General features: G+C 61.8%; 47 protein-coding genes and 1 pseudogene. 24 read left to right on the top strand and 24 right to left on the bottom strand.

Annotation, left to right across the window (positions count from 1 at the left end):
* The first annotated feature begins 702 nt into the window (after positions 1 to 702).
* The 4 genes from NKH23_RS29875 (at position 703) to NKH23_RS29860 (ending at position 6,488) form a co-directional block, all read left to right on the top strand.
* Complete coding sequence (locus tag NKH23_RS29875) at positions 703 to 1,890, top strand: magnesium transporter (protein WP_353036108.1); 1,188 nt, start codon at positions 703 to 705, stop codon at positions 1,888 to 1,890.
* 552 nt (positions 1,891 to 2,442) lie between these two features.
* A complete protein-coding gene (locus tag NKH23_RS29870; protein WP_353036106.1) occupies positions 2,443 to 3,714 on the top strand; it encodes a tetratricopeptide repeat protein in 1,272 nt (423 codons plus the stop codon).
* A gap of 11 nt (positions 3,715 to 3,725) precedes the next feature.
* Positions 3,726 to 4,535: a FecR family protein gene (locus NKH23_RS29865; protein WP_353036104.1), complete on the top strand. Its 810-nt coding sequence runs from the start codon at positions 3,726 to 3,728 to the stop codon at positions 4,533 to 4,535.
* 15 nt (positions 4,536 to 4,550) lie between these two features.
* The gene (locus NKH23_RS29860; RefSeq protein ID WP_353036102.1) at positions 4,551 to 6,488 is read left to right on the top strand and encodes a CHASE2 domain-containing protein; all 1,938 of its coding nucleotides are present in this window, start codon (positions 4,551 to 4,553) and stop codon (positions 6,486 to 6,488) included.
* A gap of 189 nt (positions 6,489 to 6,677) precedes the next feature.
* Here the strand turns inward: NKH23_RS29860 and NKH23_RS29855 are convergent, their stop codons facing one another.
* The 3 genes from NKH23_RS29855 to NKH23_RS29845 are packed head-to-tail and all read right to left on the bottom strand — an operon-like array spanning position 6,678 to position 9,148.
* Positions 6,678 to 7,469, bottom strand: a complete 792-nt coding sequence (locus tag NKH23_RS29855; RefSeq protein ID WP_352689879.1) for a sugar isomerase domain-containing protein — start codon at positions 7,467 to 7,469, stop codon at positions 6,678 to 6,680.
* A gap of 36 nt (positions 7,470 to 7,505) precedes the next feature.
* Positions 7,506 to 8,276, bottom strand: a complete 771-nt coding sequence (locus tag NKH23_RS29850) for a GntR family transcriptional regulator (protein WP_353036100.1) — start codon at positions 8,274 to 8,276, stop codon at positions 7,506 to 7,508.
* Positions 8,273 to 9,148, bottom strand: coding sequence for an ROK family protein (locus tag NKH23_RS29845; RefSeq protein WP_353036098.1), 876 nt, complete (start codon positions 9,146 to 9,148; stop codon positions 8,273 to 8,275). The genes NKH23_RS29850 and NKH23_RS29845 overlap by 4 nt, the downstream gene beginning before the upstream one ends.
* Positions 9,149 to 9,523: 375 nt before the next feature.
* Here NKH23_RS29845 and NKH23_RS29840 point away from each other — a divergent pair, with 375 nt between their 5' ends.
* The 4 genes from NKH23_RS29840 to NKH23_RS29825 all read left to right on the top strand — a co-directional run bounded on the left by NKH23_RS29840 (position 9,524) and on the right by NKH23_RS29825 (position 13,467).
* Positions 9,524 to 10,816 (top strand): ABC transporter substrate-binding protein, encoded by a 1,293-nt coding sequence (locus tag NKH23_RS29840; RefSeq protein ID WP_353036096.1) that lies wholly within the window; start codon positions 9,524 to 9,526, stop codon positions 10,814 to 10,816.
* 43 nt (positions 10,817 to 10,859) lie between these two features.
* Entirely contained in the window at positions 10,860 to 11,750 is an 891-nt protein-coding gene (locus NKH23_RS29835) for a carbohydrate ABC transporter permease (protein ID WP_353036094.1), read from the top strand.
* Positions 11,747 to 12,619 carry a carbohydrate ABC transporter permease gene (locus NKH23_RS29830; protein WP_353036092.1) on the top strand — a complete coding sequence of 291 codons (873 nt, stop codon included), beginning with the start codon at positions 11,747 to 11,749 and terminating at the stop codon, positions 12,617 to 12,619. The genes NKH23_RS29835 and NKH23_RS29830 overlap by 4 nt, the downstream gene beginning before the upstream one ends.
* 167 nt (positions 12,620 to 12,786) lie before the next feature.
* Complete coding sequence (locus NKH23_RS29825; protein ID WP_353036090.1) at positions 12,787 to 13,467, top strand: hypothetical protein; 681 nt, start codon at positions 12,787 to 12,789, stop codon at positions 13,465 to 13,467.
* Between the two features lie 24 nt (positions 13,468 to 13,491).
* On the opposite strand, the gene NKH23_RS29820 is transcribed toward NKH23_RS29825, so the two are convergent.
* From NKH23_RS29820 to NKH23_RS29780, 9 genes are all read right to left on the bottom strand, one after another.
* Complete coding sequence (locus NKH23_RS29820) at positions 13,492 to 14,541, bottom strand: nucleotidyl transferase AbiEii/AbiGii toxin family protein (protein WP_353036088.1); 1,050 nt, start codon at positions 14,539 to 14,541, stop codon at positions 13,492 to 13,494.
* A complete protein-coding gene (locus tag NKH23_RS29815; RefSeq protein ID WP_353036086.1) occupies positions 14,534 to 15,163 on the bottom strand; it encodes a DUF6088 family protein in 630 nt (209 codons plus the stop codon). Before NKH23_RS29815 ends, NKH23_RS29820 begins: the two co-directional genes overlap by 8 nt.
* A 295-nt stretch (positions 15,164 to 15,458) precedes the next feature.
* Positions 15,459 to 16,337 carry an SMP-30/gluconolactonase/LRE family protein gene (locus NKH23_RS29810; RefSeq protein WP_353036084.1) on the bottom strand — a complete coding sequence of 293 codons (879 nt, stop codon included), beginning with the start codon at positions 16,335 to 16,337 and terminating at the stop codon, positions 15,459 to 15,461.
* Between the two features lie 35 nt (positions 16,338 to 16,372).
* On the bottom strand, positions 16,373 to 17,335 hold the full coding sequence (gene kce, locus NKH23_RS29805) for a 3,5-dioxohexanoate:acetyl-CoA acetone transferase (protein WP_353036082.1): 963 nt from the start codon (positions 17,333 to 17,335) through the stop codon (positions 16,373 to 16,375).
* Complete coding sequence (locus NKH23_RS29800) at positions 17,332 to 18,279, bottom strand: 3-hydroxyacyl-CoA dehydrogenase (protein ID WP_353036080.1); 948 nt, start codon at positions 18,277 to 18,279, stop codon at positions 17,332 to 17,334. Before NKH23_RS29800 ends, kce begins: the two co-directional genes overlap by 4 nt.
* Before the next feature lie 10 nt (positions 18,280 to 18,289).
* A complete protein-coding gene (locus NKH23_RS29795; protein ID WP_353036078.1) occupies positions 18,290 to 19,096 on the bottom strand; it encodes an SDR family oxidoreductase in 807 nt (268 codons plus the stop codon).
* Positions 19,097 to 19,109: 13 nt separating this feature from the next.
* Positions 19,110 to 21,182, bottom strand: a complete 2,073-nt coding sequence (locus NKH23_RS29790; RefSeq protein WP_353036076.1) for an ABC transporter permease subunit — start codon at positions 21,180 to 21,182, stop codon at positions 19,110 to 19,112.
* Entirely contained in the window at positions 21,179 to 22,717 is a 1,539-nt protein-coding gene (locus NKH23_RS29785) for a sugar ABC transporter ATP-binding protein (RefSeq protein ID WP_502912390.1), read from the bottom strand. The genes NKH23_RS29790 and NKH23_RS29785 overlap by 4 nt, the downstream gene beginning before the upstream one ends.
* 72 nt (positions 22,718 to 22,789) lie before the next feature.
* Positions 22,790 to 23,917, bottom strand: coding sequence for a sugar ABC transporter substrate-binding protein (locus tag NKH23_RS29780; protein WP_353036074.1), 1,128 nt, complete (start codon positions 23,915 to 23,917; stop codon positions 22,790 to 22,792).
* Between the two features lie 231 nt (positions 23,918 to 24,148).
* On the opposite strand from NKH23_RS29780, the gene NKH23_RS29775 reads away from it, so the two are divergent.
* Positions 24,149 to 24,829: a GntR family transcriptional regulator gene (locus tag NKH23_RS29775; RefSeq protein ID WP_292654482.1), complete on the top strand. Its 681-nt coding sequence runs from the start codon at positions 24,149 to 24,151 to the stop codon at positions 24,827 to 24,829.
* Positions 24,830 to 24,923: 94 nt separating this feature from the next.
* Here the strand turns inward: NKH23_RS29775 and NKH23_RS29770 are convergent, their stop codons facing one another.
* The 7 genes from NKH23_RS29770 to NKH23_RS29740 form a co-directional block, all read right to left on the bottom strand.
* On the bottom strand, positions 24,924 to 25,166 hold the full coding sequence (locus NKH23_RS29770) for a type II toxin-antitoxin system Phd/YefM family antitoxin (protein ID WP_353036072.1): 243 nt from the start codon (positions 25,164 to 25,166) through the stop codon (positions 24,924 to 24,926).
* Positions 25,167 to 25,272: 106 nt separating this feature from the next.
* On the bottom strand, positions 25,273 to 25,410 hold the full coding sequence (locus NKH23_RS29765) for a hypothetical protein (RefSeq protein ID WP_353036070.1): 138 nt from the start codon (positions 25,408 to 25,410) through the stop codon (positions 25,273 to 25,275).
* Positions 25,411 to 25,690: 280 nt separating this feature from the next.
* Positions 25,691 to 26,056, bottom strand: coding sequence for a type II toxin-antitoxin system VapC family toxin (locus NKH23_RS29760; protein WP_353036069.1), 366 nt, complete (start codon positions 26,054 to 26,056; stop codon positions 25,691 to 25,693).
* Entirely contained in the window at positions 26,050 to 26,247 is a 198-nt protein-coding gene (locus tag NKH23_RS29755; protein WP_502912389.1) for a ribbon-helix-helix protein, CopG family, read from the bottom strand. The genes NKH23_RS29760 and NKH23_RS29755 overlap by 7 nt, the downstream gene beginning before the upstream one ends.
* Before the next feature lie 328 nt (positions 26,248 to 26,575).
* Positions 26,576 to 26,764, bottom strand: coding sequence for a helix-turn-helix transcriptional regulator (locus tag NKH23_RS29750; protein WP_353036150.1), 189 nt, complete (start codon positions 26,762 to 26,764; stop codon positions 26,576 to 26,578).
* Positions 26,765 to 26,912: 148 nt separating this feature from the next.
* On the bottom strand, positions 26,913 to 27,176 hold the full coding sequence (locus tag NKH23_RS29745; RefSeq protein WP_352979668.1) for a hypothetical protein: 264 nt from the start codon (positions 27,174 to 27,176) through the stop codon (positions 26,913 to 26,915).
* The gene (locus NKH23_RS29740; RefSeq protein WP_352979666.1) at positions 27,163 to 27,402 is read right to left on the bottom strand and encodes a hypothetical protein; all 240 of its coding nucleotides are present in this window, start codon (positions 27,400 to 27,402) and stop codon (positions 27,163 to 27,165) included. The genes NKH23_RS29745 and NKH23_RS29740 overlap by 14 nt, the downstream gene beginning before the upstream one ends.
* A gap of 524 nt (positions 27,403 to 27,926) precedes the next feature.
* Between NKH23_RS29740 and NKH23_RS29735 the strand changes: the two genes are divergently transcribed.
* Both NKH23_RS29735 and NKH23_RS29730 read left to right on the top strand, forming a co-directional pair.
* Positions 27,927 to 28,316, top strand: a complete 390-nt coding sequence (locus NKH23_RS29735) for a VOC family protein (protein ID WP_352979664.1) — start codon at positions 27,927 to 27,929, stop codon at positions 28,314 to 28,316.
* Positions 28,317 to 28,365: 49 nt separating this feature from the next.
* A complete protein-coding gene (locus NKH23_RS29730; protein WP_352979688.1) occupies positions 28,366 to 28,563 on the top strand; it encodes a hypothetical protein in 198 nt (65 codons plus the stop codon).
* Here NKH23_RS29730 and NKH23_RS29725 read toward each other — a convergent pair.
* The 5 genes from NKH23_RS29725 to NKH23_RS29705 form a co-directional block, all read right to left on the bottom strand.
* On the bottom strand, positions 28,554 to 28,853 hold the full coding sequence (locus tag NKH23_RS29725; RefSeq protein ID WP_352979662.1) for a DUF1236 domain-containing protein: 300 nt from the start codon (positions 28,851 to 28,853) through the stop codon (positions 28,554 to 28,556). The two genes, NKH23_RS29730 and NKH23_RS29725, sit on opposite strands and share 10 nt — an antisense overlap.
* Before the next feature lie 282 nt (positions 28,854 to 29,135).
* Complete coding sequence (locus NKH23_RS29720; protein ID WP_353036067.1) at positions 29,136 to 29,330, bottom strand: hypothetical protein; 195 nt, start codon at positions 29,328 to 29,330, stop codon at positions 29,136 to 29,138.
* Positions 29,327 to 29,671, bottom strand: coding sequence for an ATP-dependent DNA ligase (locus NKH23_RS29715; protein ID WP_353027141.1), 345 nt, complete (start codon positions 29,669 to 29,671; stop codon positions 29,327 to 29,329). Before NKH23_RS29715 ends, NKH23_RS29720 begins: the two co-directional genes overlap by 4 nt.
* 4 nt (positions 29,672 to 29,675) lie before the next feature.
* Positions 29,676 to 29,957, bottom strand: a complete 282-nt coding sequence (locus tag NKH23_RS29710; protein WP_352979656.1) for an ATP-dependent DNA ligase — start codon at positions 29,955 to 29,957, stop codon at positions 29,676 to 29,678.
* A gap of 143 nt (positions 29,958 to 30,100) precedes the next feature.
* Entirely contained in the window at positions 30,101 to 30,394 is a 294-nt protein-coding gene (locus NKH23_RS29705; RefSeq protein ID WP_352979654.1) for a hypothetical protein, read from the bottom strand.
* 69 nt (positions 30,395 to 30,463) lie between these two features.
* Here NKH23_RS29705 and NKH23_RS29700 point away from each other — a divergent pair, with 69 nt between their 5' ends.
* The 13 genes and pseudogenes from NKH23_RS29700 (at position 30,464) to NKH23_RS29640 (ending at position 57,440) form a co-directional block, all read left to right on the top strand.
* Positions 30,464 to 30,652 carry a DUF3606 domain-containing protein gene (locus NKH23_RS29700; protein WP_352979652.1) on the top strand — a complete coding sequence of 63 codons (189 nt, stop codon included), beginning with the start codon at positions 30,464 to 30,466 and terminating at the stop codon, positions 30,650 to 30,652.
* 1,686 nt (positions 30,653 to 32,338) lie between these two features.
* A complete protein-coding gene (locus tag NKH23_RS29695; RefSeq protein ID WP_353036065.1) occupies positions 32,339 to 32,764 on the top strand; it encodes a YidB family protein in 426 nt (141 codons plus the stop codon).
* A gap of 694 nt (positions 32,765 to 33,458) precedes the next feature.
* Positions 33,459 to 34,159, top strand: a pseudogene (locus NKH23_RS29690) (SOS response-associated peptidase).
* Positions 34,160 to 34,499: 340 nt separating this feature from the next.
* Entirely contained in the window at positions 34,500 to 35,054 is a 555-nt protein-coding gene (locus NKH23_RS29685) for an Lcl C-terminal domain-containing protein (protein WP_352979649.1), read from the top strand.
* A 552-nt stretch (positions 35,055 to 35,606) separates the two neighbouring features.
* A complete protein-coding gene (locus tag NKH23_RS29680) occupies positions 35,607 to 36,680 on the top strand; it encodes a hypothetical protein (protein ID WP_353027140.1) in 1,074 nt (357 codons plus the stop codon).
* On the top strand, positions 36,677 to 38,005 hold the full coding sequence (locus NKH23_RS29675) for a hypothetical protein (protein ID WP_352979645.1): 1,329 nt from the start codon (positions 36,677 to 36,679) through the stop codon (positions 38,003 to 38,005). The genes NKH23_RS29680 and NKH23_RS29675 overlap by 4 nt, the downstream gene beginning before the upstream one ends.
* Positions 38,002 to 41,850: a hypothetical protein gene (locus tag NKH23_RS29670; RefSeq protein ID WP_353036063.1), complete on the top strand. Its 3,849-nt coding sequence runs from the start codon at positions 38,002 to 38,004 to the stop codon at positions 41,848 to 41,850. The genes NKH23_RS29675 and NKH23_RS29670 overlap by 4 nt, the downstream gene beginning before the upstream one ends.
* A 5-nt stretch (positions 41,851 to 41,855) precedes the next feature.
* Positions 41,856 to 43,187 carry a hypothetical protein gene (locus tag NKH23_RS29665; protein WP_353027138.1) on the top strand — a complete coding sequence of 444 codons (1,332 nt, stop codon included), beginning with the start codon at positions 41,856 to 41,858 and terminating at the stop codon, positions 43,185 to 43,187.
* Positions 43,184 to 45,229: a hypothetical protein gene (locus tag NKH23_RS29660; RefSeq protein ID WP_352979639.1), complete on the top strand. Its 2,046-nt coding sequence runs from the start codon at positions 43,184 to 43,186 to the stop codon at positions 45,227 to 45,229. Before NKH23_RS29665 ends, NKH23_RS29660 begins: the two co-directional genes overlap by 4 nt.
* 19 nt (positions 45,230 to 45,248) lie before the next feature.
* The gene (locus NKH23_RS29655; RefSeq protein WP_353036061.1) at positions 45,249 to 47,369 is read left to right on the top strand and encodes an RICIN domain-containing protein; all 2,121 of its coding nucleotides are present in this window, start codon (positions 45,249 to 45,251) and stop codon (positions 47,367 to 47,369) included.
* Between the two features lie 66 nt (positions 47,370 to 47,435).
* Positions 47,436 to 50,270, top strand: coding sequence for a leucine-rich repeat domain-containing protein (locus NKH23_RS29650; RefSeq protein WP_353027137.1), 2,835 nt, complete (start codon positions 47,436 to 47,438; stop codon positions 50,268 to 50,270).
* A 25-nt stretch (positions 50,271 to 50,295) separates the two neighbouring features.
* On the top strand, positions 50,296 to 56,757 hold the full coding sequence (locus NKH23_RS29645) for an RHS repeat-associated core domain-containing protein (RefSeq protein ID WP_353036059.1): 6,462 nt from the start codon (positions 50,296 to 50,298) through the stop codon (positions 56,755 to 56,757).
* A gap of 32 nt (positions 56,758 to 56,789) precedes the next feature.
* Positions 56,790 to 57,440: a hypothetical protein gene (locus NKH23_RS29640; RefSeq protein WP_352716701.1), complete on the top strand. Its 651-nt coding sequence runs from the start codon at positions 56,790 to 56,792 to the stop codon at positions 57,438 to 57,440.
* Positions 57,441 to 57,671: the final 231 nt, after the last annotated feature.

Below are 57,671 nucleotides of genomic sequence, written 5' to 3'. Positions count from 1 at the left end.
TATCCGCTCCACAGAAATGCGGGATACCCCCTGGGGAGCCGAAAAACGAACTGGTGGACAAAGATGCGATTTGCACCGTGCAGGATAGCCGAGTCCCGGATGGCCAACGCGTAGGTGATTGGGACGTTCCGGCCTTCTCCCCTCGACCACCAAAGGCCGGCATGCCACATGCCCGCCAATGTATGACAGACCGGCACGCCTGATTTCGTCCTGTCACAATCTCGTCGGAAACAGGATGGGCAAGTCGCGTCAGAACCCATCTGGCCAATACAAACGGCTCGCTGCCAGCGATATCGGCAGCTCTGGCCCGCATTGGCAGCACCACAGCGGCGGATCCTCGGCCTCTTAGCTTAGTTTAGTCCGCCGCTCCGCGCTCAGCGCGGCATGAGGCAAATCAATTCGAACGCCGGAGGCCTGATTCTGCAGAGTTTCCCGGTTTAGGTTTCGTTCGTGCGACGTGCTCGCAGCGCCTAGGAAAAGATCGGTGACGTTCGCAACACCTTGAATTTTCGGCGACACGCAGAGGTTACAGCCCGCCTGTATGCACCCCGCAATGGCTCAGATTTGTCTGGGTACGGTTTACTCGGCGCCTGGAGAAGGCGAAGATTCCCGGATCGAGGCGCTTAGGCCACTGCGCCAGCGCGGAGCGATCAGATTCGAGTCATACCGTCAGAGGCAAGACACTAGCAATTGGGGGAACAGATGAAGGAAGAGAACGACGTTGAGAAGCTGGTCCGCACGCTGCGCGCTCGAGCACCTGATGACGCCGCGGTATTGCTGGCCCGTGAGTCTCCCGAGTTCATTCGGGACACACTAAAGTTGTTGCCGGACCGGCACGCCCGTAAGGTGGCGGAGCATTTGCCGCCGCATATGCGGCCTATAAAGCCTCACGGCGATGGCAAGGACCTCGCGATCCCCGAGTCGCTCGTCGAGCTGATGGACCCGATTCCCGCCAGCGTTCCTGTCGGCACGACAGTAGCCGCCGCAGTGGAGGCCGTCAGACGCACCCCGGTGCCGACCGAGCTCACTTATCTCTACGTCACCGACCAGGGCGACAAACTGGTTGGCCTCGTGGTCCTGCGCGATCTGATGCTGAGCGAAGCGGACGCCACCGTGGATCAGATCATGCTGCCAAAGCCGTTCGCCCTCCCCGTCGGTCTGTCCTTGAGCGACGCCTGCAAGGCTGCGGTCCGCCGGCACTACCCTGTCTATCCGGTGGTGGACGCGGAGGACCGGCTGCTCGGGCAGGTCCGCGGCTGGCGCTTGTTCGAGCAGCAGATCATCGAGATTTCCGCTCAGTCAGGCCAGATGGTGGGTGTGCAGAAGGAGGAGCGTTCTTTCACGCCGCTGTTTTCAGCCTTCCTGAAGCGTCATCCGTGGCTGCAGCTCAACCTGCTGACGGCCTTCATGGCCGCTTTCGTGGTCAGCTCGTTCACAGACACGATCGAGAAGATCGTCGCCCTGGCGGCATTCCTCCCGGTCTTGGCCGGGCAGAGCGGAAACACCGGCTGCCAGGCACTGGCTATGACGCTGCGTGGCCTTGCCCTGGGCGATGTGGACAAGCGACCGAAATTGCACCTGGTGATGAGGGAGGGCGCGCTCGGGATCGCCAACGGCGTGCTCGTCGGTCTTGTGGCGGCTGCGGCCATGTGGTTCTACGCCTCGCGGCAACCGGAGTCGGCAGCCCAGGCGCCCATGCTGGCACTTGTCATCCTGCTCGCCATGTCCGGATCGTGCCTCATGTCCGGAATCTCCGGCGTGTTGATCCCATTGGGCCTGCGGCGGGTCGGCGCCGATCCGGCCGTAGCTTCGGCGATCTTTCTTACCACCGTCACCGATATCGTAGGTATGGGCCTGATGCTAGGGCTCGCCACCATGCTCGTGCTGTAGTTTTGGCGTGTCCGCCGATGCGTCCTGCACAGGACGCGGTCGGCGGGATCACCACCGTGGGATTTTTGGGGCTTTGAACCGCCGTGACTGAGCAGGTTGCGATACAGACGGATTTAGCGCGTAAGCGCAAGGATGGGCTTTCTGGCCCAGGAACTCACCGCGGGCGTGAAGCATTGCCCGCCAGCTCTCCGATCGTCTCCGCAATACGACGGAAGACCTTCGGATGAGCCATATGTGACGTCGATGGGTCAGGCAGCGACCAAATACGCGCAGAATCACGCGAACTATATTAATCTTGAAGAAAGCTAGATTCGCTGTCGTTCGATGAGTTTTGTTAGTTTCTATCGAGACCGAATATTTCGACAAATACAGCAACGCTGCGAAGATGTTTTGGCAACCAGCGCAGCCGAAATACGAATGAACCCGATAGTTTGTTGCGCGGCTGCAACAGCTGTTGAAAACCTCGGACGATTTCGTCAAAGTTCAGTCGCCTTTTTTCTTGTAGTCGTGCTAAGTCCTTCGCACTGGTCGGGTTTGGGGTGGGTTCTCGGCATGCAATCTTCGTTTCGAACGATCGTCGGCTGCGCCGCGGCGCTGCTTTGTGCCGGTGCATTGCCGGCCGGCGCGCAGGGTCTGTTTTCGTCCTATGACGATGCTTTTTCAGCCCGCATCGCCAGTCCGGCTGACAACGGAACGCTCGCTCAGTTCGTCACGGTTGCCGTCAACGCCGGGCAGTACGATCAGGCGATCTCGTCGATCGAGCAGTATCTGATCAAATATCCCCGCGATGCGCGCGCCCGGCTGGCGGCGAGCCGGTTGTACTATCATGTCGGCTCCTATGAATTGGCCCGGCGGCAGGTGCAGTACGGCATCGAAGTCGGCGGCTTGTCGGCAAGTGAGCAGCAGGAAGCTGTTCGCCTGCTCGCCCGTATCGAGCGCGCGTTGCGTGGCGTCACCTGGGAACTCGCCCTGACCGGCGGCGTGTTCAGCGCATTTACCGATTTTGAGCCGGGTGGGGCGCAGGACGACGACAGCTTCGTCTCGCCCTATGGGCGGGCGGAAGGCTTTGTCCGGTGGGACCTCGGCACGCCAAGTGCCGACGCCCTCGTCCTTTCGGGGTCGTTGACGGCGACGCAGCGCTTTTTCACGGAAGACCTGTCGGTTCCGGGTAGCAAGGACACTTTCATCCACGGCAACGCCGCGATCACCTGGGACAAGGGATTGCCGAATAGTGGGATCGATTCGCTGCGCCTGCTGCTTTCCGCGTTCACCGTTACAGATCGCTTCGACAGCGATATCCAAGAAACTGGCATCGGCGTCAGCGGGCGCTTTGTTGTGCGCCCGACGGTCGAAACGACGCTTTTTGCGGGCGGCGGCTACATCGATCTAAGCGCCTCGCAAGGCATTTTCGCCGATAGCAGGGTTTTCTATGAGGCAGGCGGCAGCTACCGCTTCCGCAATGGCCAGGCGCTCGGACTGCGCTTTGTCGGCTCGAATGACTTCGCCTCCGGATCTGAAATCGGCCGCAGCTACACGGGCGAGGTCCGCTATGGCGGCCTGTTGATGAACGTACCGGATCTTTTCGCATGGTCGCACCAGGTCGCCTTCTCGGCCGGCCATAGCGACGCTCCCGATCTGTCCGTCGGCATCGGCACAAATATCAAGAGCGATTTCTGGCGCATTGCCTCGGAAAGCGATTTTCAGCTGACGGAGTCGCAGAAGATCAGCGTCGATCTCGCCTATCGCGAAACCAACTTCGACATCGCCAACCGCGACCGAAAATCGTTTGAAATGCTCATGAGCTACACGTTGACGCTCAATTGAAAGAGGCCGCGATGAGGACCCTGAATCGTCAGATCGCCATTTTTGTCGCCTGCCTTGCCTTCGCGGCACCATCCGCCGCTGAAACGGTCGGGTCGATGACGGCCTACCAGACCAACATCGTCCGCAACAACGGCGGGACAATGAACGTCGGCGCCGGCGTCGAACTCGGCGACCAGCTGCGCAGCAATCCCACTGGTCTTGGAATGCTGGTGTTCCGGGACGAATCGAGCGCCAAGATTGGTCCGAACACCAGCCTGACGATCGATGAATTCGTCTACAATCCGGGCTCCGGATCGGGAAAGATCGACATCGGGATGAACAGCGGCCTGGCCCGTTTCTATGGCGGCCAGGTTTCGAAAGGCGGCGTCATGCAGGTTGCGACGCCGCACATGGTGCTCGGGGCCAGAGGCGGCATCATCGAAGTGCTGGTGGCAGCCGGCCAGACCGTCGGCATTCTGCGCGCCGGCCGCATGACCTGCACGATCAATGGCAAACGGCTGGTCATCACAAACCCGGGCTATGCCTGCACATCGGAAGATGGCAAGCTGCTGACCGGCTACGGCGGAATCGACACCTTCCCGATATTGGACAGCATCGACCGGATAGCCGGCACCGGCCTGCCAGGCGAACCGGGTCCGGGACTGGACGTAAGCGCGCTTTGTGCGTCAGCACTCGGCGGCTCGCTCAAAGTCTGCGACTCCACCGACGGCGCATTGCCAGGAGTGGTCATGGAGTTCCCCGACACCCCAACGCCACCTGTGGGCGGCGGTGTGGATGAGGGTGGGTGTGAGGGTGAGGGTTGCTGCTACTACTGCAATTAAGCCCGGCGGCACGACATGAGCCTCTTGGTCGGTTCGCGCTGGGCTGATTGGCGGCAAGCTGCCAGGCGCAAAATATCCGGTCTTGCGGCCGTGCTCTTGCTGCTCGCTTGCCATTTGGCTTTCGACGGGCCGCTATCGCGCCTCCGCGAACGCACCTACGACTTTTACCAGTTTCTCGCCCCGCGCCAAGCGACGAGCAATCCCGTCGTGATCGTCTCGATAGACGATGCCAGCCTCAAAGCACATGGGCGATGGCCTTGGAACCGTGGCCTCTTGGCCGATCTGGTCGATGGCATCACCGAATCCGGCGCCGCGGTGATCGGGCTTGCGCTGGTGCTGCCCGAGGCCGACACCTCGCCTGAGGGCATCGCCGGAGACAAGCGCCTGGCAACGGCGCTGGCGAAAAACCGAACGGCGCTTGCTGTCAGCCTGGGCAACGAGGCGACGGTTTCAGAAGCAGAGCCCAAAGCCGGCTGGTCGATCGTCGGGCAAGTACCCGACACACTTCCCGGCTTCACCGGCCTGACCGGCTCGCTTGCCGAATTCTCGAACGCCGCCGCGGGCCTCGGCGTAATTCGCACCTTGCCCGATCCCGATGGCGAACTACGCCATGTGCCGCTGCTCTGGCTTCGCAATACCGCTCAAGGCGTGCAGCTGTGGCCGTCCTTCGCACTCGAGCTCCTGCGCCTTTACGCCGGGCAGGACGGCTACATAGCCCGGATGAATGCCGCCGGATTTGACGCACTCAGGATGGCCGGCGCCATTGTGCCGCTCGAGCCGGAGGGGAGCATTCGCCTTTGGGAAACCGCCACGGATACGCCCCGTATATCTGCCAGCACTATCCTTTCGGGCGACAATGATCCGCGGCTGCGGGACGCCATCGCCGTTGTCGATCTGTCGGCCGTGGGACTGACGCAGTATCTACCCACCCCGACGCGTCCAGCGCGACCAGGCGCGGACATCCACGCCGATGCAATCGGCCAGTTGCTTGCCGGGCGCTATCTTGCCGAGCCAACGCACGCGCGTACGCTCGAGCGGCTCTGGTTTGTCCTCAGTGCCGTCGTTTTCATCGGTCTTTCCGGAGTGCTCGCCGGGCGCGTCGTGCTTGGCGCCCTCGCCCTGGCGCTGCTGGCCGTCACGCCGTTCGTGTTCGGCGCTCTCGAATACAGTCTGCAGGGTGCACTCTATGACCCGCTGCAGCCGGCGCTTGCGACGATCCTGGTTGCGAGCTTCGAAGGTTATGTCCTCTACAGGCGCAGCGAGCAGCGCCGGTCCACTCTGGCACGGCAGTTCTCCCAATACCTGTCGCCTTCCGTGGTGCAGCGCCTCGCAAGCTCGGATACTGAAGCGATCCTGTCTGGCGAGAAGCGCGAGATCACAATTCTGCTCAGCGACATACGCGGCTTCACGACGATGAGTGAACGACTCGATACCCAAGAAATTGCAAAGGTGGTCAACCACTTCCTCGGCATTGCGACCGATGAGATCCTCAAGCGCGACGGCACCATCGACAAGTTCATGGGCGATGCGGTGCTCGCCTTCTGGAACGCGCCGCTCGATCAGCCGGATCATCGCGAGCGCGCGCTCGACGCGGGGCTTGCCCTTATCGAACGGGTGAAGCGCGAAGACGCCGCCTTCACCGCGGATGGCCACCCCTCCATCCAAATCGGCGTCGCCATCGAGACGGGCATCTGCTCGGTAGGCAATTTCGGCTCCGAACGGCGCTTCGACTACACCGCGATCGGTTCGCCGGTGAACCGCACGGCACGCCTCGAGTCGACGACCAAGAAGCTGGGCATCCCCCTGGTGCTTGGTCCCGGCTTTGCGGCAGGAGCATCGATGCCGGTCATCCAGGCGGGCGCCTTTGAACTCCAGGGTTTCAAGGGCGAGGTGCCGGTTTTCACCGTTCCAGAGATGCAGCACGGTATGCCCCGAGAAAGCGGTTCAGCATAGAGAGGAACCTGGCGGCCCAGCCACTGTCGATGGTTCGCCGCTGTCCCCAAAAACAGCTCCGCCTGATCTTGCACCCCGGACCCGAAGTACACGCTGATCGGATCCAGCGGATCGCGTGGTGCCGCCTGCATCATGACCTGACTACCCGCTTCGGGAGGCCTCGCAAGTTTGCGTGGCCTCCCCGGTTCGTCATTCGCCGCGCATGGTCGCCTGGAAGGCCGGCAGGTGCTTCTTCTGCGCCTCGAGCATTCTCTCGCGATAGACGCCATAGATGACGTCGGTGTCGTGCAGTGTGACGCCGGCAATTGTCGGCGAGGCGAAAACCGGCAGTTCGATGCCGCGTTTCGAAAGCGCCTCGGCGGTGCGGGCGATCAGTTCATGCGCCAGGATCATGGCAAGCACGGTCGACGAGCCGGAGACCGGCCGGCTCCAGCCCTCGACCGGCACGATGGCATCCTCGATCGGCGAGCAGGTGTCGATGACAAGGTCGGCGGCATCGGCAAGCCGCTTGCCGGAAGAGTGCGTCGCCGGCTTGTCGAGATTGTTCTTGCTGGTCACGGCGACGACGAAGATGCCACGTTTTTTCGCGTAAAGTGCCGTATCGATGCCCGACGAATTGCGGCCGCTGTGGCCGAAGATGATGATCGAATCGCCTTTGTTCAGCGGCTGATGATCAAGGAATTTCTCGGCGTATTTTTCGGTCCGCTCCAGCCACAGAAGTTCGCGCACGCCGCCGGCGCCGAGCACGTTGTGCCACATGACACGCGGGTCGGTCAGCGGATTGAAGCCGACATAGCTGCCGTATCGCGGAAACACTTCCTGGACCGGCAACACCGAGTGGCCTGAGCCGTAAAGATGAACCAAGCCACCGCTCTCGAGCGTGTCGGCAAAGCGGCTGGCCGCCTCGCCGAAGGCTTCGGCATTGGCTTTCGAGGCCTGTTCGATGAGGGCGGCAAGGCGGGGTATATAAAGATCGGACACGTCGGTACTCCTGTTATGGGTCGGCTTGGGGATGGCTCAGCTTCTTGCGGTTGGGGCGGCGCGACCGGCACGCAGCGTCGAGCGGATTTCGTAGCGGTCGCCACGCATCACGGAGACGGTGAATTCGAATGGGCCACGCTCGTCGGTGGTGATGCGCTCGACCACGAAAGCGGGACTCCCCGTGGGCAGATCGAGCAACTCGGCATCCGCCGCCCCGACCGCGCCGACACGGTAATTTTCGCGCGCTGCGACCGGCACGATGCCGTAATGGCGCTCCAGCGCTTCGTAGAGCGAGCCCTGCAGCAGGCCGGCGTCGAGAAAGCCTGGCACGCGCGCGGCCGAGAGCTGTGCCGTCTGGATGCCGATCGGCTCGTTGTTGCCGAGCCTGAGCCGCCGGATGCGCACCACCGGATCACCCTCCTCGATCTCCAGCGCTCCGGCCGCGGCGGCATTGGCGGTGGTCAGGCTGCAGTCGAGCAAGCGAGAGCCGGCGACTACGCCCATGTTGCCCATTTCCTGCGTGAAGCTGGTGAGTTCGCGGGTGCCGGCGACCAGCGTGGTGGAGCGCACGAAGGTGCCGCGGCCATGTTCGCGCCTGAGCAGCCCGTGCTCCTCCAGATTGCGCAGGGCGTGGCGCAGCGTGATACGGCTCACCCCGAAAAGGGCGCACAGTCTGTCTTCGGCCGGAATCTGGTCGCCGGTCGCCCACTCGCCGCTCTTGACGATGGCGCGGATGGCCTCTTCCACCTGATACCACAGCGGCTCGGGCCTTCGGCGGTCGGGCTGCTGAAAGCTCGGCTCGCTCATCTTATCTGCCTCCACTGCGCTCCGGCGAGGCCGGCCAGCGAGGCGCCGACGAGACCGGCGCGGGAACCGAATTCGCCGGAACGCAGAACGATGTCGCGCAGATGCGGCGGCAGCTGACGCCGCAAAGCCGAAAGCAGCGGCGGCCCTACCACGTCCAGCGCATCGGCAAGGCCGCCGGAAATCAAGACTGCCTGGGTGTCGAGCAGCGCGACCGCGCCCGCCAAAGCAGTGCCCAGCCGGCGCGCCGGCAGCTCCAAGGCGTCAAGGGCGGCCGTCTTGCCGGCCCGGGCGGCCTCGACGAGCCTGCCGCCATTGGCCAGCCCGATCTGGCGCGCCGCGGCGTCAAATGCACGCCCGGAAGCGAAGCGCTCCAGCCAGCCGCTGCGGTCCTCGCCTTCATCCTCGATGTCGGCGCAGGCCCAGCCAAATGAGCAGGCGCCACCACGTGCGCCGGCGACGATGCGGCTATTGGCCAGAACGGCGGAGCCGATGCCGGTGCCGATCGCCAGCAGGATGGCATCGGACAGTCCTTTTGCTGCACCTTCGACCGCCTCGGCCAGCATGGCGATCTGCGCATCGTTGCCAATGGCAACTGGCAGGCGAGGAAACAACGCCGCGATATCGACACCGTCGAGATAGGGCAGGTTCGGAACCCAACGGCAGACCGAGCCTTCGACAAGCCCCGGCGCCGCAAGGCCGAGTGCCTCGACCGGGTCCGCCTCGGCGCGCAAGGCACCAATTCGGGCGACGAAGGCATCAAGGCTTGCCGGCGCAGGCTCGCGGCTCAGCATCTCCAGCCGGCGAACATCGCCGGTATAGATAGCGGCGCGCAAATTGGTGCCGCCAAGATCAATGGCCAGAACGCGTGTCATCGAGAGCGGCTCCGGTTGACAGGCGCCCGGCCCTCGGTGCGCCAGCTCCACAAGGCCGTGGTGAGCGCAGCGCGTCGAGGGACCATGCTCCGTCTCCCATTCAACATCGGCGTCCTTTGCGGCTCACTGTCATTATAACGACATGACGTCGACCGCAAGAGCCCTGCGGCATGTTTGGGCATGGCCTGCAGGGAGAAACGGCTCAAACTATTTTAGATAATTGCCTGTTTTTAAAGCGATCTCGCACCTTTGCAGACCGTAGTAAGAAATCGCCGCAGCGCTGGCAGGAACTCTTCACGAAGATAGCGCTTGCATCGTTGCTTCAAGTTGTCATAACGTCATTCATATCGCTGTGCGGCTACGCGGAGGATCCGGATGTCTTTGGCTTGGATTTCGAAACTGGCACTGGCTGCAGGGCTGCTGGCGTCGCCCACGATCGGCTGGGCCCAATCGGTCAACATCTCCTATCTGACCCACTGGTCGCCGGAGACGGTGGCCTTGCTGGACGCCGCGGCCAAGGACTACGCCAAGACCAATCCGGATGTGACCGTCACCATTCGCGCCATCCCCTTCGGCGACCTCCTAACGACGCTTCGTTCCCAGGGCGGCAGTTCGGACGGGCCGACGATCGGCGGCATCTACGACTTGTGGCTGCCCGAACTGGCGCGAGACAAGCTGGTCGCGCCGGCCCCCGACACGGTTGCCGGCGAGGTCAAGAGTGAGTGGCCGGCCGGTGTCGTCAGTGCGGCCTCCGTTGGCGGCACGCTTTACGGCATTCCAAACGAAATCGACGTCTATGCGCTGAACTACAACAAGGAGCTGTTCAAGCAGGCGGGCATTACGGCCGCGCCGAAGACCTGGTCCGAATTGAAGGATGCGGCCGAGAAGCTGACCAGGAAAGATGCCGGCCAGCAAGGTTTCGGCATGATCAATTCCTGGGCGGCGGGCGTCGTCCATCCCTTCGCCTCGCTGCTGGTCTCCAATGGCGGCGAATTGGTCAAGGACGGCAAACCGATGCTCGACAGTCCTCAAGCCGGCGAGACTTTCCAGCTCTACGAGGACCTGATCAAGTCCGGCGCCAGCGATCCGGCGATGGCCACCGCCGACGCCAACACCACCGGTCCCTTCCTCGACAATTTCGTCTCGGGCAAGACCGGCATGATCATTATGGCCAACTGGTGGGAAAGCGCATTGAAGACCGGCATGGGCGACAAGTTCTCCAACATCGCCACCGCCCCCATCCCGGTCGGTCCGAGCGGCGACAAGCCGCACTCGATCTCCTATTCGTGGATGACCGTCGTCAACGCCAATGCCGGTGAGGCCGAGCAAAAAGCGGCATGGGATTTCCTGGCATGGCTGAACAGTCCGAAGTCCGGCAAGAACGGCGCCTCGGCAATGTCGGATATTCTGATGTCGATGGGCATCCTGCCGACGCGGACCTCCGACATCGAAGCCCATAAGGACAAGCTCGGTTCCGAGTTCCTGTCCGGCTACGTCAGCGTGCTTGCCGACGCCAAGCCCTTCCCTGTCGTCCCTGGAGGCCAGGAGTTCAGCGAATCGCTCCAGCAGACGCTCGAGGCGTTGCAGTATGGGCAGCTCTCGGCCAAGGATGCGCAGGCGAACGCGCAGGCCGATGCCGTCTCGATCCTGGAGCGTGCCGCCAAATAGCGAAGGCGCTGTTTCGAGAGCCCGACGCTTTGGAAGCAGAGCGATGATCAAGACCTATCGTGCCTCGGCGGGCATCATGCTGGCGCCCGCCGTGACATTGATCGGCGTTTTCATCCTGCTGCCGATGCTGCTCACCGTCTGGCTGTCGTTGCAGGACTGGTCGACGCAGACGCCTTTTTCCAATGCGAGCTTCATCGGCTTCGACAATTTTCGCGAAATATTCGGGCCGACCTCGGTCGGGCGAGATTTCAAGCGAGCGCTGCTCAACACCGCGATCTACACGGCATTGTCGGTGATGCTCATCCTTCCCCTTTCGGTAGCGTTGGGCTTGATGGTCTACCAGCGCGATGTCGCCGGTGGCACGGCGCTGCGGACCGTATTGTTTTCCACCTACATGGTGCCGATGATAGCTGTGACGCTGGTCTGGTCGAAGCTTTATTCGCCGAGCGAAGGGCCGCTCAACCAGATGCTCGGCCTCGCCGGCATCGGCCCGCAACCCTGGCTGTCCTCGCCAAGATCGGCATTGATCTCGATCGTCGTGCTCAATGTCTGGCAGCAGATCGGCTATTTTACGGTGCTGGCCGTTGCCGGGCTGACCCAGATCCCGGGCAGTCTTTACGAGGCGGCGACTCTGGACGGCGCTAACCGTGGCGAACAGTTCCGTTTCATCACCTTGCCGCTGCTACGCCGCACGCTCCTGTTCAGCGCCGTCATCGCCATCATCAACGCCGTGCAGGTATTTGAGCCGGTGGCGCTGATCACCCAAGGCGGGCCGGTCGGCTCGACCAACGTGCTGACCTACCATATCCGCCGAGTCGGCATCGAGCGCGCGCAAGGCGGGCTGGGCTCGGCCATGGCCGTGATGCTGATGCTGGCGCTGATCGTCGTTGTGTGCGCTCTGTTTGCATTTGCCAACCGGAAGGATGACGAATGAGCGCGCCGGGTCGCTCAGGATCGAGCCGGTTGGCGCGCAAACGCCTGGCGGGCCGCAGAGCGCTGCTCGCCACGCTGATGCTGCTGGTTGCGGTGGCTTCCGCCTTCCCGCTGTTGTGGATGGTGCTCTCCAGCGTGAAGACGCCGGCCGAAACCATGCAGGTGCCGCCCGTGTGGATACCGCGCACGCCGAGCCTCGAAGCCTATGAGAAAGTGTCCGGCGTCATCAATGTCGGCCGCTCGATGTGGAATTCGCTGGTGATCGCCACGATCACCACCGCCGGCATTCTGGTCACCAGCATGATGGCTGGCTATGTCTTCGCCAAGCATCACTTTCCCGGCCGCTCACTGCTGTTTTCGGTGCTGATCGCCACCATGTTCCTGCCGCCGATCGTCACGCTGATCCCGCTGTACCGTCTCGTCGGATCAATCGGCCTGAACGCCAGCCTTCCCGGCATCATCGTACCCAACCTAGCCAATGCATTCGGCATTTTCCTGATGCGCCAGTTCATAGCCGGCGTGCCGGACGATCTGATCGACGCCGCGCGGATGGACGGGGCGTCGGAACTTCTGATCCTGTTCAAGATCGTCTCGCCGAGCGTGGCGCCCGCGATTGCAGCACTGGCGCTGTTTGCCTTCGTCTATCATTGGAACAGCTATCTGTGGCCGCTCACCGTGCTGCAAGGCAATGCGGAGGACTATCCTATCGTCATCAGCCTGAGCCGCCTGCTCAGCTACAACAGAGGCGCCCTCAATACGGGACTGGTGATGGCCGGCGCCACGCTTGCTGTGCTGCCGCCGTTGGTGCTCTTCGTCTTCCTGCAGCGCTTCTTCGTGGATTCGATCGTCGGCTCCGCGATCAAGGGATAGCGTCAGCGGCACGGCCGGCGCCTGCCTGGCCGTCATCGGGACGCACCCTGAAAGCTACCAGGCCATCAGCGAACTTGGACGCCAATGCCTACAGCTTAGCTGCAGCTGTGATATCGGTTGTTGTGCTACATATGTGACCATGCTCATCACCACACGAGCGGGAGATCATGGCACCTACCCATGAGACTATTGAACTGTCGGGATTTGGCGTCCTCACCGGAAGGCCGAAGGAGGTTGGTGACCGACTTGATCGCCTAACTGCGGAGCTGGTCATAGCAGTAACGGTCGAGCATGGGAGTGAACCTGCTGTTCGCGGCCTCGCGGACACGCTCGTCAGCATTGCGCCTCTGGTGCGTACGATCCTGATGAGTCGCCAGCGCGAAGCCATAAGCACGATAATCGACGCCCTGGTCCCTCACGTACCGCCGCCGCAACACATGCTCATGGAAGCCCGGATGGCGGCCGAGGCGAGAAGAGAAGTATTGGAAAGCGGCGATTGGCTGACCGCTCCTCAAGTCGCGACAATGGCAGGGTTCAGCACGAGCAACCCACGTGCGCAGCCAAACAAGTGGAAAAAACAAGGCCGAATCTTCGCAGTTCGGCATCGGGGCGTAGACTATTTTCCTGGCTACGCTCTGGATATTGCAGCTGGATATCGGCCCGCCAAACCGCTCGCTAAAGTTCTGAGTGTGTTTCGCGGGAAGAAGGATGCGTGGGGGCTCGCCTATTGGTTTGCATCGCTCAATAGCTTCCTTGACGGCAAACGTCCGCAAGATGTGCTCGCCTCGGACCCCCAACGCGTTCTTGCAGCTGCCGAGGACGAGTTGGCAGGCGCACCACATGGCTAATCAAAGATGGATCAGTGGACGAAGTCATCCACGCTCAGCTGCATTGCTGGCTGCCTGCAGCGCCTCGATTCGGGCAAGGACTTCGTCAAATGTATAAGGCTTCTCATCGAACATCATCGCCTGCATTGCTTGGTAGTCGGCGCGAAGGTCCTTCATACGGTGCGCTGCAGGCATTAAGTCCAATGTCCCTGGACGAGCCGTATCGTAACTTGCCCAGCCGGATCTAAAGTACACGGCCTTGTGTTTCGCGACCTGTTCCAACATGTCGAAGTCAATAGCTGCGCCCCGCCCTTCTGCCGTGTCAAGCAGCATTGCAACGTCATAATAATGGCGTGAAAAGTACTGAGGTGTGGGGGAGTCCTCCGGGCGGTGCGCTTCGGCGTGTAGCGCGGTAACTTTCTCCCAAAACGTTCTACGTGCCGAAAGGACCGTGACGGTGCAATCCGGATCCTCGAAGAAATCGGGAAAGTCGTCAGCCGAATAGGCCCGAATGGTCTTCTGCTCGGTTGGCCAAGGATCGCCTCGAGCCCCGAACTCGAGCTTAACCCGCGGCGTAATGTAGGCGACGCCTTCATAGGCTGGACTGGCAAGTGCGGCAGGATAGTAAAAGTTCATGGTCTGTGAATCGTGGACATCGATCTCCAATGACCATTTGCCTTGAGCTGGACCACCCAATTGTCTGGCAATTGCCTCATTAAGGGCCGGCCGAAGTTTGCTGGCGATGTGTTTTTCAACATCAGCAATGAGGTCATCAATGAGCTTGCCCGATTGCTTCTTGCTGATCCCTTGCCTTTCTGGATCTCGATCGCCCTCATATCCGAGATTGGCGCGGTAGATGGAGAGGTCGATGTCTTCAGAGAAGCGATTGATAGCACCGTAGGCCTTGGAGAGAGAAGTTCCGCCCTTAAAGACTAGGGTGGGTGCATCGTTTATCTTGAGTTCAAAAAGTCGCTTCAAGGTCCAGCAGACCCAGAAGTCCTTCTCGATAACGATACTCGCGATGCCGCGCCGCGCACCGGATTCTCCAAAGACAGCAGACCTATCCGACGCGGCTTGGCGCGCGAAGCTATCCATGAGCCGCATCCGATGGTGAGTCGCCAATGGCGCGTAGTATCGGACGCATCCAAGCCGGCGCCTGTATGGCGGTCGAGACGAGTCTCTTTTTGTCACTCAGGGACAGTTGGCGCGACGCGATCTGAACGACATCGCCGGCCCGTGACGGCCCGAGATGCCGCAACGCCTGAACGACTGTCCCCGCAGCACTCCCCGGTGCTATCAGGTGTTTGGGCGACGCATGGCGCAGGTCGATAACACGCCTTCCGAGCACCACGCGACGGGATGGACCATCCGTGAGATATGAGGTTCGGGCGGGAACTTGGCTGGTCAGACCAAGCGCATTGGCCGCGTGAGTCCCGGCGACCTGCACATGAGAGCCCGTCTCCCTGGCCAGCGCCTGGGCAACATCATCGGGCGACGGGGAAAGCGCCCCAAGTTTTGGATGCAGTTTCGGGAAATCGTAAAGTCCGCGGGCGAGACGCCGCAACCTGCCTCTTTTGATGAGGCGCGAGAGCGCCTGATCAATCGCTGACCGTCCCGCCAGATCAAGAAAATCGCTGGGCGTGAAAACGCCCCCGCGCCCGCAACCGCGGGCGCGCCTCAAAATCCGATCAGGAACTGAGGAAATGACCGTCTTCATGCGTCAGAAAATAGCGTATCTTTTACTGACATTCAAGGCATCGAAAAAATAGGCCTCGCTGTCGGGTTGCTAGGTTTCTCGACAGGGTGCGAGAGCCCAACCAAGCGCCGCGGACTCAGTTGGCGGGCCGCAGCGACAGGGTACCTGGAGAAAGCTTGTCTGGGCGAGCCTAAACGGATTCGGGCACGAAGATCATGCCGGCCGCCGGCCCGTCGGAAGGTAGCCTGCTAGAGGCTGAGATTGCGGAAAGCTGCCGGGACATGACCGCGACTAAGCGACGGTTCAATGCCGAGCTTCATGCGGCAAATCTTGGCTCCGGAACTCCCGTTACGCCGAGGCCGGTGATGGCAAAAAGGCTGCCGCGCAAGACACCGTCGCCCGGAAAGCGCGGCAGCGGCGGTTTGGCCATCGACGTGACGTACAGGGTGTCGAGCTTCGGCCCGCCGAACATGACGCTGGTGATCTTCTTGACGGGCATGTCGATGATGCGATCAACGCTGCCGTCGGGCGCGTAACGCACCAGCCTGCCGTCATAGACCAGCGCGTTCCAGAGGAAGCCCTCGGCATCGACAGTTGAGCCGTCGGCCGCCCCTCCCCGGCTGGTATCGACGCGGGTGAAGGTGCGCCGGTTGTTGGCGGCGCCCGTTTCGATATCATAGTCGTAGGCCCAGATCTCGCCGGTCCAGGTGTCTGCGAAATAGAAGGTGCGGTCGTCGGGGCTCCAGCACGGGCCGTTCGAGCAGATGATGCCGGAATCTATTCTGGTGACGGAGAAATCGGGATCGAGCCGGTAGAGCCCGCCGGAGGGTCCCTCTTCCATCGTGTCCATAGACCCGGCGAAGAAGCGGCCGCGCCGATCGACCTTGCCGTCATTGAGCCGGTTCATCTGCCTGTCCGGCTCTGGATCGTGGATCAGCGTCACCTCGCCGGTGGCGAAATCAAGCAAATGGAAACCGCGCTGCAGCGACACCACCGCGCCACCGCCGTCCTTGCGCAATGCCATCGAGCCGATCTTCATCGGCACGTCCCAGCAACGGATCTCGCGGCCGTCGGCGGTCGCCCGAAACACACGCCCGTCGAAACTGTCGATCCAGTAGAGGCGCTCCTGTTCAACGTCCCACAGCGGTCCCTCGCCCAGCGTGGTCTTCACGTCCACCACGACCTCGATCTTCATGCCGTCCTCCTCTGTTCGAACCTTGCAGAAACCGGTCAGAACGCGACCTGGTCGCCGCCCTTCAATGACAGGATTTCGCGGGCCTCGTCGGGCGTCGCCACTTCCATGCCCAGTCCTTCGATGATCTTGCGGGCAAGCACCACCTGCTCGGCGTTCGATTTGGCAAGCTTGCCCTTGCCGGCCCACAGACTGTCTTCGAGCCCAACGCGAATATTGCCGCCAAGCGCTGCCGATTGCGCGGCAATGCGCAACTGGCTGGCGCCCGCACCCAGCACCGACCAGCGGTATTGATCGCCGAACAGGCGATCGGCGGTGCGCTTCATATGGGCGACGTCTTCCGGGTGCGTACCGATGCCGCCGAGGAGGCCGAACACGGACTGTACGAAGAACGGCAGTTTCACCAGCCCGCGATCGGCGAAATGGGAGAGGTTATACAGATGGGCGATGTCGTAGCACTCGAACTCGAAGCGCGTGCCGTTGTCGTAACAGGTCTCCAGTATGTACTCGATGTCCTTGAACGAGTTGCGGAAGACCAGGTCACGCGTCGCTTCCAGATGCGGCCTTTCCCAGTCGAACTTGAACGTTTCGTATTTGTCTACGAGGTGATAGAGCCCGAAATTGATCGACCCCATGTTGAGCGAGGCGACTTCCGGCTTGAACTGGGCGGCGGGGCGCACACGCTCCTCCACCTTCATGTAAGGACTGCCGCCGGTAGTGATATTGATGGCGGCATTGGTGCCTTGCTTGACGCGCGGCAGGAAACGCGCGAACGCCTCTGGCGTCTGGTCGGGCTTGCCGGTCTCAGGGTCGCGGGCATGCAGATGCAGGATCGCCGCACCAGCCTCCGCCGCCGCGATCGCCTCCGAGGCGATCTGGTCCGGCGTGATCGGCAGATAGGGCGACATGGTCGGCGTATGGATTGCTCCCGTCACCGCACAGGTGATGATGACCTTGCCCTTGGTCTGCTGGGTGCCGGGCTTGCGGCTTGTTTCCGTCATCGTCCAAACTCCTGATCCGATTTTTTCTTGTGCGCCGCCAGCGCCATCAGCCTGCGGTCGCGCCAGACCTGCCGTTCGCCGAGTTCTTCCCGCGGCAGCCGCTTGCGGCGCTCGGCCTCGACCGTCTCCATGACCTCGCTGGCCCAGTCGACCCGCCGCAGCATCTGCGGGAAGATGTTGGAATAGATCGTCTGGTAGCGCTCTACATAGTCGCGCACACCACCAGGTGCGTTGAGGTCGATCGTTTCGAACGGACCCATGAACGACCAGCGCAGCGCCAGCCCCTCGCGCAGGCCCGTGTCGACGTCCTCGACGCTGGCATAGCCGTCGGCGACGAGCCGGAACGCCTCCTCCAATAGCGCGCCCTGCAAGCGGTTCATGATGAAGCCGTCGAGTTCGCGCTTCATCACCAGCGGCGCATGGCCCGCCTCGACAAGAAAGGCGCAGGTCCTTTCCACCGTTTCGGCGGAGGTCCATGGCGCCGGCACGACTTCCGCTGCCGGGATGAGATAGGGCGGATTGATCGGGTGTACGACGAGGCAGCGATGGCGCCCCTGAAGATGATCGGTGAATTTCGACGGCAACAGCGCCGAGGTGGAACTGGCGATAACCGCCTGCGGACCGGCAAGGGCGTCGATCCGGGAGAACACGTCACGCCTCACCTCGAGGTTTTCCGGTGTGTTCTCCTGGACGTGGACGGCATCGGCCAGGGCCTCGCCAAGCTCGGCCACAATGGTGATGCGGCCGAGCACGGCATCCACCGCTTGTCCCCGCAGCAAATCGTTGGCGGCGAGGTCGCCGAGCACGCCGGCGATATAGTCGCGCGCACCGCTGGTCGCGGCCGGCGCCTGGTCCCACATGCGCACATCATGCCCGGCACGAGCGAAGCTGATCGCCCACGCGCGCCCGATGAAGCCGCTTCCGACAATTGCTACCTTCGCCATGATCGCCCCCTCACAATGTCTCGACGTTGCCGTCGACGCCGAGCGACTGGCCGGAAATGTTGACGCCCGCATCGGAAAGCAGGAAAGCCACCATCGCCGCGACATCATATGGGCTCGTCATACGGCGCAGCGAGATGTTCTGCAGATAGCGTTGTGTCATCTCCTCGTTTGAAACGCCTAATTGCTTTGCCCGGTCGGCAATGACCTTGTCGATGCGCGGCCCTTCGATGATGCCGGGCAAAATGGCATTGACCCTGATGCCATGCGGTCCGAGTTCCTTGGCAAGACTCTGGGTCAGGCCCACAACGCCGAACTTGGCAGCCGAATACGGCGTGCGGAACGCGTAGCCATGGCGGCCGGCGGCCGAAGACATCGAGACAATCGAGCCGCCGCCCGCCGCCTTGATCAGCGGCACGGCACGCCGCGCGCACAGGAACTGGCCGGTCAGGCAGATATCTATGCAACGCCGCCAGTCTGCCGGGTCGATCTCATCGACGCCGCCGGTCGGCCCGGCAATGCCGGCATTGTTGATCAGGGCGTCGAGCCCGCCGAGCTTTTCCTTGACAGTCTCGAACAGCCGGTCGACATCGTCGTCGCGCGAAACGTCGGCTTTGACTGCGCCGGCGAGCGAAATCCTCTCTGGAGCGGCAGCCAGCGCCTCGTCGGAAATATCGCAGATCACGACACGCGCGCCGAGCCGCGACAGTGTCTCTGCAATGGCAAAGCCGATGCCGCCAGCGCCCGCCGTGACCAGCACGCGTTGGCCTTTGAGCCCGGTCAGGAAATCGTCCGCCGATGCCGGTGCGCTTGAGCTCATTGTTCCATCCCTTTCACTGAATCCGCCTTTCGCGCAGCGCCATGACGGCACCGAGCACCACCAGCCCGAACAGGATGGCCCGCGTCGCGTAAGGCAGCGTCGTGCCGGCGAGCAGCATCTGTAACGCGGTCAGGAGCAGCACCCCACCCAGCATGCCAAGATAGTGGCCACGCCCGCCGGTGATCAGCGCACCGCCGACCACGACGACGGCGATGGAGGGCAGCAGATAGTCGTCGCCCATGCCGAGGCTAGCCTGGCCGGAAAAGCCGGTCAGCATGATACCGACGACCGCCGCGCAGACCGCCGACAGCATATAGACGAGCATGAGCGTGCGACCGACCGCTATGCCGGAGAGCTGGGCTGCGCGCAGGCTGTTGCCGATGCCGTAGACGCGGCGGCCGAAAGCGGTGCGGCCGAGCAGCAGCACGGCAAAGACGACGAAGGCGATCATGAACACCACCACCGGCGTGATGGCGAGTACCTTGCCGGTCATGAACCAGCGCAGCATCGGCGAGGAGAAGCCGGCCGGCGTGCCTTGCGAGTAGAGCAAAGCGAAACCTTGTAGAATGCCGTTGGTGGCCAGCGTCATGACGATCGGCGAGATGCCGAGAAAGACGATACCGATGCCGTTGGCGAGACCGATGAGGCAAGCGACGGCGAGCACCGCCGGCAGCGCATATACAAGTGCAGCGTCGGATCCGTTGACCATGCCGGCAAGCAGGATGCCCGAAAGGCCGATCGTCCACGGTACCGACAGGTCGAGCCCACCGGTGAGGATCACGCTGCCTTGCCCAAGCGCCAGGATGGCAAGGAAGCTCGACAGCACGAACAACGAATTCCAGTACCCAAAATTGACGATGGCGCGTCCGAGCCAGATCTGGGTGACGATCACGACGATCGCAAGACAGACATAGGCCGGCAGCGCATAGCGCAGCGTCTCGGCATTGCGGACATGGAAGGCCGGCTGCGGCGCCTGCTGCTCGCCGGCGCTGCCCCGGGCAATTCTCAGCCGCCGGTCGGTGCGATCGATCTGCGAGGGCAGCATTCCGGCGCGCCACGCGGCCAGCCGAGCCCGCAGCGCACGCAGTTGGCGGGCAAGCACGGAGCCATGCGACAGCGAGCCGGCAAGCACGGCAAGGATCAGGATCGTGCCCTCGGCGATCGTCGAATAATAGGCCGAGACGTTGAGCACGAGCAGGATGTTGACGACCATCATCAGGATGTAGGCGCCGAAGACGGTGCCGACCGGCCCGCCTTGACCGCCGCCCAGCCTTGTGCCGCCAACGACGACCGCCGCGAACATCGACAGCAACAACGGGTTGCCGACCAGCGGATCGCCGCTGCCGGTCTGGGCGCTGATGAAAACGCCGGCAAGCCCATAGCAGCCGCCGGCAATGACATAGACCAGGAAGCGTACGAGAACGACGCGCACACCGACCGCGGCGGCGGCATCCGGATCGCTGCCGACCGCATAAAGCGCTGTCCCGAAGCGTGTGCCTTTGAGCCAGAACCAGCCGAGCAGGACGACGCCGATGACCACCAGCGGCATCGGTATCCAGCCGGCGATAGCATCACCGAGATAGAAGGCGCCAAGATCGGGCGAGACGAAGCCGCCGGGCTTGTCCATGACCAGCAGCGTTACCCCCTGCAGGATGAACATGGTCGACAGCGTGACGACGATAGGCTGCATGCGCAGGACGGCAATGAAGAAGCCGTTGAAGGCGCCGACCAGCATGCCGACCCCAATTCCGGCCAAAGTCCAAAGCGCGACACTCGTGCCGGTGGCCATCGGATCCATGCCGTTTGCCAGGACGACATTGACCAGCGAGATCACCGCCCCCGCGGACAGGTCGAAACCGCCAGACAGGATGACCAGGGTCTGGCCGATCGCCGCCAGTGCCGAAGTGGCGCCGCCGCTCGACAGGAACGAAATGTCGAAATAGGTGAGCCGCCCGGCACTGACCAGATCGACGATCAGCAGGAGCGCCGCAAAGACGATCGCCGCGATGATGGCGCCGCGATGCCGCGCGAGGAGCCGCGACAATGTCGCGGCCGGTGCCGCAGCGGCCAAGCTCGTCACACTCATTCCGCCGCCTCCCGGACCAACTCGCCATGGCCAAGCGCCGGCCGCATGATCGCGCCTTCCGTGATCTCGTCGCCGGCAAGCTCCGCCACCAGATGGCCGTCATAGAGGACGAGCACCCGGTCGCATTGATGGACCAGTTCGGGAATTTCGGTTGAGTGCAGAAGGATCGAGCCGCCGGCCGCCACATAGTCGCGCATCATCACGTAGAGCTCGTGCTTGGTGCCCACATCAATGCCCCGGGTCGGATCGAAAAGCAGCAGGATCCGGCTTTCGGCGACGAGCCATTTGGCAATGGCTATCTTTTGCTGGTTGCCGCCAGAGAACGCCCCTGCCCTCGTCCACAAGGCACTGCTATCGACCTCCACGGTCGAGAAGGCGGACTGTACGGCCTTTGCCTCCTCGTCTGTTCTGATCAGGCCAAACCGGGTGAAGCGTGCGACGACCGGCAGCGATGCATTCTGCCGGCCCGAGAGCTTCAGGAACAGGCCTTCGGTCTTGCGGTCCTCCGGCACTAGCCCGATTGCCATATTGGGCTTGAGCGCATCGGCGGGCGAGCCGAGCCACACTGTGCGACCGTCGACCAGGATATGACCGCGCTCGATCTCGGCCATGCCGAAACAGGCGAGGAACAGGTCGAGCTGACCCATGCCCTGCAATCCGGCAACACCGAGGATCTCGCCCTTGCGCAGGTCGAAACCGACGCCGTCGAGCTTCCTCCCGGCCTTGAGATCGCGTACGCCGAGCACCGGCGGACCAAAGGCGGCCTCGCTTTCTGGTTTCGGCGGGAAGGTCTGGGCGATGCTGCGGCCGATGATCTTTTCGATCACCTCACCATCCGAAACATCGGCGACCGGCGCGGTCACGATGTGGTGGCCGTTCCTGAGAATGGTCAGCGTGTCGCAGAAAGCCCGCACCTCGCGCATGCGATGGGTGATGAACACGACCGTCGTACCGGCTGCTTTCAACTGCCCGATGATGCCGCCCAGCCACTCGACATCGCCACCCGACAGCGTCGAAGTCGGCTCGTCGAGCAGAAGGATGCGCGGCTTGCGATAGAGCGCGCGCGCGATTTCGATCTTCTGGCGGACGGCGAGATCGAGCGTCGCTACCTCGGCATCGAGATCGACCGTTAACCCCAGATCGGAGATGTGCTTGCGGACGGCCTTGCGCGCGCTCAACCGCCTGATCAGGCCGATCGGACCGACGGGCGCGTATGGCAGCAACATGTTATCGAGAACGCTGAGATCGCGTACCAGCGTCATTTCCTGGAAGGCTGTCTGCACGCCTTTGGCGTGCGCGGCGCGCGGCGAACCGAGTGGCGCCGGTTCGCCTAACAGGGTGATTTGCCCGTCGTCGGGCCGTGCCAGCCCCGACAGCAGCTTGACGAGCGTGGACTTGCCCGCACCGTTCTCGCCAAGCAAGGCATGCACGCTGCCGGAAGCGATCTGGAAGGAAACGCCATCGAGGGCGACTGTCGCGCCAAACGCCTTGCGGACGCCCTCTATGCCGACAGCTGTCGAATGCGCTGACATCATGATCCCAGTCCCGGCCTGCATCAGAGGTACGTGGAGTGCCTCGAAAGCACCCCACGCCCACTTTCGGAGTGCCTACTCCTCGGGCTGGCCTACAAGGGCGGCTGCGAGACCGATTTCCGGTGTCTGATCGGAGAAGATCGAGGCGAACCAGCCTGGGTTCGAGACCAGCGACGGTTTGAACGCGTTGCAACCAGCCTTCATCTCCGCCCATGTGCCTTCGTCGCAGAGCTTTATCGTCTCGTTGGTGACGACCGGCAGTGGCAGGATCGTCTTCTTGGCAACGTCCTTGCCCTCAAGCGCCTCGACGGCAAGCTTGAGAGCGAGCGCCCCGGAATAAGGCGGCGAGGCGTAGGAAATGCGCGACGCGCCGAGCGGTGCGTAGGGAGACGTCGCGCCCTCGACCTCCGTGCCCTCCGGCAGCATCTGGATACGCCCGCCATTTGAACCTTCGCCGGCGCAAGGCAGGAGTTCGCTGGTCTTCTTGCCGGCCTCGAGCTGCATGGAATTGGCGGTGAAGCAGCCGACCTGCATCCACAGCCCGTTGATGTCGTCCCAACTGCGCGTCGCCAATATTTTGGAAAGTTCGGTACGGGCAACCGCCTGGCTCCACATGCCGACAGCCTCGCCGACGATCTTGATGTCGGGATGCTTGGCAAACACCTCCTTCGCGGCTTTGGTGCGCAGATCATCGACCGAGGTGCCGGGGACGCCGGTCACCGCGATGATGTTGCCTTTGCCATTAAGCTTCTTGACCAGCCACTCCGCCGTCACGCGGCCAGCCTCCTCCTGGTCGATATGGACATTGTAGGCGCAGGGCTCGGTGATCTCGGCATCATAGGCAAACACCTTCACGCCCTTATCGCAGGCGTTCTTCACCACCTGGTTGAGCGCTGTCGGCGAGATCGGGAAGATCACGATGGCTTCGGCGCCTGCCTGCACCATCGCATTGATCTGCTGGATCTGGCGCTGTGCGTTCGGCCCCGCCACCTGGACCTGGAGGTCCACCTTGTCGGCCATGCTCTTGTGCGACGCCATCGCCTTGACCATGTTGGCGGCCTCGGCCTGCCAATCATTGCCGATGAAGCTCATGCTAAGAAATATCTTGTGCTTTCCGGCCGCTTCGGCGGCGGACGTACCAAGAACGCAAACAGCTATGCCGGCAAGCAGCGCAAGCCGCCGGCCTTTCGATCGGATACCCATTCGAAACTCCTCCCAGTTCAGACGACCGAATGCCTCCCAAGGGTACGAGACGTACTCCTTGTCATTCGATGCGGCTGACCGTATCATGATTTGATCAAAGATCAATGATGAAATGGCTGAGAGGCAAAAGCTGGACACGCGGGCGCTTGACGCGGCAATTCGAACCTTGCATTCCGGGCACAGGCGCCGGGATGACAAGAGCGTCGCCCGAACGGGGGAAGGTTGGCAGAAATGGCTGGGGCAGCATTCAGGAAGCCGGGCGTCGAGATCACGCCGCTGTCCAGGGAAACCCTGCAGGACAGGGTTTACCGGCACGTTACCGAGTTGATCCTCGACGGCAGCATCGTTCCAGGTGAGATGGTGACGGTGCAGAGCCTCGCCGACGCTTTCGGCGTCAGCCCGATGCCGGTTCGCGAGGCACTGCGGCGTCTGAGCGCCGCCAACGCCTTGATGGTGGTTTCCGGCCGTTCGATCGGTATCCCGGCATTAAGTCGTGCGCGGCTTATCGATCTCAGGAACGTCAGGTTCGAAATCGAGGCGATCGCCGCCGCATGGGCCGCAGAACGCATTGACGATCACGGCGTGATGCTGCTGGGCCAGCATCTGGAGGCACTCGAGCAGGCCAATGCCGCCGGCGACGTCAAATCCTATCTCAGGGCCAATTACGCCTTTCACTTTTCCATCTACCGGGCCGCGGGCTCGGAAAACATGCTCAGCATCATCGAGAACCTGTGGCTGCAGATCAGCCCCTATTTCAACATGCTGCACGATTCTGGAAACTATTCGACCGCCAACCAGCACCATCAGCAGATGTTTGCAGCGCTGCGAGACCGCAATGCGGAAGCGGTCCGGGCGGCGGTCCGCGCCGACATCGACGCGGCTTTCACAGTGCTGATCAAACTGCTGAAGTAAGATTCCTCGAAGTCGCGCTGGTACGGCGGCGAGCCGCCGCTAGCCACGAATATGTCCATCTGCGTGTAGCGCCCGCCCGTCTGCATCCCTGAGATCAGGAAGGTATAGACTCCGGCTCCATTTCAGAGGCTTCGACCGCGGCGACCTCGTCCGCGCCGAGCTCCGCTGTCAGCTCGACCCGCCGGTCGCGCTTCAACAGCCGGACAAAATCCTCGTAGGCCAGCAGCACCGTGTGCGGGCGACCGTTCTTGGTGATGATGACCGGGTCGCGGACCGCGGCATCCTGATAGGCGCCGAAATTTTTCGAGACGGCGGCGGTTGTGACGGTGGTGGTCATCGGCGAGACTTCCTTTATTCCGGAATATATGGGCTTTCCGCAAGTGTCGGGCGCCCGCCAGATGGAAACGAGGCAGTAACAGGGCAACCTCCAAAGACCCAGAATGCTAAATCGTCGCGATACGGGCCGAAACCCTCGACGCGCGCGATTTCGTGCTGCCCTTCGACCGGGCGATTTTCTGGTCCTCGGACAGGGTGACGATGGTCACGCCTGCGAAACTCAGGCGCTTGAAGACGCCTGCCACGTCCTCCTGATCGCGAATGATTGTCCAGCGCCTCCGACAGAACCATGTCGAAATGGCCGCCCGAGCATCGGCAAGAAGCGACTGAATACAAGGGATGCTCCGGAGATGCCCGGTCGGATTAGTTCTCTACCGCGGTCCGTCCCTCGCGCGGCGCGCTCACGGCACTGGCGCAACTGCTCCTCAATGGAGGCGTCGCGCTGGTTGTCGGAGGAATAACGGGCGTAAAGGGGAATACGGGTCATGGGGCTGACCCCCATCGTCACGGGCCGGGGCGCGTTCGCTACAGGGTGTATGGTTCGCGTATCCCCGGATCGTCAGGTGGAAAGTCTTTGGTATTGCGGGTCACAAGCAAGCGTCCGGCGGTTTGCGCCGTAGCCCAAATCACGGCGTCGGGCAGCTTGATGCGATGTGCTCGCCGCAGCGCTACTGCACGGTTGGCGATCTCGTCGTCCAGAGCGATGACTTTGAAGCCTTCGAGGAAAAGCCGGGTCGGCTCGACCAGATCGGCGTTTGCGCCAACCATCACTCCCATCCAGGTGATGATACTGATGGCACGGCTTTCGAAGCGCTCGATTTCCTCGCGGGCCTGGGGGACGGCGTTCAGATAGTCGATGAGGATATTGGTGTCGAAAAGCGCGCCTACCATTCGCGGCGCACTTTCTCCTGATAAGCCAGCCCCCCAACCTTGCGCTTACCCCACAGGCCGAAGCCATCCTCGACCTGTTCGCGATGATGGCGGTCGAGATAATCGTCTATTGCCGCCCGGATCAGGGCCGCACGAGATTGGCGCGCCCGTTTGGCAAGGGTGTCGAGGGCTTCAACCTGAGCATCGTTCATGTCGATAAGAGCTCGCATCGCACACTCATATGATATGCCTTATACATATCATATGCTACGATACAGCGGAGGGAAGAGATCGTCTCGGGAGCGTGTCTGGAGGCAGTCTCTTCACTCCCTGTCGGCCTCGTCTTCCATGGTCGGCTTTTCAGGGGTTTGTTGTCGTTCGCTGCCGTGCGCGCGGCAAAATCCTCACGCGCCATGCGGCGGCCGATGATGCGCGCAAGCTGGAGGGCGACGTCGTTGACCTTGCGCAGCGCCTCGGGATCGGGGGCCGTCCGCGTCGCCATGACCGTTGGCCGCTCTTTCTCTACCGGTGCGTTTCCGCTCACCGTTCATAGCCGGCTTCTCCCTCTGGCCGCCACCTGACCGGATCGGCAACCCACCCGTTGATATCGGATTCCCGCCATCCTGCGCCGTTGACGCTGATCCTGAACTGGGCCGGGAACGTCCCCTCGGCGATCTTGCGGTAGATTGTGGATCGTGACAGGCCGGTGCGAGCAAGGACGGTGTTCAGGCGGCGACGTCAAATCCTATCTCAGGGCCAATTAACTTCTCGATACAGGGCCGCCGGCTCGGAAAACATGCTCAACATCATCGAGAACCTGTGGCTGCAGATCAGCCCCTATTTCAACGTGCTGCTATTCGGCCGCCAACCAGCACCATCAGCAGATGTTTGCGCTGCGTGACCGCGACGCGAAGGCGGTCCGGGCTGCGGTTCGCGCTGACATCGACGCGGCTTTCACAGTGCTGATCATATTGCTGTCGGTGTTCGGGATGGACGCCCCCACCTCGAACCACCAGCTCGGTGTAGGTGTGGACCTAGGGAGCTGCTGACTACCAAGCGCGGCCGGCTCTACACGCACATGGCTGGCGCGCTCGATCTCGGCAGCCCGGTTAAGACGGTTCGCGATTTCACCGATGTTCATGGCGCGCCTCCTTTTCCTGGCTGTTCTGTTCCTCACCACCGTCCGTGCGGTTGATTGTCACCGTGCACGTGATCAGGGAATTCCAGTCCGGGCCGTGTTCGATGACGTTATGAAGCTCGGAAATCTCTTCTAGAAAATGCTCGATCGCAATGGGGCCGTTCTGGTGGGCGTAGACTAGGACCGCTTTCCAGCGCTTGTCACCATGAAGCGTTACGACGTTACTCATGCCGAGTGTCTCCTGGGTCACGAACAAATCCCGCTGGATGCCCGCGGGGCCAAATGCCTTGACCACCGCTCATATAGCACGCGTCGAGTGCGAACCTCGGTGGGACGACGCCGCGAAAAGTCCTGGGCAACAATCTGGAGCTCATCGTTCGGGCAACCATCCCATGTTATCAATCGTTCGCCGGCGCGGCGCTCAATTTTCGCCGGGCAAGCTCGCACCAGCCTCAGGCGGCGGATCGCGGTCGACAACATGCCGTAGAAGGAAACGCCAAGGTCAAGGCGCAGATCGCCATTGCTCGCGCGATGATGCGCTAGGCCGGCCTTGACGATTGCCAGACGAGCGCCAGATGGGGCCACATGAAGCGGGTCAGGACTGACAACCTAAGCATTTCATCCATTGACCGGTGTGCTGGCAGAATATCGACGCGCACGACTTCGGACAGGTGTCTCACCACGCCGAACCGCAGCATCAGCCACTTTCCCGGGCGGTAGCTGTTTTACGAGCGCCTAAAGAGGTTGGACGTCATGGCCAGACCAATCATCCACTTTGAAATAATAGGGCGCAATCCAGCGAATCTGCGGCGCTTTTACTCGCTACTCTTCGGATGGGAATTCGAGGTCGGCGGAGCAGTGTCGCCGCTTGTTTCCGACGCAGGCGACTATGGCTTCCTCGCCCCACCCTCCGGGGCTCAACCGGTGGCAGGGGGTGTTGGAGGCGGGAGGAATTTTGATCCACACACCATCATTTACGTCAGCGTGACCGATATCGAGACATACCTGGCCAAAGTAGAGCAGTTGGGCGGGTCACGAGTTCTTGGGCCGGAACGCTCGCCCGGCACCCCGCTGACGATTGGGCAGTTCCGAGATCCCGAGGGTAACCTCGTCGGTCTGGCACAAATCGACGAAAACACCTGATCTCTTCAATAATCGATCCCGTGGCAGCAACGGCGGCCAGCTCGTGCGTATGGCGATCGAACTCACTTGCCCGGCCGGCGTGCTGCCGAGCGAAGAGGCAGTCAACCTACTCTATGGACCGTTGCCGGTGCATGAGGGCGAGGCGCTTGCAAAAGCGATCATTGAGACTGTCGAGCGGCTGACCCAGACTATCGACGCTTTGCCGCCGCTGTCCGGGCCAGCGCTCCCGAGATCAGATCAGTCGTAGACCTTGACGATCTTGCGCGTGCTCGGATCCACCAGAACGGTCCGGTTGTCGACCACCACGTAGCGATATTTGACGTTCGGCACTTCATGAAGCTCGACTGTATCCGGAAGGGCCGAACCGATATTGAGCTCCACTCCAGGAATTTTCACCGAAGCGAGCGGCTGCTTCTTCACGAATTCTTTGATGACGGTTTCCTGCTGCGGTTCGATAATCACATCCTGGGCGGCAGCGGCACCAATGCCGGCCAACAACAGAAATCCCGCGGCTGCGGTGGAAAGATGCATTCTCATAGCCGTCTCCTTGTTGAATTTTGCCGGGACGCAGCTTCATCGCGCCAAGCTCACCTCAACGCGAGCCAACCAACGAACGTTCCTCGACGGGGCTTAAACCACTAGACCGTAAGACCTAAGTCTGGCCTACCTGCGCAATGGTCCGTGCACAGGCCGCGACGGGAACAGCCGTAGCTCTTTGTAGTTGGTGCGTCATCTCCGAGAGGAGAAATCGGCGCAAGAACAGGCCCTTCATGCGCTGATTAGGGTCCGCCGACCATGCTGGATTTGGCAGGCGGACCCTTAGTTCCCCGAACGCCCCGGATCGTCGCCAAAGCCCAGCAGCGAAGCGTGGCGTATGTACTTATGCTCGCCACGAAGATGCTTGATCCGCAGCTTCACGCCTGGCTCCACCCACTGCGTCGCCGGTCGCTTCTTGACGCCTTCCGGAGCTGGGCCGGCATGTTCCTTGACCCGCTTCCACAGCCGTTCCTTCATGTCGCGACCCAGGCTGATGAAGGCCGAGCCGACATATTTTCCGGTACCGGGTTGCGCCAGCAGGGCGAACGCCGCCTTGCCAGGCTCCCGCTCAACGCCGAGCAGTTTGATGTTGGCCCGCTCCGATACGGGCTCTCCGCGCGCTTGGAGACGATGCCCTCAAGCCCCGCCTGGTCGGCGAGATAGAAGATAGCCTTAGGGTCGCCAGGGATGGCTTCGCTGAACTGGATGCGGCTGTTCGGCTTGATGATGCCGAACAGCATTTCGCGGCGCGCCTTGCAGCCAATATCGCGAAGATCGTGCCCATCAAGATATATGATGTCGAAGGCGCCGAGAATCATTGCATTAGGGATCGCTGTGGACGGCCTGCTGCAGCGCGTCGAAGTCGGGCAGACCGGCCGCATTGGTGACCACTGCCTCACCCTCGAAGATCGCGTTCTTGACGTCGAGCTCGCGCGCGGCTTCGACGAGCCCTTTGTATTTGCTCGTCCAGTCAGCGCCGGACTTGGTGAAGGCGCGGATATCTTCGGAGCTGTTGATGACGATCGGGGTGCGGTAGCCGTCGAGCTTGATCTCGTGAATCCAGTGTTCACCCTCGGGTGGCTTTGGGACCAGCTTGGGCTCCATCGGCGGAATGAACTCGAGCTGCCGCCGCCGGTACTTACAATTTTACGCACCCAGTCAATACTAGGTACAAAGCTTATATTAGCCAGAGTGAACGGAACGTGATTCCGAACGGCTACGGCAACGCGCGCGGGCTCACCTTGCGCTCAGTGATGAAGAGCTATCCAAATGATAAGCCCGAGCAGCAGAACAAAAACGATCGCGGCGCTACGTCTGACCCCACGTTTCAGGGATTCAGTGAGCCCATACTTCTCGTACGCCCGCTGTGGATCGACGCGGACATCCTCTTGGAATTGGAGTTCAATTCTTTCCTGCAGGCTGAACTCAGTTCGCTCTTTTTTTGACATTGGTGCTCCCCAGACCAGCCCGCTCTCTGCCGCCCCCATCTGCTCGCCATCATCCTCCCTTAGGAAGAGATGTCCATGGGCGTCAGCCGCCATTGCCCGCGCCGGCCGCAACGAAAGTTACTTGCCGGCGTTGCTGTCGATCCAACTCGAAGGAGGACCCAGATGGCTGACGATAGGAGTAAGCGGGATTTCCGAGACCGCAATCGCGTATCCGCGGACGAAGACTATGAGGTGGAATATTTCGCCGAGCAGAACGGCCTGACGCCCGACCAGGTTCGGCAGTTGATCAAGACCTACGGCAACGACCGCGCCCGCCTGACAGAAGCTGCAAAATCGCTTCGTCTCCGGTGATCCCCGAACAAATGCACCAACGCAATTCAGCGATATTTCTTCGAAGGCGGGCCTATCGGTGGAGAGACTTGCTGCGTTAAGATGAACCGCCGCGCCGGTCGGGTGTTACAGCACCAAAAAGTCCCGCCGCACTGCCAGGACGGCGGGACCCGATCAAGCGACTTGCACCAAGCTAGGGACTTCGGGGGTTGGGCTGGTGCGCGCGATCAGGTCGACTTTAGGCGCATGATCTGTAACGCGTCCACCAACCGGCGGTTTTAGTCAGCGCCGGCGTCCGACCCGGTCATGGCTGAATTGCAACAGAGTTTTGGCCGGCAAGCCGGTGCAGAAGGCGCTACTTGGCAAACTAAGGGGGGCACGGGGTCTTCGCGTGAGCCAGTTATCCGATCACCCGCTCAGAAATTTTTACCAAACATTTCCAGGAACAAATTGAGTCCGGAGCAGATCGCTGAGGAACCCTTCGGTACGCTTTCGCACATCGAATTGATCCTTATGACGACGGTAGTATCATCGAACCCTTACAACCGGGGGGTTGGATGGGCGTTGCAAGGATCGATCCAGTGTTGGAGGAGGCAATTAATGCGGTCCTCACCAGGGCTGACCGAGAGGACACCATATCGATTTCTGCCGCGCTACGCCGGGTTCGGGAGGCGGCACCTCATTTGGTCGCGACAGACCAAGAGATAAAGGACGCCATAGTCGAAGTTGCCGATGCCCTTCGGCTGCCAGTAGCGGACAATGACACGTAAAGGCTGCTAAGGAGGGCGGCCCTCTGTTTAGGGCTCGGAGTGCCCGATGTCCGGTTCCGCCTCCACATCGTGGCGCGTGCCCCTCATGGGAACATCGCCCAGGACGGATGAGCACCGCGTGCCGCAGCCTTCCGACTGATCCTTCGCGGCAATCGCCGTCACCACTAAACCGAATGCAAGCGAAATGGCGAGAGCGACACCCATTGGGAGATGATGCATGCCTGCCCGCCTACCGAGCGCTTCGAAGGCGGTCGATGAACGTTTGGAGACAATCCCATCACGGCCTCAAACATGCCTAACGAACCGTTATGCGCCGTCATCGGTTGAAGGAAGGCTATTTCAGAGCCGGGGGCTGGCTACCCACAGAAGCAGTGCAACGCGGATCCCGTAGGGAACCAGCACGACCGCCAGCGCTACCCAAAAGCCGGGGTCCACCAGCACTGCCATTTCACTGCGAAGCTGTTCAATCGCGTGTTTCCAAGGAGGGCGTGTTTTCAGCCTTCAGCCGCTGCTCCCGGAGCCGAGCCGTCTTTGCCTCTCGGGCCGCGCGCTCAACATCGATTAACGACCGGGCAGCATCTGACGTGCGCTGCTCTCTCTCGTCTCTTTGTGTCCAAGTGGGCAAGCGGCGCTCTCCTATGCGAGGCCCCGATCTGGGCGAATAGTGTTATTGATCGAACTATCGTCGCAAGCGGGTGTTCCACCCAAGACAACAAAAAGCCCGCCGACCGAAGCCGACGGACCAGTGTGACCGACAGCTGATCACAATTTGCTGTCTGGCCGGAGTACAAAGCACCAACACGCGAAAGGGCCGAAAGTTCCGCAGATGCTAATATACAACAGGTTCGGGGCTAGCCCGGAATTCCGGTGGGAGACCCGAATCGTGGAACCTTTCAAAAGCGCATGACTTTTGCCTTCTTGTGGAAGGAGATGCGAAATGAGCCTTGACATAGGAAAGGTCGCCATAGCGTTGCTTGGCCTGCTTGCCTACAAGAACAGGGACAAGATCGGCGAGTTGATCGCTGGCAGGAAATCGACAGATCCCAACGCTAGCGCTGGCTCGCCCGGCGGCCTCGGCGACATCCTGGACCGTCTCAGAAATGTGGGTGCGGGCGATCAGGTAGATTCTTGGGTAGGAACAGGATCCAACCGACCCGTTCAGCGCGAACAGGTTGAGAAAGCAATCGACCCGCAAACGTTGGACGATCTGGCCGAGCAAACCGGATTGTCACATGACGAGCTTCTCGACCGGCTCACAAGAGAACTCCCCGACGCAGTGGACAAGCTCACTCCCGACGGCCAGTTGCCAGCGAGTAAGGGTCCAAATCTCTTGGACGAGGTCCCAAGGACTGGTCGTACTTAGCGCCACCTCGCCACCGACAGGTAACGTTGCGGGCAAGCTGATCCAGATGGCGCGTGGACTTCGGAGGGCAAGCTTGCGCCGTGCGTCCAACTTTTCCACTGCAAATTTCGCCCGTTCTCAATTTTTTGCCTCCATTTCTCGCGACTCAATTAGCATCCGCTGATGGAACGTCGTCACGCCCTCCGAAGAGTCACGAACGGGTTTTGGGAGGTGTATGATATAGATGACGACCAGGTTGTCTTCACAGACGGGGTAGCTCTGACAAATTTGCAGGGGGAAGAGGCACTTGACGCTCTGGAGCTACTGAAGGGCGGATTCCTGATCCCGAGCAAGCGAAGGCGTTCCCGATACTGACCCGCCTGATGCTTTCCGACAAGGTGCAGCATGGAATTATCGCGCATTACAGATGCGCGATAATTCCTATCGGCGCTCAGGTGGCAAGGTTTTTTGCGCATCTAAAATGCGCGATATTGTTGCGCAGAGATCAGGCTGGGCGTAGTCCGCTCCCTTCGGAGATCGCGACAGCCAACACTGCTCGGATGCATTCTAACGCTGCTAGGAGGAGCCGCCTGGTGTGCGCTTCGCCAAAGCAAGTCTTGCTAAACCTCTGCCAGGCCATTTCAGGGGAATGGAAGCCGTGCCTATTGCCCTGTGGACGTTGCGACACAGCAGCGATTGGGGCACATTCCAGGCCATGTGCAATCTTTACAATATCACGACCAGCCAGGAGGCCATTCGCCAGTGGACCCGCGCCTTGCGCGACATCCTCGGCAATCTCGAACCCTCCATCGACATCCCAACCAGCCAGGCCCGGTGGTGCGCAATGCGTCGGACGGCGAACGCGAACTGGCCAATCTGCTGTGGGGCATGCCGACGCCACTGGAGCGGGTGAAGGGCAAGGCCGACTACGGCACCACCAATATCCGCAATCCGCAATACGGCCACTGGCAGCAATATCTCGGCATCGAGAACCGCTGCGTGGTGCCCGTCACCAGCTTTGCCGAGCCCAGCCCGACGCCCGGCGACAAGGACCCCGAGACCGGCATCCAGCGCAACTACTGGTTTGCACTCGGCGAGGACCGCCCGCTGTTCTTCTTTGCCGGCCTGTGGACGCGCTGGCAGGGCATTCGCAAGGTCAAGGACGGCCCCGGCGATCACCAGGTCTATGGCTTCATGACGACCAGGCCCAACGCGCCGATCCACGACAAGGCAATGCCGGTGATCCTGACCACGCCGGAAGAAACCCAGACCTGGCTCACCGCGCCATGGTCGGAGGCAAGACACCTGCAGCGCACGGCGCCCGATGATGCGCTGGTGATCGTCGACAAGCCGGCGACACAGATTAAGTTCGCGGCAGCGCCTGAACACGCGCCGGCGCAAGGGTCGCTGTTTTAGGTATGAGTCAACACTCGCTCCGCACTTAAGCGAACGGGCCTTGTCGCGCCGTCGCGCTCGCCCTTTGGCGCCCCCTGTATGGTCTAATAAGTTAGCTGTGGTCGGCTGTTCGCCAATATGCTCCCATGCAGTTGGCATACGTCACGCAACCAGTTCCCCATGTATGGAAACCTCTTGCAGCAGATTTTCGGCCGAGCACCAACTGGGATGTCCGTCATGGTGGCCGTAAATTCAAGGAAGTTCCTGCCATCTCCGAAGTGCAGGAACTTTTAATTGTTCGCCGGTTCAACTACGCTTATTCGGATGCCACGCGGAACACGTGGGCAGGAAGGAGGAAGGCATGCTTCGGATTGCCACCCTTGCGACTTTCAGCATTGGCTTTGCCGTTTTCGCAACCATGTCGGCGCCACAGTCCCAAGCCGCACCTTGCGGTATTGTGCACAAGCAGGCCCGCCAGCCGCTGAATGACCAAAATTTCTGGCTGCTCGCTGAACATGGCGGCAGGGCCTTCGTTGACCAACGCACTTGCCTCGTCGCCAGGATAGACAGGCTTGATCAGCCTGCCACGCTGAGCGATGCGATGGGGTATTGCGCTACGCTCGGACAAGGCGGGCCGTACGGCGACATGGGCTGGCAACTTCCGACGATGGCGGAATTGACGAGCCTCGATTCGGCGGACTGGCCAAGGCAGCGCGAGGCGTTCGCGCAATACAAGCTGCCACCGCTCGCGCGTAGCGAAACCGAATACTGGACGCGCACTGAATGGCCAGGGCTGGCAGGATCCTTCGCGGTCGTCACATTCAGTGCACCCACGACTCTGGTGCGTCCGCTTGAAGCGACCAAGAAGGCAAGCGCATGGTGCGTCTTTGGGGTGCCGGCCACAGGCGTGGACTAGCTACTGGCGTGACCTATTGAGCACCATATCGCTCTTATGCGAGCTATATTTCCGCGATTGTGGAAGGTAATCATAGAGTCGTTATGAATTTGCCAAATTGGCGATCGCCAGGCGATCGCTGGACGTTGGTCTGCTCTTCCTCAGCGCAGTTCTTCGGCTTCTCAGGCCAGATCGTGACCTTCCGCACTCGAACGTGGGCGCCGAACGACGCTTGGACGAGGCCAAAGCAAGCGGAAAGACAATTCTTTACGATATGTTAACTGCCTCGACACTTAGGCCGAGTTTTCCGGGATGGAATGCAAAAAGCCAGGTGTGTTGACAGACAAATTGTTTTAACTTACTTTATTGAGGCGTTTTATAGCGAATGTGAGGTTGAATTGGCCACGCCTTTGGCGGCCAATTTTCGCTGTAACGAGCAAATACCAAAAGTAGCCTGCTAGATATTGCCAGTAAAAAAGCAATGGGGCCGCCGCTTCGGCGGGAGGGGAGGCTTTTGTGCATTTTCCTTTGGTCGTTATGTTGAAGAGATGCGTCTTCAATACAGCGATCATCTTGGCCGCGGTTCTTGTGCTCGGCGGAGGGGTTGACCTCGCGGCAGCCCAGCAAATGTGCGGCTCCGCGCTATCGCAGTGCGACCTGCAGACCGACCCCGCATGTCTTGAACGCACCTATGCGTGCGGCGAATATGATACCGTTATCCAGTCGCTCTTCGTCGAGCGGTTCGAACCGACGCCCGACCAGAAATACTTCGTCGGCGCATCGTTCTACGGACGCCATATTCGCGAACGCGCCGCCGGCGTGCAGTGCGAGATGGTGAAGTTCGCGCGCGAATACCTGACCGACTATCTGTCCGGCGTCGAGGCTGAGTTCACCACCAGCGGCTCGTTCGGCACCATGCGACAGATGGATCAAATCTATCATGCCGCGCAGATGCTGACTGACCTCGGCGACGTCACCGGCTGTCCGGAATCGGCGCTGACACGCGCTACCGTCGAGGACATCGCCCGTAGCGAGGCCGTACGTTATGCGCGCTCGGTATTCCTGCAGCCGCCGCCGGAAGCCCGTTCCTCGTTCGACACGCTGCAACTGGCGCTGAGAAGCTTTGTCAGTCGAGCGTCCGATCTCGAAACAGGCATCGCTCTGCGCCGCGTCGAGATCAAATCGGCCGATACGCACTTGAAGGCGATCCGCGCCATTTTTGCAGAGATCTTCGGACCGGTGAGCGGTGCGGGCGCGACGCTGGTCGCCAACACCTCGATCCTCGACGGGCTGGCGGCGAAGACAACGCAGATGCTGCGCTCCGTCGAAGTCTCGGAGGGAGAGTTCAAGCGGGCGCTCGGCGACGTCACGCCTGAGCAATACGCAAATCTCAATCGCAACACTGTTGCAAGCGCCGAGGACTTTCTCAAAATCTCTGCCTTCCACATCAACATGATCGGAGTGCTGCTGCCGACCGATCCGGCAAAGCCCTTCTGGCGACTGGACGCCGAGGTTCATGCCGACAATGCGGCACAGGGCGCATTCAACGATCTCGCCAAAATAAAGGCTGACTGGAAGGCGCACGGCGGTGCGACCGGAATCTGCGCCCAGGCTGGCGCGGCCGACAGGGTGTGGTACTGCCGATGACAAGCATCCGAGACATTGTGCTGTTTCTAATCGTCAGTTGCGTCCTGGCCGGCGAAGCCGGCGCCGCATCGATCCTGGAGCGCGCTTACACGTCGGAGAAGCTTGACAGTTTCTGGAACGCGACGCTCTCTAGCGCGACGCCCGAGACGACCCGGTTCAGCCTGCTCGCCCCCGGTCCCGCCGCCGTCGAACCGAGTCGCGAGGCGACGCAGCCCGATTTCGGCCTGCCCTTCGCCGGCGAGGTAATCGGCGAGGCATCGGCCCCTTCCGGCGGCAGCCGCAGCGTCGGTTTTCCGGTCATCCCGCTTTCGGCCGACGATGCCTCGGTGCTGTTGCGACGCCTTGCCTGGGCGGAGATTTATCTCAGCCGCTACCGCTTCTTCGCCCCAGTTTCGACCGATAGCGCCGAAGAGCTCGCCGCCCTCGTCGGCCGACAATACGCAGCCGCCATCGAGGCTTATCTGGTCACCGGGCGGCTTTACTTCTCGGGGGCCGACTTGCCGGCGAAATGCCGGCATCTGACGAGAATGAACGAAATCGATGCCGGGCCTTTGTCGGGCGCAAGCGCGGATGCGCTGCCTGCCGCCTGGCGTCCGCTATTCCCGATCGTCGAGGCCGTGCGCGCACGGCTCGGCTCGGACGCGCTGGCGAAGCTGGTCTGTTCGGCCAAGCCAGTGCGCGGGCGCGCCGAAACGACCGAGCTGATCGAGACGCGGGTGCGCGGCCAGATCGTCAAGGCAGTCAGGACGAAGGTCGACGATACGCTCAACCTGATGAACGCCGCTTCGACCGAATACCAGTCGCTGGTCAACGAGATGGACGTGTCGATCAAGTCGGCCGAGGTTATGGAGTTGGAGCGTGTGCTCGGCAACGCGCAGGCCAACATGGTGCTCGTCAAGGCGGATCAGCTGAAGGCAGCCGAGACGATCGCCACGCTGCAAGCGGTCGATCTCTCCAGCCTCAACCAGCCGGATTCGCTGAAGGAGTTCGAAGACGGGAAGGCAAGGATGGCGCAGATCGTCGGGCAGATCGAAGGGGTGATGACGGCTCTGTCGGGCCTCACGCATGTTGTCGACGATCCTGCGATCACGGCTGAGCTTTCTTCCTGCGCAGGACTGGGTGGAGCGTATTCAGCGCTCGACCTCACGCTCGACACTGGCGCGCTGACCGCGAAAATCAGCAGCCCCTACGAGGACTGTATCAACCATGCCCGCGCAGTGGTCGCACGGTTCCAGAATCCGTCGCTTTCCAAGGCGCAGATGGCCGAACTTGCCCGGCATGTGCGCCAGATTTCCGAGGTCTTTCTGATGGCGGGGCAGCCATGAGGCGGTTCTTCCTGCTTTGCGGACTGGTCATCAGCATCATCTTTGCGGCTGCGGGAATGGCGCGCGCGCAAGATTGCATGGCGCTCGACGTCGACGCGGCCGCCGGCCATGCCGGCGAGCTGACGACGCTGCTCAAGATCGCCAATTTCCGAGCCGACGTGAAATATATGGGTGAAGTCGCAACCGAACTCGAACAGTTCTTGACGACCTGCGGCGACGAGACGACCGGACGGCTGGCGATCGTGTGCGATTTCGACTGCCACCTGCAACTGGGGCGCTATCGCCTGTTCCTCGCTGCTGACGTGCCCTTCCTGTCATCGGCGAGCGGCGTCAGCCGCAACGATACGCCGGTTTCGCCGCAGGCGGCGCAGGAATTCGGCCGGCAAGGGATCGAGATCGTCGACCGGGGCCTTCGCGTTCTCGCCCGACAACAAGGGGGTGACCATGGCACCACGGCGGGAGAGGATGCGAGCTACCGCACCTTCGTGCGGCAGCTGACGGCGCTGTCTTCGCTGAAGATCCAACTGCTGATGAATACCGGCGACGTATGGTACCAGACCCTTTCGGAGGCTCGCGTCAAGGCGCTCGACTTCCTGGTCAGCGATACACTGGGCGCCGTTGGAGGCGCTGGTCTCGACAGCCAACCCAACCTCTCCAAGGCCTACACCAACTACGAAGCCGCGATGTGGGTGCTGGTCGAGACGCAAATGGATATTCCGGGCGAGTCCACCTACGACGACCTGCGAGCCGACCTGCTGCTGCAGCAGAGCGACCTGAACGCACGCATGGACAGTGTGCGCAAGGGTTTCCTGTTCCTCAATATCGACCCGATGCAGTTCACGACGATCCCGTTCGAGGAACTGCAGCAGGCACTGACCGAGAGCGAACAGCGGCTGACCGATGTTGAGCGCAATGTCGAGACGTTGGTTGACCGGTGGTACGCCAACAAAGAGGGCGAAGCGACCCGCGCGATCGACGAGGAGCGGACGATCCGTAGTCAGGAAGTCAACCTGATCGCCCACAAGATCGGCAAGCTGGAACACGAGGCGCAGACTTTCGCCACCACTGTCCAGCAAGAGATCAACGCGGTCGATGCCGAGAAGGACACGTTCGGCTATCGCCAGCAGATCAGGTCGCTGGAGATCGAGCTCGCCACCAAGATCGCCGAGTTCGAGAACCAGCGCCGTCAAATCAACGACAGGCAGGAACTCGACCTGATCGTCCTCTCCAAGGAGGCCGAAATCGAGCGGCGCAACGAACTGCGCTGGCTGCTGAACTGGGAAATGACGCAGATGAACCTCGATCTGCAGATTTCCTCGCTCGAAAGCCAGATCACCGAATATGCCCGCCAGACCGAGCGCAACGCCAACCAGCTCGAACAGGCGGTTCGCCAGCGGCAGATCCTCCAAACGCAAATCACCAACAACCAGGGTGCGATCGCTCGCGCGAACGGAGCAATCACTGAACTGCAACTGCGCCAGACCGATCTCTATCAGCGCCGCCGGGCCGTCGACCGCGAGCAGCTTTGCGGCATCGAGAACCAGCTTGCCTTGATCGGAGAAACGCCGGCCCATCCGTTCACCCCACTGCTGGCGGGTGAACAGCCGTGCCAGACAGTAACGCCGGCGTTCACACGTAACCAGTACGTGGCCCAGATGTGCGGCCCGGACGGACAATCAGGCCTCAGGGCTCAGCTCCTCACCACGCAGACCCAGGCCAGGGCTTTCCTGATGAAGTGCGTCATCGGTGACGCCGATTTCGCCGACGTCGAGCCGCTGATGTCCGATCAACAGATGATCACGTCGAACATCTCGCTGCCGCAGGAACTGGCGAACGTCAGTTGCGGCTCGTTCACGCAGACGGAAACCGACTTCGCCAAGAAACTCTACCAAGCCGAGCGTGACGTCTACGCTAAGAGGAAGGCAGACCTCGAGGAGGCGCGTGACCAGGTCGACGGCCAGCTCACCGAGGTGATCGCCTGGTTCGCCGCGTTCAACGGCACGACGCAGGCCGCGCAGATCACACTCACCGCCATCCAGGCCGCCTACGCGATCTCCGCGGCGATACCCGAGGTCAATGTCTGCGCCTGCGGGCTCGCCAGCGGCGCGGCGACCAAGATCGACACCTCCAAGGTCGTCAAGGCATCGCTCGAAGCGGCGCAGTCGATCCTGTCGACGATCATCGCGACCGGCCGGGTGACGCAGGAGAACATCAACCAGATCAATGGCCTGAAGCAGCGGATCACGCAGCTTCGCCAGGCGAACGAGGAACTCGACCTCGACAAGGCGCTCAAAGCCCGGGCACTCATCGACACCCACTTCCAGCTCGCCGGTCGGCTGGCGCAGGGAGCCGAGGAGATCAAGGAACTGACGCTGCAGGGCTCGATGGCGGCGGTCGACTGCCAGAGCCAGGATCTCGGCATCGACGAGCAGGTGGCGCGACTCACGTCCGACCATGCACGCATACTCGCCGGGCTCGATCTTCAGGCGCGCGAAAACGACATGCTCAGTTTCCAGATCGCCGACCAGCAACGCACGATCGACCGGCTGACCAACGAGATCGCTATTGTCAATCTCGAACTCGACAAGCTGTCCCTGTCGGAAGCTCAGCTCAACGACGACAATGCACGTGTCGCCGAACTGGTCGCCGCAACCAACGGCCGCATCGACCGCGTTCGCGCCGCGCAGACGACCGTGACTGGCCTCGCCGAGGAATCAAATGCCTCTACCAACCTGATCAACGAACTGCGCGACCGGCAGAAGGACAAGATGCTGGCGCTGAACGATGCCGAGCTCGCCTTCGTCGAGCAGCGCATTACACAGTCGCGCGGCAACACCGAGGAACTCGTCGCAGGCCTGAACCAGGCCAAGGAACTCGGTCTCAAGAGCCGCGCGCTGCAGGACAGCATGCTGAAGTTCCAGAGCAACGTTCAGGCCGAGGTGACGAAGCAGCAGGAGGACATGACGAAGCTCGTCACCCAGATTGACGATCCGGCGAGAAGCAAGAATCTGTTCATCGCAACCCAGGACACCGTCGCCGACCTGATGAAGGGCATCCCCGAATATCTGGTGACCAAGCGGCGCGTGCTCGAGACCGCCAACCGGCTGATGCACCTCATGCGCCGCCGCTTTGAAGTGGTGCAGGCCTTCACCGGCGAGGCGGCGACTGTGCCCGTGGTCTATGTGCGCAACGCAACTCAGCTTCAGGCGATGATCGACGACATTGTTGCCAAGCGCTTCTTCGACGAGCGGCAGATCAATATCGATGTCGCCCAGATCGTCGTGCCCGCCAATTCCGGTTTCGCCCGCAAGCTGGCGCTCGACGAGAATGTCGAGTTCGAGGTTTCGCCCTTCGCGTCGACCGACGCGCTGATGAAGGCAAACGGCTATTTCGCGCTATGGGCGCCCAACAAATTCCGTGAGCGCAAGAACCTGACCCTGATCGATGTCTTCGTCGGCACCGACTATCAGTGCACTGGGGCGCAGTGGAACCGCTTCGCGTTGCAACACCGCGGCAGCGGCTTCGTCCTCAAGCCGCTGACCAAGGGGTCGAGCGAGGTCCGCGCCGACATTTCGGTCGGGCCCGAGCGGGTCGCTTTGCAGACCTTTTTCAACCAGGCCGACAGCGGCGACGAGATCAGCCGGATCATCCGCTACTGGGTGCAGGATCGCTACCAGGCGCGCAAGTTCCCGCGCGCTCCCGGACCATCGAACGACACCAGCCTGATCCTGCCCTATCTCGGTGCGCCGCTGATCGGCTCGTACCGGCTGTCGCTGCAGCCGAGCGACTGCCCCTTCGACGGCGCTGTGTTCACCCTCTATTTCATCTTCGCGAGCGCTCCGTGAGAGCGATGGTCGTCACAGCAGCGCTCGGTCTGGCGCTTTGCGCGACGGGAGCGGCCGCGCGCGACCTGTTTGTCGACAATCTCGCCGGCTATACGATCGAATCGCGCGTTCTCGACGCTCCCAACTGCGAGGGGCCGGCCATTCCGGACGGCACGCTGAAGACCTTCGAGCAAGGCCTCTGCGTCTTCCACCGCCCGGCCCGCAGTCCCGACGACAGCCAACGCGCTGCCAATCTGATGCGCGAGGCGCAGACACGCGGACTGCCGCCTGTCCACCAGCAGCTCGCCGCTCTGATTTCAGGCTTGGCCAACTGTGCCGAGGCGACGCGTCATCTCGACGCCTACCGCGCTTCGGGCAACCAGAGCCGGATGGAACAGACGCTGTTCTGCCGCGACCGGCGGCACAGCCAGGCTGACTTGAATGCGATCGAATGGAACCATGCGCTGTTCGAGTATGCCGACCGACTCGGTTCGAACCGAACGCTCGACCAGAGGCTGGCCGAGATGAGCACCTGCCAGGCCGGCCCCTTGAGCGCCGATTTCGACGCCCAGTGCGGCCTGATCTCCAATCTGTCCGACACCGAGATTGATGCCTTCTCCGACGGGGCGGCCGGCAAGGTGATCGAGAGCTACTTCGCCAGCGTTGAGAGCCCGATCACGGCGATGTTTTCCCGCAAGCTGAAGCGCGCCGAGGGCCTGATGCAGAGTTCGCGCGCCGGCATCGACGACATCAAGACCGGTGCCGATGCAGTGAACAAGGAGTATGCCGCGCTGAACCAGGTCTACGAGGCGGCGCGCGACACCAAGATGGGGTCGATCTACAGCGCCTACCGCGAGGCGATCCTCAGGGCGACCTCGATCCTTGACGAGTTCGACCGCTGGAAAGGCGGGCTGTTCATAACCTCGGAAAACATCAACCTGATGCCGAAGATCACCGAACGGTCGGGTGAGATCACGGGCGAGAAGACCCGCGTCGAAAGCCTCGCCTTCGAAGCCAAGGCGGGCGCGCTGGTCGCAGACATCAAGCGCATCATCAATGCCGACGCCGAGAACCGCGCCACTGTCGCCGCGCTCTGCCGTATCTACTTCTGCGAACTGACCAATCGCCGCGCGATGGCCGACGTCATCCGCACCTGCCGTCGGCCGGCGCTGGCCAACAATCCGCTGTGCGTCGGCCAGAACGGGCAGATCACCAGCGGAAAGCTTACGGTCGACTTCCAGGGGCCGCACTCGATCTCGGTCAAGGAGTTGTGCCAGTCGGCCGGCCTCGATCCGTTGATGACCGAGGTCAACATGGATCCCGTCCGCGCAGCAAGCTGCCTGAGCGAATTGCGATGAGACAGGCGCCCGCCTTGCTCGCCCTGTTTCTCGCGGGCGCTTCGGTGGCCCGCGCCGAGCCGCAGCTTGCTGCTTTCGTGACCGACCAGAACAAGGACGTCTATGTCGCGCTTTTCGACGGCAAGGCGGTGGAACTCGCCGGCTGCACCAGCCCAGGCCAGGCGAAGCGGCTGCTGCATCTGCCCGACACCGCCACGGTCTCGCAGACGACGCTCGCCAAGGTTCAAGCTGAAAACGGCTTTGGGGCGCAGCCGCGGCTGCCATGCCTTGGCACCGCATTCGATATCGACTGGCCGGCGACAACCGCGATCTGGGCCGACGTCGAGGCATCGGGCAATTATTATCTCCCCTCCCCCTCGGGCAGCGGCTATTTTGCCGTGCCCACCGCCTGCGCGGAGATCAAGGCGGCGCTCGCCATCCGCGAGCGACTGCAACTGCCGGGGGTGCTCCAGGGCTTCGTCACGCCGCCCAGCGTTGGGACACCGTTCGTACTCGATTGCGGGCGCGGCGATCTCGGCGGCCCGTTGGACCTAGCAGTGCCGAGCGTCGCCCGCTGGAGCCTGCACCGGTTTGAAACCTTCCTCAGCGCCGACAGCATCGGCGACACGGTCTATGTCGTGCGCTACACGCCGCCCGGCGAAGGCGCGCAGCCCTCCTACCTGCCCATTGTGCGCCTCGACGGCAGGGCGACGCGCGACATCATCGTCGATGCGGCTGCGGCGGAAGCGGTAGAGAAGAAATTGCGAGCATTCTTCGGAATCGCCGAGGCCGAGGCCGTAACCCTGCTCGGCGCCGACGCGGTGGCTGCGCTTCGTTCGGCGCCCTTCGTCGACCTGTGTCTGTCGAATTGCGACGGCTATCAGCGCGAGCACGCGGCCTTCGCGCAGCCGGGCATCGACCTCGGCCTGGCGCCGCTGCCAGCCGGCCCGTCCATCAGCTCGCTTGACCCCCTCGGCAATGCGCGGCTGGACTGGACCTTCGCGGAAGGGCGAAGCCTGTCCTTCACGGGCTGCCCGCTTCTCACCTCGGCGCTCGGCCTGTCTGCCCCCGGCATTGGCGACTGGATGGGCGAGACTGATCGCGCGCTGACAGCCGCTCCGCCGCCGGCTACCGGTTTCGATTGTCGCGGCTCGGCCAGCGATACGTGCGTTCGCCGCATTAATGATGGCGGCTCGCTGACGCTGACGCAATTCTCCGCCGAGGGCGATTGCGCCGGGCGGGTCAATCTCAGGCTCGAACTGCCTGCAGCGGTCCAGGTGCCGCAGACACTGGTCTTGAAGGGATTGCCGTTCCAGACGGTGCATATGGCGCCTGCCCCCGGCGTCGCCCGCACGCGGCTCGTCGGCACCGCCAACCGCGTGCCGGCCGGAACCTCGTCATGCATCCTGTCCGCGACTGGCGTGATCATCGTTGCGGATGGTTTGCCGCGGCTCGAGCTTGAGCGGATCGATCTGGCACGGGCAGCCGATCAAACGACCGACGAGGTCGTCGCCGTGATCGCGCAGAACGGCACTGTCGCGCTCGACAATGTGACGATCGGCACCGTGGCGGACGGATTGTCGCCGGTGGCGCGTGGCGTGTCTCTGTGCCTGGCCGATCTTTATGCGCGCGGCCTCAGGGTGGAAGCAGACATGCTGGCGATCCAAGGCGTAAGGGCACGGCTGCTGATCTCGGCCCAGGCGCCCGCCCGGTCCACTATTGTCCGCGCGCGCTTCGGCGCGGTGCTCACCTCCGACAGCCTGATGCGGGTGGACTTTACCGATGTCGCCGCCGCCAATCCGCTGGTTCTGCGAGGGGCGATCGTGGCGGGCCGCTCGGATAGCTTCGCGCCGACCGCCACTGGCCTTGCGATCGGCTCCGCCATCCAGCTCGAGCGCGGTTCGTCGGCGAATTTCACCACCTCGACGGTATCCGGCTTCCGCTGCGCGGTCAGTTTCGCAGACAGCGGCTCAAGCGCCAGTTTCCTGCTGCCGGGCAACGACATCGCACGCGACAATACGAGCCGGGCTTGCGGGCCAGGCCGCTTCAGCCTGGTCGAATAGAGCGGAAAGGAGAAACCAGATGAACTGCATCGCTTGCTCGCTGCTCCTTCTGCTGACGCTGCTCCTGGCGGTCGATGCCGGTCCGGCCCGCGCCGAGGAGCCGAAGGTCGTCCTGTTGGAGGACCCGACGCTGAACGCCAGCCGCTTGCACTATCCCCTGCTCATCTCCGAAGGACGCGGCTACCGCATCCGCTGCAACGACCAGGCTGACGAAGAGGCGGTGATCCGTGGACTGGGCTTCGCCACCGTTCCGTCGCAAGTGCTGACCGCCGTCGACAATGCGGTCATCGCGGCCGACCCCGCCGCCAATCCGCTGTTGTGTCCGTCCGACGAGAACTACCCGATCAAGGTCTTTGCGCACGACGGTGGCAGCGGGCTCGTCTACTACCTGCAGTTCCCGACCGATTTCGGATCAACATCCTTCTCCGACCAACTCTACATTCCCGGCTGCGCGCCCCTAGTCGCGGAACTGAAACTCAATCTCAATCAGGCGATTGACGCCGATCCCACCGCATTCTTCGCCGGAAAGGTTCATACCATTGCATGCGTCGCCGGCGCGCCACTTGTCGGCCGGCCGACGACCTTTGCCAGCTGGTGCTTCAAGGATGACCTTGATCCCGCCCAGCAGACGACGGTCGAGGAGCTGCTTGCCCTGACACCCGGCGGTGCCTCTGCGCTGGGCAATCCGGCCGCGTGCGCAAGCGCGCAGGATTTTCTCGCGTCTAGCACGACGCTCGACCTCGCCGGGCGACGGCTGACCAACCTTGAGCCGCTGGCGACACTCACCCATCTGACGAGCCTGACCTTGTCCGGCAATGAAATTGCCGACACGCGCGATCTCGAAAAGCTCACCGAGCTGACGTTCCTCGATCTGTCGCGAAACAGGATCAGCAACATCAACGTGGCGGCCGTGATGAAGAAGCTGGCCGACGCCGACCTCAGTTCCAACCAGATCGCCGACCTGCGACCGCTCGCCTCGGCGCGGGCTTTGATGCGGCTGGTTCTGGCCAACAACAAGATCACAGACGTGTCGCCGCTGCGCTTTCTGCAAGAACTCACGGTGCTCGACCTGTCGAAGAACCGGATCGCGGATGCGCGCGCCTTGACGGGCTTGGCCAAACTTACCGCTCTGAACCTGCGCGCCAACCGCCTGGCCACGGTGCAGTCCGTCAGCGCCATCCTGCCATTCAACCCTTCGCTGGACGGCAATCCGGTCTGCATCAGTCGACCGGAGCATTCAACCGTCGCCTCCGGGAAGATTTTCGAAGCCTGCATCACGGCAATCAAGGAGGCCGACGTGGTGCTGGCAAACATGCAGACCGGCAAATGCCTGGCCGTTGCCGAGGGGCGCCTCGACAACAACGCGCCGGCAGTACAGTTCAACTGCGACGGCGACCAGTGGCGCCGCTGGAAGCTGGTCGAGACGGACGACGGTTTTCAGCTGCAGAACGTGCGGTCCGGAAAATGCCTGACCATTGCCGGCGGGATCAGCACGGACAACAATATCCCGGCCCTCCAATTCAACTGCGACCGGGACCCGTCGCGACGCTGGAAGCTGACCGCGACCGGCGACGGCTTTCAGGCTGAAAACGTGCAGACGAAAAAATGCCTGACGATTGCCGGCGGGGTGAGCACCGACGACGACATCCCTGCCCTCCAGTTCAACTGCGACCGCGATCCGGCACGGTTCTGGAGTATACGGGCGGCCGACCCCGAGGTCGTGCTGGTGAACCGGCAAACCGAAAAGTGCCTGTCGGTCGCGCAAGGAAGAACCGACAATAACGCGCCGACGGTGCAATTCGACTGCGACAATAGTCAATGGCAGCGCTGGAGGCTGGTCGAAACAGGCGACGGCTTCCAGGTGGCGAACGTCCAGACAGGCAAGTGCCTGACGATTGCCGGCGGAGTCAGCACCGAAAACAATATCCCGGCCCTGCAATTCAACTGTGACGGCGATCCTTCACGCCGCTGGAATCTAATCGAGACGCGCGACGGAGTTCAGGCGGAGAACGTCCAGACGGGCAAGTGCCTGACGATTGCCGGCGGGGTTAGCAACTTGAACAACATCCCGGCCCTTCAGTTCGCCTGCGATCGCGATCCGTCGAGCTATTGGACCGTCAAGGCGGCGGACGAGAGGTAGCGTCGCTAATGGTTCGGGCTGATTGACCTGCATCGATCAGCCTGGAGCCTCGAAAGGAGAAGCCAGATGAAACGCATCGCCCGATCGCTGCTCCTCGGTCTGGTCCTGCTCGTGACCGCCGGCGCCGGCCTGACCCGCGCGGACGAACCGAAGGTTGTGTTGTTCGAGGATCCGTCTCTGGAGGCGAACCGACTGCACTATCCGCTGCTTATCTCCGACGGGCGCGGTTATCGCATCCGTTGCAAGGACCAGGCTGACGAGGAAGCAGTGATTCGCGGACTTGGCTTCGCGACGGTTCCCTCGGAGGTGCTAACCGCCGTCGACAGCGCGATCGTCGCCGCGGATCCCGCTGCCAACCCGCTGCTGTGCCCGTCGGGCGAGACATATCCGATCAAGGTGTTCGCGCACGATAATGGCAGCGGCCTCGTCTATTACCTGCAATTCCCCTCCGATTTCGGCGCGACGACATTTTCCGACCGGATCTACATTCCCAGCTGCGCGCCGCTGGTCACCGAGCTGAAGCTGAATCTCGACCAGGCTCTGAACGCGGATCCCACGCCGTTCTTCGTCGGCAAGATCCACACCATCGCGTGCCTCTCCGGCGCGCCGCTGGTCGATAAGCCGACGACCTTCGCAAAATGGTGCGTCAAGGGCGACCGCACGCCGGCTGAAACGGCGACCGTGATGGCGGTGCTCGATTCAACGCCCGGCGGGGTCTCTGCGCTCGGCAACTCGGCCGCCTGCGCCACCGCCCAGACCTTCTTGGAATCGATCGCGACGCTGAACTTGAACGGCAAGGGCGTGCAATCGCTCGAGCCGATTACAGTGCTGACGAACCTCACCAGCCTGTCGATCGCCAACAATTCGATCGCCGAGCCCGGTCCGCTGGCCAAGCTCAAGACGCTGACCTTCCTCGACATTTCCGGCAATCACATCAGCAACATCAACGCGCTGGCGCCACTGACCGCGCTGACCCGGGCCGACCTCTCCGACAACGACATCACCGACATCCGCGCGCTGTCAGCGCTGGCGTTACTTACGAACCTTACACTCGACAACAACAAGATCGCCAGCCTTGAGCCGCTGCAATTCCTGCAGGCGCTCTCGATACTGTCCATTGGCAACAATGGACTCACAGGCGACATGCTCGAACCGCTCAGCGCGCTCGGCGGGCTGACCAGCCTCAACCTTGCCAACAACAAGATCGATACCTTCGCCAATCTCGGAAGCTTCCCCTCGACGCTAGCCATCAACCTCAGCGGCAACCCAATCGTAGCGGGCGGCGGGCAAAGCTTCGTTGACCTTTGCGTGCTGCACCGCGATGCCGCGACCCCGCTTGGGCAGACCGTTCGCGCCATGGTCGAATTGGAGGGCGGCGGAACATGTTCGGCGGTCGGCAACAAGCTGCTGGCGACCACGGCGCTCGACCTGTCGTCCAAGATCGTCAGCGACCTGCGTCCGCTCGCCACCTTGCCGCAACTCACCTCGCTCAACCTCTCGAGCAATGACATCACCGACGTCGCGCCGCTCGCCGGCCTGACCAATCTCGGCATACTCAACCTGTCAAAGAATTCGATCGCTAATGTCAGGCCGCTGGCGGCGCTGTCGGGCCTGATCAATCTCGATCTTTCCGACAATCCTGTGCAAGCGACTGATTTCCTGTCGGCATGCCTGATGCGCAACCAGACCGACTTTCTGACCCCCGCGCAAGCCGCAGAAGTGAACGCGCTGTTGTCCATCTCAGGCAAGACTGTCTGCGGCAGAGCCTATGACGATCTCAGCTCACGCCAGTTCGCCGATGCGAAGAACCGTGGGTTGACCAGCGTCTCGCTCTTCCAGGTGATGGGCAATCTGACCTCCATCGACCTGTCCGACAACCAGCTGTCCGACGTCTCGGCGCTGTCGGCAGTACCGGGGCTGACAAAACTTTGGATTCGCAACAACCAGATCCCCTCGATTCAAGGGGTATTGCAACTGCGCCGCCTTGAACAACTGAACGTCGACGGCAATCCACTGTCGAACCTGATCGGCATCGGGCTGCTCAACAAGCTCACCAAGCTCTATTTCTCGAACACCCAGGTGCAATCCGTTATGCCGTTGGCGGACCTGCCGTTGCTCGACGACGCCGGAATGCGCAACCTGCCGCTGCAGTACGCCAGCTTCGCTGAATACTGCATCGTCTACCGGTTCGATTCGATCGCGCTCGGCGACTCGCGCGGCTTCATGGCGGCACTCGACAGCCGCATGCAGGCCGGCCACATCGACAGCACCGATTGCAGCGCAGCGCAGAACTGGGCGCAGTCATTGACCAGCCTGACGCTGAACAAGAAGTCGATCATCGCCGTCAACCCTGTGGTCTATTTCCGGGCGCTGGGCGAACTCAACCTGTTCGACAACCTGATCACCGACGCGTCGCCGATCGCATCGCTGACGGGACTTCAGAAGCTGAACCTCGCCACCAACCGGCTGTCGGCCATCCCGCGCTTCGGCTCGAGCGGGCTCAAATACATCTACCTGAATAACAACCAGATCACCAATGTCGGCAATCTGTCGAGCATGCCAGCGTTGTCGGATGTCGATCTGCGCAACAACCGCGTTTTCAATGCGCTGCCGCTCGGCACGCTTCCGGCGCTGTCGGTCGTCGATCTGAGGGGTAACCGGGTTGAGAATTTCGCTCAGGTCCATCCGGTGATCGGAAAGTCCTATCTCGGCAACAACCCGATCTGCTCGTTCCCGCAGCCGCTCCTCCAGCAAGTCGCCGAAGCCTGCAAGCGCGAGCCGTTGCGTATCTTCGATGGAAACATTCACTTGCAAGACGCGATCGCCGTCCAGCCCTCGGTCATCTGTCCACGCCCGAATTGCTTGCAACTCATCATCGTGAGCCCGCACATTCATCAGTAATGCCTGCATCCGGAGAGGTAGTCCCATGTTCGCAAAGACCTTTGCCACTCTCGCAGCCCTGACCGCCGGCGCCGCAGTACTCGGCTCCCCGGCCCGCGCCGAAGACAAATCGGCGACGTCAGTCGTGCAATTGCCCGCGGCGGGCGGCACCGTCTCGCAAGAGGAAGGCAGCTTCTCGCTGAACAACAACACGGGATCCGCGAACTTCACCTTGCCGCTGCCCACCTTGCCGACGCGCGGCCAGTTCGGGCCGCAGATGAGCCTCACCTACAGCCAGTTCGCGGGCGATACCGGCAACGGGCTCGGCATCGGCTGGCAGTTCAACACCCAGGCGATCGCCGTCAATGACGATCTCGGCACGGCCTTGCCCGGCACCAAGCCGGGCGGCGATTTCTTCTCCCGCCTGTCATACATGGGCGCTCGGCTCGTCTTTCTCGGAAACCAGAACGGCGTCTGGGAGTACAAGCCCGAATACGCCGAGGATTTCGTCAAGATCCTCTACCACACTGGCGCGTTCGACGTCGTTTCGCTCGACCTGACAGGCGGCCTGCACACCGATACCATCCCCTCAGGCTTTGAGGTGATTAATGCCAACGGAACGCGGCTGATCTTCAGCGGCGATCCGTCCGTGGCGGAGGGCAATTTCGATATAGCCACCCCCTACGTCACGAAATGGCCGCTGGTTCTGCAGCTCAACGCCAACCGCGAAGCCGTCCGCTACGACTACCAGCGTTTCGGTGGACGCAGCTATCTTACAAAGGCCAGCTTCGCCGGCGGCCAGAGCAGCTATCAGTTCGACTTGATCGAGACACAATCGACGCTCGTCAGCCACACCAATGGCAGCAGACAGGAAAACGCCCGGCTCTACGGCAAGATGACAGCCAAGTTTAAGGACACCGTCTACGGCCAATGGTGCATGGGATATGTCGGCCGTGATACCAGTGACACGTCGAAGTTCATCGTCCGGGCGCATCCGGACTGCCTGGCGAAGGCTCAGGCCGACCTGACACCGCTTATCGATACCCAGTCGGTCAATGTGCTCGACCAGCTGCGCGTGCTTTATCGCTATGGCGACACCGGCGGCGAGGCGCTGGCGCAATCGACGCTGAAGTTCCCGGATATCCATTTCGGCTATTCGTCGTGGACAAGCGCCGAGCTGGCGTCGCGCCCCGTCGTGTTCGAAGCGCCAAAGATGGCGTTCGCTGGCGACATCCCCCCGCAGAATTTCGAGTTGGCCGACCTCAATATGGATGCGCTGGTCGACATCGTGCAGAGCAAGGATGATGGCGCGACCGTGCATCTTGGCAGCGGCGACCTGAACAGCGCCTTCGGCGAAACGAGCCAGCTCATCCTGTCGCGTCCGACCGAGGCTGGACTGATGCGCCAGATCGCGCCACGGCTCACCGACAACCGCTTCGCTTTTGCCGACATCCTTGGTGACAGCTTCGTCGACATCGTCGAAATCGAAGATGGGTTGATGCACGTCTATGATGGCAAGGCCGACGGGACTTTCCCCTATCTCGGCCGCTCGATCCCGCTACTCGGCGTCTCGCCGACGACATTCGCGGGCGGCAACGGCCGCTTCGCCGACGTCAATATGGACAGCCTGTCTGACATCGTCACGACGCGCCTCAACGCTGATGGCCGCACCGAATGGCGGATATTCCTCAATCTCACACGGCGCCAGGCCGATGGCGGTTACAGCGTCAACTTCGGCACGCTGACCAAGGCGTTCCCATTCAACAGCCAGGACGGCCAGATACTCGGCCGCAACAATGTGCGGATGGTCGACATCAATGGCGACCGGCTGCCCGATCTCGTCGTCATCCGCCCAGCCGACCAGGGCTTCTGCCTCTACGAGAACCAGGGCAACGCCTTCTCGACGGACTCGAATGCGTTGCTGTTCGGAGATGCCGCGATCAGCGATCCGGTCTGCGGTCACGGCACCTTCTCGAAGATTGGCGGCATGCTGCCCGGCGATAGCCTCGTCACGATGTGGTACATCGACGCCAATGGGGACGGCATCATCGATTTCGCGTCTATGGGCGAGCGCACCGACCAGATGCGCATCTGGCTCGGCTTTGGCGACGGCACCTACCTGAAAGATCCGCTCGGCATCACACTCAATCTGCGGGTTCAACTCGGCACGTCGACACAGACCTTCGGTTCGCGCGTCGCCGACATCGACGGCGACGGTCAGACCGAAATCATCGTGTTCCAGAAGCCGTCCGGCGATGAGGTGAAGCCCGTCGTCGTCATTGACTTCAACCGCACCGACACGATGCAACTCGTCAAGGCCAACCTGCTCACGGTCGTCGACTTTGATTCCGGCCGGCGGCACGACATTCGCTATGCGACCTCGATCGACGAGATGCTGCGCGACCGCGCCAACGGCCAGCCGACGCGCAACCTGCACTTCCCTGTTGTCGTCGCCAAGCAGCTCGTCACGTCGCAGGGAATACCGGGCCAGGCTCGCGACCAGGTGCAGACGGACGAATATTTCTACCACAACCCATTCTACGACGTGATCAATCGCCGTTTCATCGGCTTCTCGGATGTCGAAAAGGTCGCTTACGGCGACGAGAACGCGGCCGGCCAGCGTGTCACGCAGCGTTCAAGTCTCGATCGCGAACAATATTACACCTTCGCCGAAACGGCGGCTGACCTGAACCTCGCCGGCAAACTGAAGATCCGCAAGACCTATGAAGTGAAGCCCGAGGCGACACTCGTTGCGAGCGCGGAGACAACCGAGACGCTTGATCCGTCGGCGGCGGCGCTGCACTCGCTGTCGACTGCCACGCGCAGCCAGAAGCTGCCGACGACCGGCATGATGCTCAAATGCGAGGCTTCGATTTGGGAAGCCCACCCGAACGGCGAGGGCTCGTCATACCTCAGGAAAGTCAAGGAAACTCTAACCGAGTCCGCCGGCGAGGCCGAACAGCAGGAACCGGCGGATCCCGAATGCAAGGATCCGGTTAAAACCCAGACCTATACGGACTTCGACGAATTCAATATGCCCGCCTCGGAAACGGTGCAGGTTCGCGATATCCCGGGACCCGCGGGTTTGACTGTCCAGGGCTTTAGCCGCACCACCCAGACCGGGTATGCGCAATCGCGGGCCGATCTCGCCGCGCTCAGCATTGTCAACGCCGCATCCGAGCGCCGTATCCTTACCGGCACGCGACTGCTCAGCCGTGAAAGCTTCACCTATCTAGCCGACGCGGGCGGTCGCATGGGCACCCGGACGCTCGAAGTCTTTTCAGGCCTCAGCAGCTTGCCGGCGTCGCTCGAGCAGTTCCGCAACGCCACCCGCACGCTCACCAAGAGCATGGCCTATGACGTCTTCGGCAACACCACGGCGCTGTCGGACGACCTAGGGCAGACAGAGGCCGTTCTCTACGAGGAGACCGGCACCCTGCCGCTGAGCCACACCAAGATGGCAGGTGGTGCGTCCGAGCTCAACCAGGTCACGTCTATGACCTACGACGGACCACGGGCCGGAGCTGTGCGGACGATGACGACTCCCCTCGGCATGGTCGTCACCAACGACTATGACGCGCTCGGCCGCAGGATCCACGAGGCGGCAGCCGACGGTGCGGAGAAATTCTACAGCTACAAGATCGGCGAGAGCGGCCTGCCCTCACTGATCCTGACATCGAAGCGCCGCTACAAGAGCGCAGCTGAAACGCCGGAAGGCGAAAGCGAGTTCATAGCCGAACTGGCGGCATATAATGCGCGCGGGAACCAGGTCGCCGATCTGGAAAGCGTTGCCGAGGGGGGCGTGCGGGTCCGCAACTTCGCGCTCTACAATCGTAACGAGAAACTGGTGTTCCGCTGGACCCCATTCGTCGTCAGGAGCTTCGGCGGTGTCGACGACCTGAACCTGCAGAAGGTGTTCGACCTCGGCGACGTTCCGCGCCCGGATCACGAAATCGGCAACGCATACACATACGACGCGGCAGGCCGCATGGTGCGCGAGTCCTACCCGTCGGGCAAGCTTACCGAGATGACCTTCGGGCCTTGGGGCACGCACACAATCACGACCTATGCCGATCAGTTCGACGGTACGGTACGGAGCGAGGAATATTCGCTCAGCAACGAGAACGGAGTGACCGGCTTCATCGCCGCCAACGGCGACGGCGTAATGCACATCTCCCGCTTCGTGCGCGATTCCTTCGGCTATTTGAGCGAGATTTGGCTGCCGGGCGAAACCACTCCTCGACGGCTAGTCTACAATTCGGTCGGCGACATCGAATTCCAGTCGATTCCCGGAATGGGCGACCGGTACGCCTTCTACGACGCGCGCGGGCGGCAATCAGCGATCGCGCGCGTCGGCACGAACGGCGAAGCTTCCGTGCAGACGTCCACCTACGACTTCCTCAACCGCAAACTCACTGAGGTTGACGATGGTGTCCTCCATCTTGAATACCGCTACGACCGGGGCGTCGACATCGCCTCTGCGGACGGGTTCGAACTGCCGATCGCATTACCGCTCGACAAAATAACCGAGGTCATAATCCACGATCCCAATGGCCTGTTCGACGCGGTCGAACGCTACGCCTACAATGCCAATGGCCGTATGACGGCCAACGAGGTGGAGATCAACCACGTAAAATATGCCGATCGCTTCCATCACACGCTCGATGGCCGGATTGACTCATCGATTGGCCCACGCGGCCTCGCGTCGAAATTCGCGCTTGGACCGGACAAGAACCTCCGCTCCGTGACGGTATCCCATCCAGACTTCGCCGGCCCGCAGAAAGTGATCGAGAACATCACCTACAATCCGGAAGGACGCATCGAGCGCGTCGACTACCGGCTCGGCGCCTTCACGCAGATGACCTACGATCCGACGACGCTGTTCCTGACGCATATTGTCTCGCAAGCGGGAGGCGTTCCGCTGCAGGACCTGGCGATGGCGTTCAATTCGAACGGCTCGATCACACAGATCGTCGATGCGCTGGGCAGTGGTGCCGGCGGCGCGACCCACGTCGATCGCTCCGGCAGCTTTCACTATGACTTCAAGAACGAGCTCGTGAGCATCGATCGCTACGGCAAGCATGCCGAATTCGGCTATTCGCCGGCCGGCACCTTCGCCCGCAATGACGAGCTCGATCCCGGGGCAGGGATTGTCCCGGCGGCAGCCAGCGCAACCGGCCTCATTCCGGCCGGCAGCGCGTCGAAGCCATATGGTTTCGACGGCTTCGGTCAGCTGGCGACGTCGCCGAACCTTACCGGCACTGTCTTCGACATCAACGGCAGGCTCATCCGAGCGCAGACCGCAACGAACGACGTCTTTTACGGCTACGACCAGACCGGTCGGCGCCTATACAAGAAGGTCGCCACTCCGGACGGATCGAAGCCTGACCAGCTTTATCTCTATCCGGTGGAGACATTCGAGGTCGGCCCAAAGGGCGAGGAGAGCTATGTCAACATTGCCTCAACCAAGTTGGTGCGGCTCGAGCACGGTACCGGCAAATGGTTTTATTACCTCAAGGACCATATTGAGAGCAGCGACTATGTGATCGCCTCGGGCGGCACCCCGGTGGAGCAGATGCTCTATCGGGCATACGGAACCGAGCACAAGCCGGAGCTGCTGGCTCCTGCCTGGGCCGATCACTTGACGGATGTTTCGGGCGAGTTGCCGCGCGAAAAGACGCACCATCGGTTCACCGGCAAATATCTCGACGACGATACCGGGCTCTACTATTTCGGTGCCCGCTACTACGATCCGGCCCTTGGCCGCTTCGTCTCACCCGACCCGCTCTATGTCGGCGATCCTGAGCGCTGCACCGGCAACCCAACCTCATGCAATCTCTTCGCTTATGCCAACAACAATCCGATGGCCTATATCGACCCGACAGGCCTAAAGGAGATCGTGGCCGGCGATGCCGCCTACCGGCGGCAGGTTGAGGAGGACATCCAGCGTACCGACCCGACTGCCCGAGTCGACAGCAAGACCGGCGAGGTTTCGCAAAGCTGGCTCCACGGCGCCTGGCTCGACGTCAAGGACTTCTTCGTGCCCGGTACCGGAATGGATACAGGGCGCGAACTCACCAAAAGGATTGTCGACAGCCCGGAAACGGTGACGATCCAGAACGTCGCCGGCCGTACGGGAACCGATCTCGCCGATCCCACGAAGAACCCGATGACGACACCGGGAGGGGCGATCATCTCTTACGATCCGGCCGCGGCCCGTATCCGCACGTCGAGCGAGTTCGACAAGTCGACCGGCACGGTCGCGAAAAACCCGGCCGACCCTGGCATCGTGCTTGCCCATGAGCAGATCCACGCCTCCCACATCCAGGCGGGGCAGATCTCCGGCATGGGGCCAGCCACCTACAACGGGCTGGATGGAAAGCCGCATACCTCTATGGACGAGGAAGCGCGGACCGTCGGTGTCGGCGGAACGCCGCGGCCTGACGACATAACAGAGAACCAATTGCGCGACATGCTCGGCATCAAGCCGCGCAACCACTACAACTGATTCGCGGCAACGTAGAAGGACGGAGGCATGACATGCGAAACTTCCCTCTCCTTACGGCGGCCCTGGCCGGGCTGGCGATGCTCGCCACCGCGGGGGCGCTCGCCCAATCCATGAACCCGCAGATGAAGGAGCCACAAGCGATTCCGCTCGATTTCCTGACCTGGATCGATCGCGACTCAGACTGGCTGCAGAAGCAAATTGCAGCACTTGGCGGAACTGGAAAGCTCACCATCAATGGCGGCATTCTGGAGACGACAGACCTTGATACCTTGAGGGCAGCCAATCGCATCCGTGCCTTTGCCTACCTCGCGACCAAGGGCCTGAGGCCTCCCTATTTCGATCTGACGATCGCTGCGGGTGATGCGACAGCGCGGTGCGTCACACAATTCCCCCGCAGCATAGCGCCAGGCATCGGTCCCATGGATTTCGCAAGGAAGAGTTTCCCGGCTGACGCTGCCGACCAAACCGAACTGAAATCCTGCACCGTCGCAGGTAAGGGCGGAGACTATGCAGGGCTTGACCGGGCGAGCTTTCGAGATCGCTACTTCGACGCCTCCGGCACATTGAAGCCGGAATTCCAGGACCTCGGCTCCGATCCCGCGTTCAAAGCCAAGGCCATCGATGAGGGCTTCTTCCTGACGACGGAGGACTATAGCGGCCAATTGCAGCTGGACCTGCGGTAGGCAGCTACGAGGTAGCAGCAACAGCCGCGAGCGAACGAGGCTAGCCCAGACGCTCGTGGCCTGCTGCCTGAGTCAGGCACCGCATCGCATGGCTCGGCAATCTGCGCACTCTACTGTCTAACAGATCACTAGAGTCTTTCACGTTTTGACGGAAGCGTATCCGGCGTTTGCGAAGTAGTTTTTGCATTCGCCGGGTTCGATCGTCGCAACGAGGTGGCCGATGTGGCGCCA

Source organism: Mesorhizobium sp. M1328 (assembly GCF_040318075.1).
In the GTDB taxonomy this organism is placed as follows: Bacteria; Pseudomonadota; Alphaproteobacteria; order Rhizobiales; family Rhizobiaceae; genus Mesorhizobium.
The sequence above is the reverse complement of the archived record's forward strand: the minus strand, read 5'-3'. Positions and strand labels throughout refer to the sequence as shown.

Excerpts from the sequence above, each read along its gene's own strand:
- NKH23_RS29665 (WP_353027138.1), top strand. The coding sequence starts at position 41,856 with ATGGTCGTCACAGCAGCGCTCGGTCTGGCGCTTTGCGCGACGGGAGCG.
- NKH23_RS29695 (WP_353036065.1), top strand. The coding sequence starts at position 32,339 with ATGAGCCTTGACATAGGAAAGGTCGCCATAGCGTTGCTTGGCCTGCTT.
- NKH23_RS29650 (WP_353027137.1), top strand. The coding sequence starts at position 47,436 with ATGAAACGCATCGCCCGATCGCTGCTCCTCGGTCTGGTCCTGCTCGTG.
- NKH23_RS29810 (WP_353036084.1), bottom strand. The coding sequence starts at position 16,337 with ATGAAGATCGAGGTCGTGGTGGACGTGAAGACCACGCTGGGCGAGGGA.
- NKH23_RS29875 (WP_353036108.1), top strand. The coding sequence starts at position 703 with ATGAAGGAAGAGAACGACGTTGAGAAGCTGGTCCGCACGCTGCGCGCT.
- NKH23_RS29775 (WP_292654482.1), top strand. The coding sequence starts at position 24,149 with ATGGCTGGGGCAGCATTCAGGAAGCCGGGCGTCGAGATCACGCCGCTG.
- NKH23_RS29715 (WP_353027141.1), bottom strand. The coding sequence starts at position 29,671 with ATGATTCTCGGCGCCTTCGACATCATATATCTTGATGGGCACGATCTT.
- NKH23_RS29780 (WP_353036074.1), bottom strand. The coding sequence starts at position 23,917 with ATGGGTATCCGATCGAAAGGCCGGCGGCTTGCGCTGCTTGCCGGCATA.
- NKH23_RS29825 (WP_353036090.1), top strand. The coding sequence starts at position 12,787 with ATGGCACCTACCCATGAGACTATTGAACTGTCGGGATTTGGCGTCCTC.
- NKH23_RS29800 (WP_353036080.1), bottom strand. The coding sequence starts at position 18,279 with ATGGCGAAGGTAGCAATTGTCGGAAGCGGCTTCATCGGGCGCGCGTGG.
- NKH23_RS29675 (WP_352979645.1), top strand. The coding sequence starts at position 36,677 with ATGACAAGCATCCGAGACATTGTGCTGTTTCTAATCGTCAGTTGCGTC.
- NKH23_RS29730 (WP_352979688.1), top strand. The coding sequence starts at position 28,366 with ATGGCGATCGAACTCACTTGCCCGGCCGGCGTGCTGCCGAGCGAAGAG.
- NKH23_RS29720 (WP_353036067.1), bottom strand. The coding sequence starts at position 29,330 with ATGAAGGAACGGCTGTGGAAGCGGGTCAAGGAACATGCCGGCCCAGCT.
- NKH23_RS29870 (WP_353036106.1), top strand. The coding sequence starts at position 2,443 with ATGCAATCTTCGTTTCGAACGATCGTCGGCTGCGCCGCGGCGCTGCTT.
- NKH23_RS29670 (WP_353036063.1), top strand. The coding sequence starts at position 38,002 with ATGAGGCGGTTCTTCCTGCTTTGCGGACTGGTCATCAGCATCATCTTT.
- NKH23_RS29660 (WP_352979639.1), top strand. The coding sequence starts at position 43,184 with ATGAGACAGGCGCCCGCCTTGCTCGCCCTGTTTCTCGCGGGCGCTTCG.
- NKH23_RS29740 (WP_352979666.1), bottom strand. The coding sequence starts at position 27,402 with ATGAGTAACGTCGTAACGCTTCATGGTGACAAGCGCTGGAAAGCGGTC.
- NKH23_RS29760 (WP_353036069.1), bottom strand. The coding sequence starts at position 26,056 with ATGGTAGGCGCGCTTTTCGACACCAATATCCTCATCGACTATCTGAAC.
- NKH23_RS29840 (WP_353036096.1), top strand. The coding sequence starts at position 9,524 with ATGTCTTTGGCTTGGATTTCGAAACTGGCACTGGCTGCAGGGCTGCTG.
- kce (WP_353036082.1), bottom strand. The coding sequence starts at position 17,335 with ATGACGGAAACAAGCCGCAAGCCCGGCACCCAGCAGACCAAGGGCAAG.
- NKH23_RS29700 (WP_352979652.1), top strand. The coding sequence starts at position 30,464 with ATGGCTGACGATAGGAGTAAGCGGGATTTCCGAGACCGCAATCGCGTA.
- NKH23_RS29640 (WP_352716701.1), top strand. The coding sequence starts at position 56,790 with ATGCGAAACTTCCCTCTCCTTACGGCGGCCCTGGCCGGGCTGGCGATG.
- NKH23_RS29835 (WP_353036094.1), top strand. The coding sequence starts at position 10,860 with ATGATCAAGACCTATCGTGCCTCGGCGGGCATCATGCTGGCGCCCGCC.
- NKH23_RS29850 (WP_353036100.1), bottom strand. The coding sequence starts at position 8,276 with ATGAGCGAGCCGAGCTTTCAGCAGCCCGACCGCCGAAGGCCCGAGCCG.
- NKH23_RS29790 (WP_353036076.1), bottom strand. The coding sequence starts at position 21,182 with ATGAGTGTGACGAGCTTGGCCGCTGCGGCACCGGCCGCGACATTGTCG.
- NKH23_RS29645 (WP_353036059.1), top strand. The coding sequence starts at position 50,296 with ATGTTCGCAAAGACCTTTGCCACTCTCGCAGCCCTGACCGCCGGCGCC.
- NKH23_RS29785 (WP_502912390.1), bottom strand. The coding sequence starts at position 22,717 with ATGATGTCAGCGCATTCGACAGCTGTCGGCATAGAGGGCGTCCGCAAG.
- NKH23_RS29705 (WP_352979654.1), bottom strand. The coding sequence starts at position 30,394 with ATGGCGGCTGACGCCCATGGACATCTCTTCCTAAGGGAGGATGATGGC.
- NKH23_RS29755 (WP_502912389.1), bottom strand. The coding sequence starts at position 26,247 with ATGAACGATGCTCAGGTTGAAGCCCTCGACACCCTTGCCAAACGGGCG.
- NKH23_RS29860 (WP_353036102.1), top strand. The coding sequence starts at position 4,551 with ATGAGCCTCTTGGTCGGTTCGCGCTGGGCTGATTGGCGGCAAGCTGCC.
- NKH23_RS29725 (WP_352979662.1), bottom strand. The coding sequence starts at position 28,853 with ATGAGAATGCATCTTTCCACCGCAGCCGCGGGATTTCTGTTGTTGGCC.
- NKH23_RS29655 (WP_353036061.1), top strand. The coding sequence starts at position 45,249 with ATGAACTGCATCGCTTGCTCGCTGCTCCTTCTGCTGACGCTGCTCCTG.
- NKH23_RS29815 (WP_353036086.1), bottom strand. The coding sequence starts at position 15,163 with ATGAAGACGGTCATTTCCTCAGTTCCTGATCGGATTTTGAGGCGCGCC.
- NKH23_RS29735 (WP_352979664.1), top strand. The coding sequence starts at position 27,927 with ATGGCCAGACCAATCATCCACTTTGAAATAATAGGGCGCAATCCAGCG.
- NKH23_RS29830 (WP_353036092.1), top strand. The coding sequence starts at position 11,747 with ATGAGCGCGCCGGGTCGCTCAGGATCGAGCCGGTTGGCGCGCAAACGC.
- NKH23_RS29745 (WP_352979668.1), bottom strand. The coding sequence starts at position 27,176 with ATGAACATCGGTGAAATCGCGAACCGTCTTAACCGGGCTGCCGAGATC.
- NKH23_RS29820 (WP_353036088.1), bottom strand. The coding sequence starts at position 14,541 with ATGGATAGCTTCGCGCGCCAAGCCGCGTCGGATAGGTCTGCTGTCTTT.
- NKH23_RS29710 (WP_352979656.1), bottom strand. The coding sequence starts at position 29,957 with ATGGAGCCCAAGCTGGTCCCAAAGCCACCCGAGGGTGAACACTGGATT.
- NKH23_RS29845 (WP_353036098.1), bottom strand. The coding sequence starts at position 9,148 with ATGACACGCGTTCTGGCCATTGATCTTGGCGGCACCAATTTGCGCGCC.
- NKH23_RS29865 (WP_353036104.1), top strand. The coding sequence starts at position 3,726 with ATGAGGACCCTGAATCGTCAGATCGCCATTTTTGTCGCCTGCCTTGCC.
- NKH23_RS29795 (WP_353036078.1), bottom strand. The coding sequence starts at position 19,096 with ATGAGCTCAAGCGCACCGGCATCGGCGGACGATTTCCTGACCGGGCTC.
- NKH23_RS29685 (WP_352979649.1), top strand. The coding sequence starts at position 34,500 with ATGCTTCGGATTGCCACCCTTGCGACTTTCAGCATTGGCTTTGCCGTT.
- NKH23_RS29770 (WP_353036072.1), bottom strand. The coding sequence starts at position 25,166 with ATGACCACCACCGTCACAACCGCCGCCGTCTCGAAAAATTTCGGCGCC.